The 57,671-nt window shown below is 40.0% G+C and carries 52 protein-coding genes (2 of these 52 only partly in view); 13 read left to right on the top strand and 39 right to left on the bottom strand.

Going from position 1 to position 57,671, the window contains the following annotated elements:
* Together PBAT_RS24460 and PBAT_RS25490 are read left to right on the top strand one after the other, a co-directional pair.
* A protein-coding gene (locus PBAT_RS24460; protein ID WP_068653252.1) for a TetR/AcrR family transcriptional regulator crosses the window boundary here: on the top strand, nt 1-301 show its 3' portion. It extends 245 nt beyond the left edge of the window; only the last 301 of its 546 coding nucleotides appear in the window; the start codon falls outside the window, past its left edge; the stop codon is at nt 299-301.
* Nucleotides 302-335: 34 nt separating this feature from the next.
* Nucleotides 336-488: a hypothetical protein gene (locus tag PBAT_RS25490; RefSeq protein ID WP_169810180.1), complete on the top strand. Its 153-nt coding sequence runs from the start codon at nt 336-338 to the stop codon at nt 486-488.
* A gap of 202 nt (nt 489-690) precedes the next feature.
* On the opposite strand, the gene PBAT_RS24455 is transcribed toward PBAT_RS25490, so the two are convergent.
* Entirely contained in the window at nt 691-1,863 is a 1,173-nt protein-coding gene (locus tag PBAT_RS24455) for an MFS transporter (RefSeq protein ID WP_068653251.1), read from the bottom strand.
* A 138-nt stretch (nt 1,864-2,001) separates the two neighbouring features.
* On the bottom strand, nt 2,002-2,766 hold the full coding sequence (locus PBAT_RS24450) for an MBL fold metallo-hydrolase (protein ID WP_068653250.1): 765 nt from the start codon (nt 2,764-2,766) through the stop codon (nt 2,002-2,004).
* Between the two features lie 140 nt (nt 2,767-2,906).
* Between PBAT_RS24450 and PBAT_RS24445 the strand changes: the two genes are divergently transcribed.
* Both PBAT_RS24445 and PBAT_RS24440 read left to right on the top strand, forming a co-directional pair.
* The gene (locus tag PBAT_RS24445) at nt 2,907-3,320 is read left to right on the top strand and encodes an Lrp/AsnC family transcriptional regulator (RefSeq protein WP_084403351.1); all 414 of its coding nucleotides are present in this window, start codon (nt 2,907-2,909) and stop codon (nt 3,318-3,320) included.
* Nucleotides 3,321-3,998: 678 nt separating this feature from the next.
* A complete protein-coding gene (locus PBAT_RS24440; RefSeq protein WP_211267848.1) occupies nt 3,999-4,910 on the top strand; it encodes a metallophosphoesterase in 912 nt (303 codons plus the stop codon).
* An 87-nt stretch (nt 4,911-4,997) separates the two neighbouring features.
* Here the strand turns inward: PBAT_RS24440 and PBAT_RS24435 are convergent, their stop codons facing one another.
* From PBAT_RS24435 to nhaC, 13 genes are all read right to left on the bottom strand, one after another.
* Nucleotides 4,998-5,468: a DinB family protein gene (locus PBAT_RS24435; protein WP_068653248.1), complete on the bottom strand. Its 471-nt coding sequence runs from the start codon at nt 5,466-5,468 to the stop codon at nt 4,998-5,000.
* A gap of 79 nt (nt 5,469-5,547) precedes the next feature.
* Entirely contained in the window at nt 5,548-6,588 is a 1,041-nt protein-coding gene (locus PBAT_RS24430; RefSeq protein WP_084403348.1) for an NAD(P)H-dependent flavin oxidoreductase, read from the bottom strand.
* The gene (locus tag PBAT_RS25030; RefSeq protein WP_084403347.1) at nt 6,530-6,856 is read right to left on the bottom strand and encodes a CHY zinc finger protein; all 327 of its coding nucleotides are present in this window, start codon (nt 6,854-6,856) and stop codon (nt 6,530-6,532) included. Before PBAT_RS25030 ends, PBAT_RS24430 begins: the two co-directional genes overlap by 59 nt.
* Nucleotides 6,857-7,660 carry an energy-coupling factor transporter transmembrane component T family protein gene (locus tag PBAT_RS24420; protein ID WP_068653246.1) on the bottom strand — a complete coding sequence of 268 codons (804 nt, stop codon included), beginning with the start codon at nt 7,658-7,660 and terminating at the stop codon, nt 6,857-6,859. It lies immediately after the preceding gene.
* Nucleotides 7,661-8,509, bottom strand: coding sequence for an ATP-binding cassette domain-containing protein (locus PBAT_RS24415; RefSeq protein ID WP_068653245.1), 849 nt, complete (start codon nt 8,507-8,509; stop codon nt 7,661-7,663).
* Complete coding sequence (locus PBAT_RS24410; protein ID WP_068653244.1) at nt 8,494-9,297, bottom strand: energy-coupling factor transporter ATPase; 804 nt, start codon at nt 9,295-9,297, stop codon at nt 8,494-8,496. Before PBAT_RS24410 ends, PBAT_RS24415 begins: the two co-directional genes overlap by 16 nt.
* A gap of 1 nt (nt 9,298) precedes the next feature.
* Nucleotides 9,299-10,120: an SDR family NAD(P)-dependent oxidoreductase gene (locus PBAT_RS24405; RefSeq protein WP_068653243.1), complete on the bottom strand. Its 822-nt coding sequence runs from the start codon at nt 10,118-10,120 to the stop codon at nt 9,299-9,301.
* On the bottom strand, nt 10,117-10,461 hold the full coding sequence (locus tag PBAT_RS24400) for a MaoC family dehydratase (protein WP_068653242.1): 345 nt from the start codon (nt 10,459-10,461) through the stop codon (nt 10,117-10,119). The genes PBAT_RS24405 and PBAT_RS24400 overlap by 4 nt, the downstream gene beginning before the upstream one ends.
* Nucleotides 10,458-10,838, bottom strand: a complete 381-nt coding sequence (locus PBAT_RS24395) for a hotdog family protein (protein WP_068653241.1) — start codon at nt 10,836-10,838, stop codon at nt 10,458-10,460. The genes PBAT_RS24400 and PBAT_RS24395 overlap by 4 nt, the downstream gene beginning before the upstream one ends.
* Nucleotides 10,835-11,986, bottom strand: a complete 1,152-nt coding sequence (locus PBAT_RS24390) for a thiolase family protein (protein ID WP_068653240.1) — start codon at nt 11,984-11,986, stop codon at nt 10,835-10,837. Before PBAT_RS24390 ends, PBAT_RS24395 begins: the two co-directional genes overlap by 4 nt.
* Nucleotides 11,983-13,461, bottom strand: a complete 1,479-nt coding sequence (locus tag PBAT_RS24385; RefSeq protein WP_068653239.1) for an AMP-binding protein — start codon at nt 13,459-13,461, stop codon at nt 11,983-11,985. The genes PBAT_RS24390 and PBAT_RS24385 overlap by 4 nt, the downstream gene beginning before the upstream one ends.
* Before the next feature lie 34 nt (nt 13,462-13,495).
* Complete coding sequence (locus tag PBAT_RS24380) at nt 13,496-14,050, bottom strand: biotin transporter BioY (RefSeq protein ID WP_068653238.1); 555 nt, start codon at nt 14,048-14,050, stop codon at nt 13,496-13,498.
* A gap of 494 nt (nt 14,051-14,544) precedes the next feature.
* Nucleotides 14,545-15,933 carry a Na+/H+ antiporter NhaC gene (nhaC, locus tag PBAT_RS24375; protein WP_068653237.1) on the bottom strand — a complete coding sequence of 463 codons (1,389 nt, stop codon included), beginning with the start codon at nt 15,931-15,933 and terminating at the stop codon, nt 14,545-14,547.
* A 352-nt stretch (nt 15,934-16,285) separates the two neighbouring features.
* Between nhaC and PBAT_RS24370 the strand changes: the two genes are divergently transcribed.
* Both PBAT_RS24370 and PBAT_RS24365 read left to right on the top strand, forming a co-directional pair.
* Complete coding sequence (locus tag PBAT_RS24370) at nt 16,286-17,302, top strand: zinc-dependent alcohol dehydrogenase (protein WP_246168244.1); 1,017 nt, start codon at nt 16,286-16,288, stop codon at nt 17,300-17,302.
* A 322-nt stretch (nt 17,303-17,624) separates the two neighbouring features.
* Nucleotides 17,625-18,929 (top strand): MFS transporter, encoded by a 1,305-nt coding sequence (locus PBAT_RS24365; protein ID WP_068653236.1) that lies wholly within the window; start codon nt 17,625-17,627, stop codon nt 18,927-18,929.
* Nucleotides 18,930-19,081: 152 nt separating this feature from the next.
* Here the strand turns inward: PBAT_RS24365 and PBAT_RS24360 are convergent, their stop codons facing one another.
* Together PBAT_RS24360 and PBAT_RS24355 are read right to left on the bottom strand one after the other, a co-directional pair.
* Complete coding sequence (locus PBAT_RS24360) at nt 19,082-19,717, bottom strand: LysE family translocator (protein WP_068653235.1); 636 nt, start codon at nt 19,715-19,717, stop codon at nt 19,082-19,084.
* Nucleotides 19,718-19,762: 45 nt separating this feature from the next.
* Complete coding sequence (locus PBAT_RS24355) at nt 19,763-20,581, bottom strand: AraC family ligand binding domain-containing protein (RefSeq protein WP_068653234.1); 819 nt, start codon at nt 20,579-20,581, stop codon at nt 19,763-19,765.
* 340 nt (nt 20,582-20,921) lie between these two features.
* Between PBAT_RS24355 and PBAT_RS24350 the strand changes: the two genes are divergently transcribed.
* Nucleotides 20,922-21,896, top strand: coding sequence for a DoxX family membrane protein (locus tag PBAT_RS24350; RefSeq protein WP_246168243.1), 975 nt, complete (start codon nt 20,922-20,924; stop codon nt 21,894-21,896).
* 94 nt (nt 21,897-21,990) lie between these two features.
* On the opposite strand, the gene treR is transcribed toward PBAT_RS24350, so the two are convergent.
* From treR to PBAT_RS24325, 5 genes are all read right to left on the bottom strand, one after another.
* Nucleotides 21,991-22,710, bottom strand: a complete 720-nt coding sequence (gene treR, locus PBAT_RS24345; RefSeq protein ID WP_068653233.1) for a trehalose operon repressor — start codon at nt 22,708-22,710, stop codon at nt 21,991-21,993.
* A 32-nt stretch (nt 22,711-22,742) separates the two neighbouring features.
* Nucleotides 22,743-24,776, bottom strand: coding sequence for a PTS system trehalose-specific EIIBC component (treP, locus tag PBAT_RS24340; RefSeq protein ID WP_068653232.1), 2,034 nt, complete (start codon nt 24,774-24,776; stop codon nt 22,743-22,745).
* A gap of 30 nt (nt 24,777-24,806) precedes the next feature.
* A complete protein-coding gene (gene treC, locus PBAT_RS24335; protein ID WP_068653231.1) occupies nt 24,807-26,510 on the bottom strand; it encodes an alpha,alpha-phosphotrehalase in 1,704 nt (567 codons plus the stop codon).
* A 454-nt stretch (nt 26,511-26,964) separates the two neighbouring features.
* Nucleotides 26,965-27,957: an alpha/beta hydrolase gene (locus tag PBAT_RS24330; protein ID WP_068653295.1), complete on the bottom strand. Its 993-nt coding sequence runs from the start codon at nt 27,955-27,957 to the stop codon at nt 26,965-26,967.
* Between the two features lie 35 nt (nt 27,958-27,992).
* A complete protein-coding gene (locus PBAT_RS24325; RefSeq protein WP_246168242.1) occupies nt 27,993-29,006 on the bottom strand; it encodes a peptidoglycan DD-metalloendopeptidase family protein in 1,014 nt (337 codons plus the stop codon).
* A gap of 212 nt (nt 29,007-29,218) precedes the next feature.
* Here PBAT_RS24325 and PBAT_RS24320 point away from each other — a divergent pair, with 212 nt between their 5' ends.
* Nucleotides 29,219-29,959 (top strand): response regulator transcription factor, encoded by a 741-nt coding sequence (locus PBAT_RS24320; protein WP_068653293.1) that lies wholly within the window; start codon nt 29,219-29,221, stop codon nt 29,957-29,959.
* Nucleotides 29,956-31,731, top strand: coding sequence for a sensor histidine kinase (locus tag PBAT_RS24315; RefSeq protein WP_068653230.1), 1,776 nt, complete (start codon nt 29,956-29,958; stop codon nt 31,729-31,731). The genes PBAT_RS24320 and PBAT_RS24315 overlap by 4 nt, the downstream gene beginning before the upstream one ends.
* Before the next feature lie 139 nt (nt 31,732-31,870).
* Here the strand turns inward: PBAT_RS24315 and PBAT_RS24310 are convergent, their stop codons facing one another.
* Nucleotides 31,871-33,943: a serine hydrolase domain-containing protein gene (locus PBAT_RS24310; RefSeq protein WP_068653229.1), complete on the bottom strand. Its 2,073-nt coding sequence runs from the start codon at nt 33,941-33,943 to the stop codon at nt 31,871-31,873.
* A gap of 82 nt (nt 33,944-34,025) precedes the next feature.
* Here PBAT_RS24310 and PBAT_RS24305 point away from each other — a divergent pair, with 82 nt between their 5' ends.
* Entirely contained in the window at nt 34,026-34,667 is a 642-nt protein-coding gene (locus PBAT_RS24305) for a helix-turn-helix transcriptional regulator (protein WP_248912459.1), read from the top strand.
* A gap of 113 nt (nt 34,668-34,780) precedes the next feature.
* On the opposite strand, the gene PBAT_RS24300 is transcribed toward PBAT_RS24305, so the two are convergent.
* The 8 genes from PBAT_RS24300 to PBAT_RS24265 form a co-directional block, all read right to left on the bottom strand.
* On the bottom strand, nt 34,781-37,165 hold the full coding sequence (locus tag PBAT_RS24300) for a polyprenyl synthetase family protein (protein ID WP_068653228.1): 2,385 nt from the start codon (nt 37,163-37,165) through the stop codon (nt 34,781-34,783).
* A 243-nt stretch (nt 37,166-37,408) separates the two neighbouring features.
* Nucleotides 37,409-37,945 carry a CueP family metal-binding protein gene (locus PBAT_RS24295; protein WP_068653227.1) on the bottom strand — a complete coding sequence of 179 codons (537 nt, stop codon included), beginning with the start codon at nt 37,943-37,945 and terminating at the stop codon, nt 37,409-37,411.
* A gap of 259 nt (nt 37,946-38,204) precedes the next feature.
* Nucleotides 38,205-39,692, bottom strand: coding sequence for an N-acetylmuramoyl-L-alanine amidase family protein (locus tag PBAT_RS24290; protein WP_068653226.1), 1,488 nt, complete (start codon nt 39,690-39,692; stop codon nt 38,205-38,207).
* A 395-nt stretch (nt 39,693-40,087) separates the two neighbouring features.
* Nucleotides 40,088-40,798 (bottom strand): DsbA family protein, encoded by a 711-nt coding sequence (locus PBAT_RS24285; RefSeq protein WP_068653225.1) that lies wholly within the window; start codon nt 40,796-40,798, stop codon nt 40,088-40,090.
* 190 nt (nt 40,799-40,988) lie between these two features.
* Nucleotides 40,989-42,128: a toxic anion resistance protein gene (locus PBAT_RS24280; RefSeq protein WP_068653224.1), complete on the bottom strand. Its 1,140-nt coding sequence runs from the start codon at nt 42,126-42,128 to the stop codon at nt 40,989-40,991.
* Nucleotides 42,129-42,150: 22 nt separating this feature from the next.
* On the bottom strand, nt 42,151-43,839 hold the full coding sequence (locus PBAT_RS24275; protein WP_068653223.1) for a vWA domain-containing protein: 1,689 nt from the start codon (nt 43,837-43,839) through the stop codon (nt 42,151-42,153).
* Nucleotides 43,840-43,851: 12 nt separating this feature from the next.
* A complete protein-coding gene (locus PBAT_RS24270) occupies nt 43,852-44,589 on the bottom strand; it encodes a hypothetical protein (RefSeq protein WP_068653222.1) in 738 nt (245 codons plus the stop codon).
* 772 nt (nt 44,590-45,361) lie between these two features.
* Nucleotides 45,362-45,673, bottom strand: a complete 312-nt coding sequence (locus PBAT_RS24265; protein WP_169810179.1) for a hypothetical protein — start codon at nt 45,671-45,673, stop codon at nt 45,362-45,364.
* A gap of 55 nt (nt 45,674-45,728) precedes the next feature.
* Here PBAT_RS24265 and PBAT_RS24260 point away from each other — a divergent pair, with 55 nt between their 5' ends.
* Nucleotides 45,729-45,992, top strand: coding sequence for an Hpt domain-containing protein (locus PBAT_RS24260; protein WP_068653220.1), 264 nt, complete (start codon nt 45,729-45,731; stop codon nt 45,990-45,992).
* 69 nt (nt 45,993-46,061) lie between these two features.
* Here the strand turns inward: PBAT_RS24260 and PBAT_RS24255 are convergent, their stop codons facing one another.
* Complete coding sequence (locus PBAT_RS24255) at nt 46,062-47,618, bottom strand: ABC-F family ATP-binding cassette domain-containing protein (RefSeq protein WP_068653219.1); 1,557 nt, start codon at nt 47,616-47,618, stop codon at nt 46,062-46,064.
* A gap of 335 nt (nt 47,619-47,953) precedes the next feature.
* Between PBAT_RS24255 and PBAT_RS24250 the strand changes: the two genes are divergently transcribed.
* Nucleotides 47,954-48,493 carry an NADPH-dependent FMN reductase gene (locus PBAT_RS24250; RefSeq protein ID WP_068581624.1) on the top strand — a complete coding sequence of 180 codons (540 nt, stop codon included), beginning with the start codon at nt 47,954-47,956 and terminating at the stop codon, nt 48,491-48,493.
* A gap of 91 nt (nt 48,494-48,584) precedes the next feature.
* On the opposite strand, the gene cdaS is transcribed toward PBAT_RS24250, so the two are convergent.
* The 3 genes from cdaS to PBAT_RS24235 form a co-directional block, all read right to left on the bottom strand.
* On the bottom strand, nt 48,585-49,202 hold the full coding sequence (gene cdaS / locus PBAT_RS24245; RefSeq protein WP_068653218.1) for a sporulation-specific diadenylate cyclase CdaS: 618 nt from the start codon (nt 49,200-49,202) through the stop codon (nt 48,585-48,587).
* A gap of 282 nt (nt 49,203-49,484) precedes the next feature.
* Nucleotides 49,485-50,897 carry an MFS transporter gene (locus PBAT_RS24240; protein WP_068653217.1) on the bottom strand — a complete coding sequence of 471 codons (1,413 nt, stop codon included), beginning with the start codon at nt 50,895-50,897 and terminating at the stop codon, nt 49,485-49,487.
* 31 nt (nt 50,898-50,928) lie between these two features.
* Nucleotides 50,929-53,226, bottom strand: a complete 2,298-nt coding sequence (locus tag PBAT_RS24235) for a glycoside hydrolase family 2 protein (protein WP_068653216.1) — start codon at nt 53,224-53,226, stop codon at nt 50,929-50,931.
* 152 nt (nt 53,227-53,378) lie between these two features.
* On the opposite strand from PBAT_RS24235, the gene PBAT_RS24230 reads away from it, so the two are divergent.
* Nucleotides 53,379-54,614 carry a helix-turn-helix transcriptional regulator gene (locus PBAT_RS24230; protein ID WP_246168240.1) on the top strand — a complete coding sequence of 412 codons (1,236 nt, stop codon included), beginning with the start codon at nt 53,379-53,381 and terminating at the stop codon, nt 54,612-54,614.
* A 113-nt stretch (nt 54,615-54,727) separates the two neighbouring features.
* Here the strand turns inward: PBAT_RS24230 and PBAT_RS24225 are convergent, their stop codons facing one another.
* The 4 genes from PBAT_RS24225 to PBAT_RS24210 form a co-directional block, all read right to left on the bottom strand.
* Complete coding sequence (locus tag PBAT_RS24225) at nt 54,728-55,876, bottom strand: mannitol-1-phosphate 5-dehydrogenase (RefSeq protein WP_068653215.1); 1,149 nt, start codon at nt 55,874-55,876, stop codon at nt 54,728-54,730.
* 120 nt (nt 55,877-55,996) lie between these two features.
* Nucleotides 55,997-56,563, bottom strand: coding sequence for an NADPH-dependent FMN reductase (locus PBAT_RS24220; RefSeq protein ID WP_068653214.1), 567 nt, complete (start codon nt 56,561-56,563; stop codon nt 55,997-55,999).
* Nucleotides 56,564-56,575: 12 nt separating this feature from the next.
* The gene (locus tag PBAT_RS24215) at nt 56,576-57,634 is read right to left on the bottom strand and encodes an LLM class flavin-dependent oxidoreductase (protein ID WP_068653213.1); all 1,059 of its coding nucleotides are present in this window, start codon (nt 57,632-57,634) and stop codon (nt 56,576-56,578) included.
* Nucleotides 57,635-57,654: 20 nt separating this feature from the next.
* Nucleotides 57,655-57,671: the end of a ring-cleaving dioxygenase gene (locus PBAT_RS24210; protein ID WP_068653212.1), read on the bottom strand. 925 nt of this gene lie beyond the right edge of the window; the window shows 17 of its 942 coding nt (coding positions 926-942); its start codon lies off the right edge, out of view; its stop codon occupies nt 57,655-57,657.

Here is a 57,671-nt window from a genome sequence, read left to right as displayed (position 1 = left end):
AGGAGCGACGCTGATCTGGACCGAATACTTCGAGCATAATTATTCATTCTTCTCCATGATGCTGGCAAGTAAAGGAGCTCCTTATTTCCGTAATCGGTTCCTTATCTTTCTTCACGAAGAGTTTAGGAATGAAGTGAATGTAACCCAAGGTATCAATCAAGGATTAGATGAAGATGTTATCATTAGATTTGTTGCATCAGCTTATGTAGGGGTAGTGGAATGGTGGTTCACGAATGAGAAGCCTGTACCACATCATGTATTGGCCGAACAATTGGGGACGTTGTTGGAGAGGAATATATAAAAATAAATACCTGACAGGATATGTCGGCTACTTTATGCTTGCTGACACACCAAGTGTCTTTCAAGGACTGGATGCGGAGGCGAATTCGCATGTGTCTATGAAGCAATGGAAGAAACCCAAGACCAAAGTAAAAATGCTCCTATCTTTAGGAGTACCTAAAGATAGGAGCCTACGAATGGAGAAATAGCCGCAAGGGATACAGGCGAATCGCTTGTAGTCCAATTCTTCACAGATCACTAGATAACAAATATTGGATGTCTAAGGGATTGAGGAATTGATCTGACAGATACAACACCTTACGGAATATTTCATGAACCGCCCTATACGAAAACGGTACGTACGGTGGTGTGAGAGGTCGGGGGCTAGTCGATTATTATTAGTTATATCCACTATTTTTGAATTTTACGTTCTTTCTTTCCATACAACAGGTAATATAAAAAAAGTGTTGCTAATACAATTAATCCGAGTATTACATACAAACCATTATATCCTGTAGCTGGAATTATTAAACCGATAATAGATGGGCCAAATCCGTTTCCTAGATCATAAAACATAAAGAAAGTCGCAGTTGCTAATCCAACTCGGTGGGGTTCAGCTGAACTAATTGCTATAGCTTGAGATATAGATGAAATATTACCAAATCCCAGAGCAACTAATGCTCCTGCTAATAACAAAGTAGCACTGCTAGAAACTGAACTTAAAACGAGCATTCCTGCTCCATAGATAATAAGAGCCGGATATATGATAATGTTTGCTCCTTTCTTGTCCATCATTCTTCCTGTAAAAGGTCGTGATATCAATACAAAAACAGTATATACCATAAAGAAGAAACTTGCTGCGTCTATTAATCCTAATTCCAAAGCATAAACATTCAAATATGAAACAATGCCAGAAAAACAAAAGGCCATTATAAACATAATAACTCCTATCGGTATCACTTTAGGCTCAATAAAGTCAGAGATTTTTAATCCCTTTTCTTTTTTTATCTCAGTCTTGTTAGTTGCAGAAAACTTCACAAAAAATGCGATTATTAAATTTATCATTCCAAGAAACAGAGAGAGAGAAAAAATCATATCAAAATTTGCGTTTTGAATCATATTCAAACCAATAAAAGGACCAATACCAGTGGCCAGCGCAGTACTAATTGCAAAGTAACTAATCCCTTCACCTTTACGTGAAGCAGGAATGCTAAGTACTACAACTGTACTTACAACAGTAGTTACTATACCCACTGTGATACCGTTTAAAAACCGACTTAATATGAGAAAACCAACATTAAAATGAACAAAGTAAAGTGAAGTTGTTAAAATAAAGAAAAGTAACCAAATCATTAAGATTTTTTTGGTTTGTACAAGACGTCCTGTAAATAATCGTCCTAATAAAGAACCGATAATAAAAATACCTGCAATGATACCAGCTTGGCCGGTAGATGCGTTAAATTCATTAATTGCATACAGCGTGATCGTCGCGTTTAATAAAAAGAAAATTAATATCATAAAGAAATTGATTAACGAAAGAATAATAAAGTTTTTCGTCCATAGTTTAGTATTCATCTGGTTCATAGTTATTCTCCTGCCTATTTTATTGATTCGAGAAATAAATAGATTTAATCTCATAAATAAATTGAGACCCTTAAAGGGTCTCAATTTACTTGCGAACAATCTTCATATCGACTCATATTTTTTCCATCGTAGTGCATATTAAAAAGTGTACGTTTCTCCGTCTTCGGGAACAAATAAACTGGAGGAAAACCCTTTTTCTTCTCCAAAACGTTTTAGTTCTTTTCTTGATAATGTCCAGTGGTTAACTGCTTCCATATGGACAGAGATAATTTTGGCATTGGGAGCCGCCTTATGCACCTCATAAACATCTTCTTTGCCCATAATAAGTGAGCCCATATCATGCCAACTATTATCTCCAGCGTTCACAACGATAATCTCAGGATTGTAGGAATCGATTTCTTTTTGGACACCGTCATACCACACTGTATCTCCAGTTATATATAATGTCTTCTCATTGGCATGTTTGAAAACAACACCACATACCTGACCCGTAATTTTCAATAAATCTTCCCCTCTACCATGCTCGCCTTGTGTTTTAATTAATTGAATACCCTCAAAAAGCGTATCTTCAGCAAGTATTTCTACTTGCTGAAAACCGTCGTTTTTAACTTGTTTAGCATCCTGTTCGTTTTGTACATAAACTTTAATACCTTTGGGGAGCACTTCTTTTGCTATATCATCGTAGTGATCTAGATGCAAATGAGTCAGTATCACTGCATCGACATCCTTGATGATATCGTGAACGGACATTGGCAAATCAATTATAGGATTTCTCATATCCTCTCTGATCCCTGCCAAGAATGGAGGATACAGACCTTTGTCCGAGAGAAGTGGATCGACTAAGAATTTTTTACCTGCATAATGGACAATGATTGTCGCATTTCGGATTTGTTGAATGTACATATTTAAAAGAATTCTCCTTTTGTTTTTTTATTTTGTTTCTTAACAAGGTTAAGTTTATACTATATGCTACGTTCAATTACACAGATTAAATAAAGTGTATTGACCTTTTCACTTTATTTTTTAAAGGAGATGCGTTGGATTTGGATCATACAGATAAACGAATTATTGAAGAATTGAGTCAAAATAGCCGAATTACAATGAAAGAATTAGGGGAAAGAGTTCACCTAACGGGACCTGCAGCAGCCGCCCGAGTGGAGAAACTAGAGGATACTGGAGTTATAGAGGGATTCAGTATTAAGGTTAATCATACAAAATTAGGTTGTTTTACGTATGCATTTCTTAATATCTATATCCAAAGTACACACCATCAACCATATCTCTCATTTATTCAAGAAAAAAAGGATCACATCCTCAATAATTATAAAATAAGCGGTGATGCTTGCTATCTGGTAGAATGCAGGTTTCCAAGTAATGAAGTGTTAAACCAATTTTTAATAGAGTTAAATAAATACGCTAACTACAAATTATCCATTGTGATTGATAAAACCTTGTGAGCAAGAACCTAAAAAACGATTTAAGAACAAGGTTTATATTATAAAATTTTGCGCAAGAGATATTTTCAAATTATACAAGTCTATGAGCTTCTTTTGTTCGCAGCATATTTACATTCAACGCATCAGGGCCCAACGTTCCAATTTCAGCTTGGCAAAAGGAAACGGATGTCACTACTTGGGTTGGGGCGTGGATGCCTGGAAATTATAATGATGGAAATGATTATTCCATTGAAGACCAAGTTGTATGACAAACCAACTTTCAAAGGTTGGCATCCTATTTGCGGTTAATTCCGACACAAAGTATTACGATAGGCATAACAATACATGGGTTAAAGAACTGCTACCTGTATTTAAGACAATTTTCAACCGCCATCTACTAATTAGCACTATACTTAATGGGATGAATAATAATTTCAGCATAAATTTAATAGGATGGTGAATCATATGATTTTTGTATTTTTGTTAATTTTAGCGTTTTACGGCGTTACGAATTATTATATTGGCAACAAGTTGTTCAAATGGTTTCAACATTTATTTCCTAAGATAAACAGGATCGTATTTGGAATTATTTATAGCTTATTCGCTTTAACAACAATCATAAATTTTGTATTACCCTCTTCGACTATTGTGATAAATTCAAATCTCGTAAATGTCATAGGACAAATAGGGGAATATTGGATGGGAATATATTTCTATATGCTATTATTATTGATTATTATGGATATCATCTTATTCATAGGTAGCATAATAAAACTAATTCCCGCTCCCGTACCGAAATCTATTGTATTCCACACTAGGTCATTAGTTATTATCACAGTCATAGGTTTGGTGTTATATGGCGTTTATAATGCTAACCAGATAAGAGAGGTCTCTTATGAGGTCCAAATTGATAAAGACACCTCATTAGATAATCTAAATGTTGTTCTGATAAGTGACTTACATTTAGGATACATAAATGATGTAGCGTTCATTGCAGATATCGTTGATCGCATTAATGCTCTACAGCCGGATGTTGTGCTGATGTCTGGTGATATATTTAATGGCAACTACTATGCCCTCTCTGATCCTTCCACAGCAATTGAAGAATTGAATAGCATAAAGTCAACATATGGTGTTTATGCTTCCTTAGGTAATCATGATGCAGGACGATCATATGATAAGATAGTTAGTTTTATTGAGAAAAGTAATATTCACCTTCTGAACGATGAACATATCATTATTGATAATAAATTTGTCTTAATTGGAAGGAAGGATTCATCACCCATTGGTGAGCAAGGAACATCAAGAGGAGATGTTAGCGGAATATTTAATAAGATAGATAAAAAATTTCCAGTTATCGTAATGGATCATCAACCAGCAAATATGATTGAATATGGAAATGAAGTCGATTTAATCGTTAGCGGACACACGCATCAAGGTCAAGTCTTCCCGGCCAATCTAATCACAAATGCTATGTTTACTGTGGATTATGGGTACTATCAAAAAGATAAAGATAGTCCTCAAGTGATCGTTACTTCCGGTGTGGGTACTTGGGGTCCCCCATTACGAATCGGCACAAATAGCGAGATTGTGCAAATTACAATCGATTAATGAAATGCTCCCTGTGTGTAGCAACGTCTTAAGTCTAATAAAAAATGGCACAAATCCTATTTTAAGGATTTGTGCCTCTTCTTCATATTAATGCTGTTCTCTTGTTGGACCCATTACGCCAGGAACAGGTAAACCTGCTTGACGTAATAAGACAGTCATTTGACCACGATGATGTGTCTGATGGTCAACAACTTTGCGCAAAATTTGACTGCGTGTTGTCGTAGTACCAAACGCAGCAACTTCTTCTAATAGTGCCTCATCCGACAAATTATTTATAGCATTGGATAAGTCCTTATCCATTGTTTCATAGGCGTCTACGATTATCTTAACAGAAGTTGGTACTTCTGCTGGATTGCCGACAGGGGGTATTTCAAGACCCGCAAATTTAGATAAAAATACAGGGGCATTGGTTAAATGCCATGCTAACCAACCCAGTGTACTATGTCCCTCAACGATGGCTTGGTCTAGCTTGTTATCTGACATTGCATTAAACACACTAACTGTCCCAGCAACTGATTCATTCCAGTCTAGGATGAAATCTTCAACTTTACGATACATATAGGTGTATACCTCCTTATTTTCTACTTATATTTTACTAAATTATGAGAAAGATTCATAAAGGGGAAAAATACCACGATCAGAACGCTCCCCATTTTCTACGAATACACTCTGCGTCATAGACCATTCTACCCATCAACTCTTCTACCGTCGGGATATCATGAATCATGCCAGTCACTTGTCCTGCCCATCCGAAGCCTTCTTCTTTGAAATCATCATGAATCCATCGCTTATTGGCTTCACCACTAATATATTGTTTTAATGCTTCGTAAGTTGGTGTCACTCGTTCAATTTCAAGAATGGTATCGACGTAGTCATTTCGTAATACCCTGGCAGGAGAATGAATTGAACGTTTGATCACAGCCGTATCTGACTCTGAACTGTCAATCAGAGCTTGTTTATAGGAGACAGAGGCATCAATACATTCCTGAGTCGCGATAAAGCGGGTACCCATTTGGATGCCATCTGCTCCAAGTGCATGTGCGGCCATCCATCCGCGGCCATCTCCGATACCACCAGAGGCAATGACAGGAATATTAACAGCATCGACCACCTGTGGTACGAGCACCATGGTTCCAACATCATCACGTCCCAAGTGTCCACCACCCTCTTGCCCAACAACAATCACAGCAGATGCACCAAGTTGTTCTGCTTTTTGTGCTTGTCTACGTGAGGATACGAGCACCAATGATTTAATATCAGTGGACTGCAACATCTCCAAAATCACCGTAGGATTCCCGCCAGTAATGCTCACAACGGATACTTTCTCATCTATTGCGATCTGGACTCGCTTAGTATATTCAACACCGTGCATACCTATGGCAAAGTTAACTCCAATTGGCTTATCCGTTAGGGTACGTGCACGCTGAATTTCTTGGCGAAGGGCATCTGCATGCGGAAGACACATAGCTGTAATCTGACCTAATCCACCTGCATTCGAAACAGCTGTAGCTAGATCTGCATAGGCTAAATATCCAAGTCCTCCTTGAATAATAGGATACTTTATTTGTAACATATTAGTGATTCGTGTATCCCAATTCATCGGCATCATTACCTCCGTTTTATTCTTCAATAGCAGACAGTTCAAAATATATCGGATAATGTGCCGCACATCTATCATTAAAGATTGCCCCGCAGTGAAGGCAGCTAGTAGTATGCATATATTGTAGAATTGTTAACTCCTCGTGACAGCTGCCGCAAAGAATAGCCAATTCGTCAAAATGCTCATGAGGCCAACGCTCGATGCTGTGATCTGCATGCTCCTCATGGCATTTATAGCATGGATAGTAACGATTGCAGCATATAAACTTAATAGCGATAATATCTTTTTCTGTATAATAATGAACACATCGTGTTTCATTGTCCACGACAGCCCCATAAATATTCACCTAAACTCCTCCAATATTTAATAGTAGCAGAGCCACCATGATTATAATCACTAGTCCTCCCATTTGATAATCCATTTGCTTAAATTTCAATTGCTTATAGGAAGTTCTGCCCTTCCCATTACCATAAGCGCGTGCATCAATCGCATATGTTAACTGTTCGGCACGTTGAACGATCGTGAAGAGTAAAGGAATGAGAATAGGAAGATAAGCGAAAATACGTTTTGTTAGCGATAAAGACCTAATATCATACCCTCTAGCCCTTTGTGCTAGGAGAATACGATCCAGCTCTTGTAGGATGGTAGGTATAAATCGTATCGCAATGACAATCATTAATGAGAACTGCTCCACGGGTACATTTAATTTAGATAACGGTGTTAGTAACTTTTCTAGACCATGGGCTAATGTTAACGGTTTGGTGGTTAACGTTAGCATAGAGGCCAGTAAAATAAGTAAAACAATTCGCCAGACGAAACGTATCCCGTTGTAGAGACCCTCCAACGTCACCTCTATAAATGACCATGACCATATGACGGTTCCCTTCGTGAATACGACATGATATACAAAGGTAAACATTAATATAAACAACAGAGGCTTAAGGCCTCTCACAAAAACAGGAATTGGTATTTTAGATAACAACAAAATGCCAAATATGAAGATCGTTAAAATTGCGTAGCTAATGAACGTTTCTAGCATTAGGAAGCTCAACATGATGAAGATTATGCTGATAATCTTAGTTCTCGGGTCCAGCCTGTGAAATATTGAATTCGTCTCAAAGTACTGTCCAATAAGTACGTTTCTAGTCATTTAGCATCCCCTTGCGTGCAAGATCGGCCACACTTTTCCGAATATATCTCGCTCCTTACAACTTACAACCTCAATGTTCTGTCCGGATAATTCCTCTACTAACTTTAAGAGTTGAACGGGTTCTGGCAGAGAGATTCCGAGTCTCGCAAGTAATGGGGTCTGTTCTAGAAATAAAATGCTGGTATCACAATGCGCCATTAAGTGTCCTTCGTGAAATACAATCACTTCATCAGAGTATTCAGCAACATCGTTCATTTGGTGTGATACGTTGAGAATGGTGCGATTGTCTTGTTGTTGCCATTCTTTTAATAACCGCAACAAAAATTTACGACTTACAGGGTCGAGGCCAGCTGTTGGTTCATCCAAAATAAGTAGCTTCGGATTCATCATTAACACGGAGGCGATCGCGACGCGACGTTTCTGCCCCCCACTTAATTGAAATGGAGCCAATGGAAGTATCTCCTTTGACAAACCTACCTTAGGCAAAATCAGATCAATAGCTTGATCGATCTGTTGATGTGAATAACCACTCAGCTTCGGAGTAAAGGCAAGTTCCTTGTACACGCTCGTTTCAAATAATTGATGCTCTGGATATTGAAAAACGTATCCTATATCAGGAACAACCATGAGTTGTCCTTTGTTATCTCTATGGATGGGATGCTGATTTATAAGGTAGTCTCCATCGAAGCTCGGAATCAGCCCTTTTAGCACTTGGACGAAGGTAGACTTACCAGCACCGGTCTGACCAATGACTGAAATCCATTTGCCTTCTTGAATCGTACAACTGACATTGTTCAAAGCCACTTGATTGGCATAGTTCACGCTGACATTGCTTAATTGATAGACCATTGTAAGCGAATCATCTCCTTCCAATCCACCATAAGTAGCGTTGATGGAGGATGGAGCATTGTATTTAATCGTACCGCAAAGGGTTGTTCTAACTGATAGTCCCCAACGTTAACCGTTTCAAAAAAGATCATCGGATTCCCATCAAATTCAAGCCGTCCTTTATGTATGAGTAAAATACGCTCTGCAGATAACACTTCCTCCATATGATGAGTGATATGAATGATGGTCATGCCTTGGTGGTGTAGCTCTTTCATGATGGAAAGAACCTGCTCCCTTCCTTCTGGATCAAGCATGGAAGTAGCCTCGTCAAAAATAATGATTTGGGGGCGCATAGCCACAATTGCCGCAATCGCTACGCGTTGCTTCTGACCACCTGATAGCTGGTGAGGCATCGCATCTAAATAATTCTCCATCTGCACAGCTTGAAGTGCATGATCTAATCGGGATTGTATTTCTTCCCTAGGCACACGAATGTTCTCCAATCCAAATACCACCTCATCCATAACGGTTGTCGTAATGAACTGATCTTCGGGGTTTTGGAATACAAAGCCTATGTGCTCATGGATCTTATCAAGATCTGTAGGCCTTGACGTGTCTAGACTTTCAAATGTCACTCGTCCTTCCTTAGGAAGCAGCAATCCATCTATTAACTTAGCAATCGTAGATTTACCGCAACCATTGGCTCCGACAATCGCCACAAACTCTCCCGATGTAATCGTAAAGCTCATATTCTCTATGATAGGCTGACCCTTTTTATAGTAAAAATGAACGTGATCGAATGTAAGCAATTTAGTTACTTCCCTTCTGTTGCTTCCATGTAGTGAAAAATGTCTCTACGCTGTTCTCGGAAAAGACAGGGACAGGCTTCTCCCACTTCGTCACCTTCGAACCGTTCACACCAAATATTTGACCTGTTAAATCTACATCCGGCTGTGCTAGTAATGCGACCACGAAGCGGGCAATATCATCTGCTTTACCCACCTTCCAAGACTCTGGAAATGGCTCATTCCGCTTGGCTTGCTTTTCCTTGATATGCTCAATTACAGGCCTAGTCATATCTGTTAAGGCAGCAGGTGCAATGGCATTCACCCGGATGCGATTGCGTGTGAGTTCCGCCGCAAGCGTCCACACTATTCCGAGCATGCCAGCTTTGGCCGCACTGTAATTAACCTGCCCAATAGATCCAGATAATCCGGCTGTAGAGGTCATTAGTAGAATGTCACCACCATGTACCTGCATATGTGGCAGCACTCGCTTGATGCAATAGAAAGCACCATTCAAATGCACATCTAGCACAGAATTCCACTCTTCATCCATCATACGCAGACAGCGTTGGTCATGCAAATTACCCGCATTATGGATCAATACATCAACGCGGGCATACATACTTATAACGGCATCCACCATCGCAGTGACTGCGACCGGATCAGCGACATTGGCACAGTATCCGATCGCGTCCCCACCTGTTCGATGAATCTCCTCCACTACTTCGTTGATTAACGAAGGCTTCGTACCATTAACAACCACTTGATAACCGGTCTGTCCTAGAAGTATGGCCATGCTGCGCCCAATACCCCTAGTCGCTCCTGTAATTAAGGCTATTTTTTTCATTTCGCCCTCTCTTCTACTGTAAAGGTACCGGAAGCAATTACTTCACCAGATTCTATTACAACGTTCACGTTTATATTGCCATCACAGACTTCAAAGTTAAACATCGCGACCGTATCTATTAATAGTGGCTTTTGAAATTTCATGCTATATGTCGTGATCCATTGCGATGGATGCTCGATTAAATACAAAGATTGTGCTAACCCCATGATGTACATGCCGTGTGCGACAGGTCTCTTAAATCCAGCCCTTGCTGCGGCTTCTATATTCAGGTGAATAGTAGCCGTATCTTTAGAGATAGCCGCATATTGCTGGATATCGTATGAAGTAATTCTTTTTTTCATATTTGATCTCCCATTGAGATTAATACGGTTTCAGCTGTAAGGATAAGTTCCCCTTCACATGTACAAATGAGGGTATAGGTATACAAAGTCAACTCCCCCTGATGACCTGCTTTTTTCTCAGTATTCGTAAGCGATAATTCACAATCTAAGATCATACCTGCAGTAATCGGTAACTTGTATGAGAAATGCTGCGAACCATGAATCCAGGGTTCATCTATGTTCAACCAAGGAATATCTAATTCTTGCCAGAAAATAATAGGCATCGTAACAGGTGCGATTATTTCGCCTTGTATCATTTGCAATGGTGCTTCGATACTTTGAGCATATTCCGTAATCCATTCCGCGGTAATCTTAAGCCGATGTTGAACTCTGTTCATTCGATAGCCTCCACTAAGGTAGCGATACCTATCCCACCACCAATACCTAGTGTTGCAAGCCCCCGCTTATAAGGTTGATGTAGCATTTCAGCACATAACCGAGTCATCAATATGGCTCCTGAAGCACCGTAAGGATGACCAATAGCTAGTGCTCCACCACATAGATTGACCTTTCCCTCTGGCAATTGAAGCTCCTTCAGCGAAGCCAATACTTGTGAGGCAAACGCTTCATTAAATTCCACAACATCCACATCAGCCACGGTCAACTGTTGACGGTTGAGTACCTTTTGAACAGCTGGAACAGGACCTATGCCTAAATAATGTGGATCAACACCTGCAACTTGAGCATCCACTACGCGCAATATAGGCTTTAGATTAAGCTCGTTACATTTATCAAGAGACATCATTAGAACAAGAGCAGCCCCATCATTGAGAGGACATGCATTACCTGCGGTCACGGTGCCCTGTTCTAGAAAAATTGGTGAAAGTCGTTGTAGCTTGTCCAAGCTCGTATTGTCTCTTGGACATTCATCGACACTAACCCATTCGCCATTCACTTGAAGAGGAACAATCTCTTGATGAAATCTACCCCTTTTCTGAGCATGAACCGCTTTTTGATGGCTCTTTAGAGAATAACGGTCCTGTTCATCTCTCGAAATGGCGTATTGTTTAGCAACATTCTCCGCTGCAATACCCATATCAGGGTCACCATAGGAACTTGGAGTCAAGTGAGCACGTGTGTATAGCTTCGGTACATCCATTAGCGTCTGTGGCTTGGCCATTTTCCAAGGTGCACGGCTTGTGCTCTCGACTCCACCTGCTAAATAAATCTCACCCGCACCGCTCTGAATTAACCGTGCCGCTATATTGATAGCCTCTAGACCAGAACCGCACTGTCGATCAACCGTGACACCTGGGACGGTGACTGGAAGTCCTGCTTCTAGAGCAGCAACCCGTGCTATATTGCCACCGGGACCAACAACATTACCAATGATGACATCATCAATTAGATCCTTTGGTATCTTCGTTTCTGCAACTATATACTGAATTAATGGCGCTAATAACACTTCCGGTTCAAGTATGCTTAATAGGCCACCCATCTTGCCTATTGGTGTACGTTTAGCCATGACAATGACAGCTTCATTCATATCATCACTCTTTTCGTGTAGTCCTTCATGACTTGACGAGCTATTTTCCCACTACTTGTATAGATGAATTGATCTACCGTGATAATCTGCTTCGGGGCTTTATAGCCCGCTAAATGTTTACGACAATAGGTCTTAATATCCTCTGTAGATAAGCGCTGTTGTCCTTTCCATTTCACGATTGCAGTCACTTGTTCACCCCAGTAAATATCTGACACACCAAGCACCATCACTTCTTCAATCTCGGGAATCTGCTGTAACACAGACTCAACTTCCTCAGGAAACACATTAAGTCCACCTGTTACCATCATATTGTTAGATCGACCAGCCATATGTAAGTAGCCATCTTGATCCATATATATAAAGTCTCCAATGATAAGCCATCCATCTCGAAAAGCTGCTTTCGTTTTCTCAGGTAATTGATAATAGCCTTTAAATATCATGTCACTTCGAATATATAGCTGTCCGATACTACCCGTCGCGACCTCCTGAAATTGTTCGTCGCGAATAGAGACCTCTACGCTTTGGAATGGCCTACCAACTGAATTGGGCCTGTTCTCCTCTTTAATATCCAAATAACTAATATAACTCGCTTCAGAAGAGCCGTAAAATTCATATAGCTTCGCACTATCAAATACCTCTTTGCACTTATTCTTTGAAGCCTCAGTCCACTTCCCACCCGAACTAATCAATGCTTGAATTTGCGTCTCGGGAGATATGACTTCCTTCATCAACGATTCAATCATCGTTGGCACGACAAACACAATCATATCTGGGATCTGTTTACACAACTGCAGAACATTTTTGGCATTGAAATCTTTCGATATATGAAAAGTTGCACCACGATATAGACTCTGCATGATGGCGAATAATGATAAGGAATGAACAAATGGACCGGGGGCTAACACATGCTCCATGTTATTCAGTTGGAAAGCTTCACTTGTGGCCTCAAAGCTATTCATCCATGATACATGCGTGCGCAGATACCCCTTAGGCGTACCTGTTGTGCCTGATGTAAAACCGATGAACAGTAGTTCATTGGTTTCCATTTCAGATTCTGGCATTAAGGGAGCTACCCATTTGTCATATGAACCCGCATTTTCAGTAGAAAATGTGATAAACGGGATTTCTCTGTCTTGTAAGAATATATTCTTTGCGAATGCATTCTCTGTAAAAATCATCTTCGGTTGACACTGCTCTACAATAGTGTTGATTTCCTTAGCACTCCATTTGGGATCCATAGGAATAGGCACACAGCCTGCATAGATGGCTCCAAGAAAAACTTCCACAAATTCGATACGATTCGTAGATATAATGGCAATCTTGTCTTGATCGAGACCATTTTGGTGTAAACCCTGTGCAATTTGTTTCATCCTACGTACCAATGCCGAATAAGTACGGCTCTCATGACCATCAGATAAAGCCACCTTGTTTGGTTGCTGCGTTGCATATTGGAGTATTGGTTCCGATAAATTCATTGCTCTCGTCACACCTATTCTAAAATTTCATTACCTATGAGTTATTCACTTTGTCTTCTATCGGACTGAGGGCTTTTAATTGCATCGCAATAATCGCTGCGATAATCGCTTTAATGCAATCTCCTGGTAAAAAAGCAGTAGCTCCCACAAGTCCGGCCCACACTGACGTATCTGTAATGATAGCCATGACTGGCGCACCGATTAAGCTTATAAGTAGAACACCAAATACAATATTAATAACGATAAGTTTCCATGTTCTTAACGTTGGCCACATCTTTTCCGTCATATATCCAATACAAAATACAGCCACTGGCCAGCTTAGAAAGTATCCAACAGTCGGTGATACGAACACGGAAAGACCTCCACGTCCTCCAGACAATAAAGGTAAACCTAATGCAACTAATACGATAAATAAAATCAAGCTAAGTGCGCCTGTTTTCTTTCCTAAAAAGCATCCTACCAGCATAACGCCTAGTGTTTGTGCGGTAATAGGTACTGGGATAAATCCTAGTGGAATCGGTGGAATCATGCCTAATACCCCTATGAATGCAGCGAATAATGCTGCAAATACCATCTCTTTTGTTTTCATTTTACGGACCTCCGTTGTTATGATAAAGAATTAAATTTCTACTAGAGTCGACATCTATGTATTAGGTAAATAATAACGTCATAGTTCACAATTGTAAACCATTAAATATTCATTGGTTAACAATAGATTGGGATTAGGATGAAACCATAACAACAATCTATCAAAAGTTACTATTTAATTGTGACTCTAAGCGGAGAAAAGGCAGCCGATTTTGTCGGTTGTTTTTTGTAACCTGTATTAAAAGTTGAAGTAATCTATTCAATAATCAGTTATTGAGCCCCAATTACTGCTTTATTAACGTAGGGCAAGCTTACATCTTTGACCTTTATTTGACATAAAAATACACCTCTTAGAATTGACATTGAATTTACCCAGGGGGTTTTCCAATATGAATTCTAAGGGGTGCAATTCAGAGGTATTCCTCTACCTTTCTTACTTTAGGAAAATAGATGTTACGTTATTTTATCGAAAACGTTCGATTGATAGCTTAATAGTTATTTTGATGTCACTTTATCTTTACCAAGCGAGTTCCTTTGCAATCTTGGTATCAAGACATAGGCAAACGTGAATATAGGGCTTAACCACAAGAAAGGTGTATAAAGTGCATATTCTATCACCGGAACACCAAGGGTAGATGCGAAGAATGCACCACTAACACCCCATGGAATTAAAGGATTAACGAGTGTTCCACAATCTTCAAGCGTACGAGATAACGTCTTCGCTGGAATATCTCTACGGGTATATTCATCCTTAAACATTTGTCCAGGTAATAGGATAGAGAGATACTGTTCGCCGGTCATGCCATTTACCGCAATAGATGACGCCCCTGTCATGAGAACAATGCTGCTCTTACGTTTCAGCGGTTGAATAAGCTTCTGGAAGAAGGCTTCGATGACCCCGCAATGCTGTAACAATCCTCCTAATGATAGAGCAATTAAGATCAGTGACACTGACCACATCATCGATTGCAATCCACCGCGGTTGACGATCAAAGCAACCGTTTCGTTGGCGATCTTACCTTTGTATCCGCTTTGCATCACACTAAACCAGACATCGATTGCCGTCTGATGCTGAATCAAGGCAGTCACTATTAGGCCACTGACAATGCCTATGACTAACGTTGGAAGTATCGGAATCCGCTTAATAGAGCAAACAATAACTGCTAACGGTGATATCAAGGTTAACCAGTGAATCTGGAAGCTGCTTTGCAATGCAAGCTTGATTTCTTGTAACGATGATAAATCGATTGAATTTGTCGTTGGCACTAACAGGAAAAAGATAGTCGTTACGACTAGTGCCGGCAACGTTGTGTATACCATGTTCCGAATATGTGTAAATATAGTTATGCCAGCCACTGCGGGAGCGAAATTCGTTGTATCGGATAACGGAGACATTTTATCACCAAAACATGCCCCACAAATAATCGCTCCAGCAGCCACGGTTGGAGAAATACCCGTCGACAAGGCAATTCCCATCAATGCGGCTCCGACTGTGCTCACTGTGGTAAATGAACTTCCCGTGAACATCGAGACGACGATTGTGATATATAACGCGCTCACTGCAAAATATTGCGGATTAATATAATCCATTCCATAGTATAAAATCGTCGGTACCGTACCGCTCATCATCCATACGGCGATCAGAATACCTATCAGTGAGAGGATAAGAATTGGCATAATGGCCGTTTGAATCCCTTTAATTATTGCCGATTCGATTCTGCTCCAAGAAAAGCCGAACAATCTCAATAAGGTGGCTGTCCCAACGGTTGTTGCAAGAAGTGGGATTTGTGGTTCTGCTTTTAATAGAAAGATCGATACAAATAGAAGTGCCAGAATAAATACAATGAGAATAATGCTTTTTGAGAAACTAAGTTGTCGGTTCATGATGTAAGAGCTCCTTATACATTGTTATGGAAAATTAGATTCTATATCTCTATTCACTTTTTCACTTTGAAGCTTTTTTGCTTTTTAGCATTGAAGTACTGACGTAATATATACGATAACTATAAGTAGAGTCAATGTTATAAATATACCAATCAGGTTTGGCAGCAAATTTAACTGAATATTTCAATATACATATTTCTAACGTGTTTAAAAAGCACACTACAAATCAACACATCCTCTAATTGTGTTGTTTAGTTTACAAAAGATAATCTATTGTTGTTTGCTCATTTCTTTTTAAACTATTAAAATTATACCCGTTCATATATTGATGTATGAGAAGGAGTGTACTTACATGATGAAGGCAGCAATATATTATGGTAAGAATGATATTCGCTTGGAAGAACGACCAATTCCTTCTGTTGGAACGAAAGATGTCTTAGTACGCAACTTACGTAGTGGTATCTGTGGTACAGATATTAATATCGTGAAGGCTGGAGCAGGTAATATGGGTATCAGTCTAGGTTCCGAGTTCGGACACGAAATGGTAGGCGAAATTGTTGAGGTAGGAACAGATGTATCTTCTGATATTGTAGTTGGGATGCGCGTTGGGATAAATCCGATCACAGCAAAGAAGGTTGGGCGTCGTAAATCGCTAGAATGCTCTGGATTCTCACAATTTGTCCTGATTGAAGATGCAGCACTGAATCATAACTTATATGAAATGAATTCAAATATTCCTGTAGAAGTAGCTGCATTAATGGAACCAATGAGTGTTGGGCGACATGGTGCTTTTAGCTCGAACCCTGGGCCGACAGATAAAGTCGTTGTGTTAGGTGCTGGTCCAATCGGTCTTTCAGCTGCTGCAAGTTTAATTGCGGAAGGAATTACGAATGTATGTGTAGTTGATATTGATGATTGGCGTTTAGGGAAAGCAATTGAACTAGGTGCTGTTACTGTAAATACAACGAAAGAAAGTCTTGAAGAAGGACTTATAAAACAATTTGGTGCAATAAATGTTTACGGACAAAATGTCCCAAATGTCGATGTATTTATTGATGCAGCAGGTGCACCTATTCTATTTGATCAAGTCATGAAGATTATCAAACCTCATGCAAGGATTTCGATTATCGCCGTTTATAAAAATGAAGTACCTATTAGCCTGGCACAAATCATGTCAAAAGAAGTACAAATTAAAGGTGCTAGTGGTTATACTCACGAGGATATTGCGAAGGTTATTGAACACCTTACAAGTATAGCTAATCTATCAACCATCATTACACAAGTCTATAAACTTGATGATATCCAAGAAGCATTCAATAAAGCAATCGATGCTAAAGAAACAATTAAAGTTGTTGTAGATTTAACATAATCATTTAACTAATGTATATTGTGTATTGTATCAGAGCTCATTTTGTTCGATTTCAGTTCAAAATGAGCTCGTTTATTTGTGCCGTATCAATTTATTCGTATTTCACTAACATCGACTAAAGATGTTGATGAATTGGATCGAGGACTTGTGCTGCTTATGCGTCTCTTGTTGAATCTAAAGTAGTTGGACTACTGATTAGGCATGGATAGTAAAATCAAAAGAAACACTGGCTTCATGATAATGAAAATCATAAAAGAGTGTTCAAGATCGGAATGTATTTGTAAAATATAAGAGGAGGTTAATTGGAAAGGAAGTCTTAGTGATGTCGAGTAAATCGGATGATACAAAAGCATTAGACCATCAATCAAATTCGTTACAACGTTACATTGGTTCTTCTATAAAGCAAAGGCAGTTATATCGACGAACACTGCTTATCGTTGTTATTTCACAAATTTTTGGAGGCGCAGGACTTGCTGCAGGGATAACAGTTGGGGCACTACTCGCACAGGATATGTTAGGAACAGATAGTTTTACAGGTGTTCCTGCTGCGCTGTTTACTCTTGGCTCAGCGGGTGCAGCGCTTCTAGTAGGTCAACTCTCTCAACGTTTTGGGCGCTGTATAGGCCTAGCGACAGGATTCTTACTGGGAGGTATCGGTGCGATTGGAGTAGTTATTTCAGCATTATCTCATAATATTCTACTACTTTTAGTATCACTCCTCATCTATGGTGCCGGTACTGCAACCAATTTACAAGCTCGCTATGCGGGAACTGACTTAGCAAATTCTAGGCAACGGGCAACAGCTATTAGTATTGCGATGGTTTCTACCACATTCGGTGCTGTTGCGGGGCCAAATTTGGTTGAAGTAATGGGTAGGTTTGCTACGTCAATCGGTGTCCCTGCTCTAGCTGGTCCCTTTATTCTAGCAGCTGCAGCCTACATCATCGCTGGAATGGTACTTCTAATGTTTCTTAGACCAGACCCTCTTATCGTTGCGAGAGCCATTGCAAAAGATGTACAGAATCAGAATGAGCGAAATCTAATAGATACGAATTCCCAATCACTAGCAATAAATAAACGTGGGATCATGGTTGGAGCAGCTGTAATGGTATTAACCCAAATTGTCATGATTGCAATTATGACAATGACACCTGTACATATGGGGCATCATGGACACAATTTGAAAGCAGTAGGACTCGTAATTGGTTTCCATGTAGGTGCGATGTACTTACCATCTCTCTTAACTGGTATTCTTGTAGATAAGATTGGACGTAAGGCAATGGCAATGGCATCTGGTGCCACCCTTCTTACAGCTGCTATAGTAGCTGCTATTGCTCCAGCTGATTCCATACTCGTACTAATTATTGCTCTTTCTTTACTCGGTCTTGGTTGGAACTTCGGCTTGATTAGTGGTACTGCACTCATGTTGGATTCAACTCATCCATCGACTCGCGCAAAGACGCAAGGATCTGTTGATGTATTGATCGCTTTGGCGGGAGCATCAGGAGGTGCACTTTCTGGCATGGTGTTAGCTTATTCCAGTTACACAACACTCTCACTTGCTGGGGGAATTCTTTCACTACTGCTTATCCCAGTCGTGTTCTGGCCTCGTAGCAAGCATAAATAATAGTAGGAGAATTTTAAAAAAAGGTAGGATTGAGAGATAATACATCCCTTTATCCTGCCTTCTTTATGATGATAAATTTGAGTTTCTTCTCCTGTTTAGCAAAATGGGAAATGCTGAGTTTTTATTATTAATTACATTAATAATTAATGTAGTTAAACAACAGTTTTCACTCCAAATCCAATTAACATTAACCCCGTAGATTTTTGAAAGGCTTTTTGGAATTTAGGTTTTTTTAGCCACTGTTTCACATGATCTAATAGATACACTACAATCAGAAACCAACCCACTGCTATTGCAGTAAGGATTAATCCCAATGTGATCAGCTGTTGATTTGTATTTCCATTCAGATCAATGAATTGAGGCATGAAAGTGATGTAGACCAGTATGGTCTTAGGATTAAGAATATTACTGAATACTCCTTGTAGATATGATTCCTTACTATGATTGTACGATAACTTTTTAATAGAACCCTGACTATCTTCTTCTTGAACATCCTCTAATACAAGTGTGCTTTTAGTAAAAAATGCTCTTATACCTAAGTAGAACAAGTAGGCAGCTCCCAAATACTTGATTGTATTGAATAGAAATACAGACTGCGAGATGACTACTGATAAACCGAGTACGACAACAATAGTCCAAAAAGTTAGTCCGGTCGCCATGCCCAGTATCGTATATCTACCCGCTTTAGCACCGTGCATCAGTGTGTTTTTCATAATAAGTACCGTGTCTGTACCAGGTAACATAGACATCATAAGGGCCATTAGACTAAATGCAATTAAGTTATTCATCGTATTCCTTTATTCCTCCTCATTAAGTCGTTCATCCGCTAGTTATTACGTGTTGAGGTAAATTCTCATATATTGTTTGGGCGTTAACCCAATCTGTCTTTTAAAGAATTTAGTCAAATGACTTTGATCACTAAATCCTACCAAAAAACACACTTCAATGGGCTTCACCCCTTGTTCTAACAGCCTTTTCGCATGATATATTCGAATCGTCTCCAAATAGCTGTAAGGCGATAGTCCCTTTTGTTTCGTGAATGATCTAAGCAAATGATACTTACTCCATCCTGTTAAGGCACTCAAATCGTTTAGTGTAATCGTTCTTGTGTAATTCTCCTCCAAATAGCTACACACCGTTTGAATTTCAATAGAGGGTTCATATGTTGTTGGAATGATTGTCAAGTCAGAATGCGTCTGAATGAGCTCTTCCATGAAGTATAAGAATAACTCTTCCTTCTTAAAATCATGTTCCTCCTGCGAAACCCTTATATGTAGTTCTTTTAAATTAGATACTAGCTCACTTTGGTATACTACACTTGGTTTGAAGAATGGAGCGTTGTCGCTACCATTAATCTCTAGAACAATCTTTTTCATGACTTCCGGTGTCACGTTGATGCATCGATAATCTAAAGTTTTTCCGTCAATCTGCTCGCAACTGTGCGTATCAAAAGGGTTGAATAATAATAAGTCCCCCGGATTAATGATGTATTCTTCGCCCTTGCACACTAAATAACGTTGCCCTTCTTCAATAAAGCCAATGACATAATATTCATGAAAATGAGCAGGGAATTTTTGCATGATTCCTTTGAATCGGTAGGCTTCTATGTTCAAATCAGAATCCAGATATATCGTTCGAATTTCATTTAGCATCCCAACTAACCTCCTTATCATGATGACATTTTTAAAAGTAACATATATTATAAAATTTTTCTTGTATGATATTGCTCATAAACAAGCGCAACGAATCCTAGTTGATTGGTTGCGCTTGTTTATGAGCAATAAGATTTTCGTTATCAAACTGAATAATTGTAATGCTAATTCAAACTATTATTAACATTTAAATACATATAATCCAAAATAGTGTATTATTAATTTCAAATAATTTATCACATTTTCAAAGAGGGGTGAAGTTTATCGTTGTATGACTATTTTTGGGTACTCTTAATTAATACATTGTATTTTTAAAATCAAAAAATTAAAGGAGATTCACATGGCAATGTTACATTATCTAATACCAAGTCATTTGTATTTACATGTTAAATGGTTTATAGCTGATGATGGCTGGATATCCAAGCCTCTAACAAAGATACTCACACCTGATTTTATATTCTGGCTTTGTATAACCTTACTTGTGTTGTTGTTTGCAACGATCATAAATAAAGAGATTGAACGTAATATATTCGTTAGCAAAATATTAGATTTCTTAAATCGCTTTAACCCCTACCAATTGCTGATCTTCCGGGTTGGGGTTGGATTAGGCTTAATGTTGCAGCTTTGCACGGGGTCATATCTAGCACCTACGTTTCTAATAGATTCTTGGTGGGTATACGTATTACTTATCGTTGCCATCATAGGTTTATTTCATAGGCGACTGTTGCCTGTGAGTGGATTTGCAATCGCTTTCTTATATCTGAATTCAGCATTACAATATGGACTATTTCATGCGCTTGATTACTTCTTCTATGTTGGAATTATTTATTACTTATTCGCTGTGAATAACAGATTTAAGGTATCGTCAATACGGGTACTATACACGCTTACCGGTATATCCTTAGCGTGGCTCTCTATGGAAAAAATGACTATGCCAGGTCTCACCCAGACACTTATTTATGAGTATAAGCTTCCAACATTGGGGTTTTCAACAGAAGAATTTGTACTAATAGCTGCTTTTATTGAACTGGCCTTAGGTTGGGTGCTCATTCTGGGAATCATGAACCGATTTACTGCACTGTTACTTACAGGAATATTTTTGACCACTACGACGGTATTCGGGTTCACGGAAGTTGTTGGTCATTGGATCATTCATACCTTACTACTCATGTTTCTAATTGAAGGTAAAGGAGCACCAAGCGCACTCTATCAGTTTCATCAGCCCATGTGGCTTCGCTGTCTGTTTGTGGTGGTAAACTTTTGTATGTTGTTGATTTGTTTGATGGCATTGTTTATTTGGATACAGCAATTTTAAAACAGCGTGTGCCGATTGAGTATCGGCACACGCTGTCTGCATAGAGCTATTCATCTGTATAACCATTGCTACTCTAGGCATTGTCCAATGAGAATTAGTTCTTAACTCGGCGGGCAAAGTCAACGAACTGAAACTTATCCAGTCTATGCCGCGATTCCGTATACTGAAACAGTGTCGTGTCCACCAGATACACATAGTTGCGGACCACAACAATATGCTGATAATCATGTAAGTCAAGCAGTAGCTTGTCTTCAGGGGTTACTTCTTCGACAGAAATTTCTTTTTTTGCGTAGCTAATTGGTAGATTCAACTTCTGCTCCAGATATTCATAGATAGAATTGGTGGCTGCTTCAAGAGATAGGGAAGGCACATATGTGGTCAAAAAATAATCTTTATCCAAGATAATCTTCTCCCCTTCAATCTCGCGTGCACGGACCACCTTCCACACCGGACCAGGTTCCTTCAGTTGTAAACACCTTCTAATCTCTGCAGTGCTAGGTACACAGTCGTTCTCATACACAATTGTACGTACCGAACGGCCCAATCGCTCAGACACTTCTTTGAAAGTGACTAATCCGGAAACGGGAAAGCTCATCCGTTGTGTATCAAGAACAAATGATCCCTTACCTTTGATTTTATGGATATATCCATTCTCAGATAGCATGTGCAGAGCCTTACGTACTGTTTCCCTTGATGTTCTGTACGCTCCGGCGAGCTCATTCTCCGAAGGTAATTTTTGTCCTGTGGAGAGCGAACCGGACTGAACCTGAGCAGAGTAGTCATTATAGATTTGCATATATATATTTTTATTCAATATTAATCACCATGCTCATATTACCATAATTATTAACCTTGAAGATAGATCTTAAGAATAGGAGAGGATTGCCCTTGTTCAGGATTCGAATTCACGATTTCCTCTACCCGTTCTATGACATCTTGCCCATCAGGAACTATAATCGGAGAAATCAATGGGTAACCCGCTGCCAAGATGGCCTCTCGGTCGAATTCAAGCAGTAGTTGACCCGATTTCACCTGATCACCCGTGGCTACATGGGCGGTAAATCCGCTACCCTTAAGTGAGACCGTATTTATTCCGATATGGATAAGAATTTGTACTCCCGAGGCATGCTCCAGAATAATGGCATGTTTGCTCTTGATGACATGTGCTACAGTAGCATCAAATGGTGCAACAACTTTCCCTTCGGACGGATCAATAGCAACGCCTTTCCCCATTTGTCTTTCAGCAAACGCTGGGTCAGGTACTTGCTCTAATGACACAACCTTTCCTTTTACAGGCAACATTACCTCAACCACATTGACAGCTGTAGCAGGAATGGAGACTTTGTCGGAGGCGGACTGTGTGAGAACCGGAGTAACAGTACTTTCAGTATTGTTTACGATATCACTATCCGGCTCTATGGCAATCACGCCATCGTCAGACATATTGTCTTCACTGTTCAAGTCATTAGTTCCACGGTTGCGGAATTTTCCGTATATTACGGTAGCGCTGAACGGAACAACTAGCACAATCACCATGCCGATAAAGAATACGCCCCACTGATTCGGGAAGATGGATAAGAATCCAGGAATCCCACCTACGCCAATGGAAGACGCGAGTACATTATTCAGCGCAAGTAACACACCTGCAATGGCCGATCCGATCATCCCGAAGATAAACGGGTATTTGAAGCGTATGTTAACCCCAAATATAGCGGGTTCAGTAACGCCAAGGAAGGCAGAAATGGATGAAGTGACAGCCAGGCCTTTTGTTTTTTCCTGTTTGGCCACAAACATCATGCCGAGTGCGGCAGCTCCTTGTGCAATGTTGGACAAAGCCAGCATTGGCCATAAGAAGGTTCCGCCTTCTGAACCGATAAGCTGGATATCGACTGCTAGGAAAGTATGGTGCATACCTGTAATAACAAGTAGCGAATATAGTCCCCCATAGATTAATCCACCTATCGCGGGGAAGCTACCAAAGATACTAACTAGTCCCGATGTAATAGCATTAGCAATAATAAAGGTAATAGGACCAATAACCGTAAAGGCTAGAAATCCAGTAATTAGAAGTGCTACTGGAGCGACAATTAGCAACTTAAATGAGTCAGGCACCTTTTTGTTCAGCCAGCGTTCCAGTCTCGCAAGAAAATAGGCAGAGACCAGAACTGGTAGCACCTGCCCCTGATAACCAATCTTGTTGACATGCCAACCGAACAGATCCCACACAGGAACCGTACCTTCTACCTTGGCATTGGCATAACCATAAGCACTGAGCAGATCAGGATGAACGAGAATAAGTCCGAGAACGATACCGAGTAGCGGACTGCCACCGAAGCGTGTTACTGCCGACCAACCGATGAGGGCAGGTAGGAAAGTAAAGGCAGTACTAGCTATCGTATTAATAATAGACGCAACGTCTTTCCATTGCGGATAGACATCGACAAGTGATTTACTATCGAAAAAAATGCCGGGACCCGTTAGAATATTATTAATCCCCAGCAATAGACCAGCCATAACGATAGCAGGAAGAATCGGAATGAAAATATCTGCCAGCATCTTGATTGCTCGCTGCAACGGATTCTGTTTCTTGCTAGCAGCATTCTTCACCTCATCCTTAGTAGCCCGGTTCCCACCGGTGATGGCAATCATTTCTTCATAAACTTTGTCAACCAGGCCTGGACCGATAATAACCTGGAATTGACCCTGTGTAGAGAAATGACCTTTAACTAGAGGATTGTTCTCAAGCGCCTTCGTATCGACTTTACTCTCGTCGTTGAGAGCAAGTCGGAGCCTTGTCACACAGTGTGTTGCGGCTTCAATATTCTCTTTTCCTCCGATAGCCTTCACGATTTGTTCTACATCTTGCCGATTAATAGCCATATTAACGCTCCTTCACTTCATTGTTTAGTTCTATCGGATAATCCACATATAAGACGCATAGGGCATGAGTTCAAGTGTCTTTCCCCATGAAGGAGACTGGTGGGTATTGCCGATTAGTAATTCCGTATCTCTGCCTTCTGCACGGGGGGTCCAGAAATCCTCTGCAAAAGTAAATGATGTCTGCTTGCTACTGAAATTGGAAACGATAATAAGCGTTTCTGAATCCGTCATTCGTGCATAGGCGAAAATTTCAGGGTGCTGATCATCCAGTCTTTTGAAGAAACCTTCAGTTATAACAGACTCCTGCTTCCGTAGTTGAATCAGTTTTTTATAATGTGAAAGAATTGAATCAGCATTCTCCTGTTCTCGTTTAACATTAATTTCCGGATATCTTTCGTCTAATTTGAGCCAAGGTTTACCACTTGTGAATCCAGCATTTTCAGTATCATCCCACTGCATCGGGGTCCGGGAATTGTCGCGTGAGCGTTCCCGTAAGACTGTCATTGCTTCTACACTGGTAAGCCCTCGCTCCTGTAGAATTCGGTACATATTTGTTGATTCAATATCATTGAATTCGCTAATATCGTGCCAGTCGGGATTGGGCATCCCAATCTCTTCACCTTGATATACATAAGGGGTACCCTGTAGTCCGTGCAATGTTATAGCTAGCATCTTAGCGCTTTCTGTGCGGTATTCTCCATCATTAGCGAACCGGGATAACGCACGCGGTTGGTCATGATTATTCCAGAATAGTGCATTCCAGCCACCTGAAGACTGCATTCCGGTCTGCCACTTAGTGAACAATCCTTTCAGTTCTTCAAAATCATATGGCTTCAGTTCCCACTTCTGTCCATTCTTATAATCCACCTTCAGGTGATGGAAATTGAAGGTCATCGAGAACTCTTCTTCCTGTGGGTTGGAATAACGTATGCAATGTTCCAGCGTAGTTGATGACATTTCGCCTACAGTTACAAGGTCGTACGGTCCGAAAACCTTCGCATACAGCTCCTTAATATACTCATGAACCCGTGAACCATCTGTATAGAACTTCCGACCGTCACCGGGAGCAATACTTCCGTCATCATCAGGAAAGTTCTGATCCTTAGAGATCAGGTTGATTACATCCATCCTAAACCCTTTGACACCCTTCTCCACCCAAAAGATCATTAGATCTGCAACTTCCTGTCTAACCTTCTCATATTCCCAGTTCAGATCTGCTTGTGTCTTGTCAAATAGGGTAAGAAAATACTGTCCTGTAGTCTCCTCGAATTGCCATGCTGACCCACCGAACTTCGACTGCCAATTATTAGGTACGCCACCACCCGGAGCAGGATCTCTCCAGATATAATAATTGCGATATGGGTTGTCCTTTGATTTCTTTGCCTCCTGAAACCACTGATGTTCCGTGGAAGAATGGTTGACAACAATATCTGTCATCAGATGCATACCGCGTTTCTTCAATTCTTTCATCAGTTCCTCAAAATCTTCCATCGTCCCGAAATCAGGATCGATCTGACGGTAATCCGCAACATCGTAACCGTTATCATTTTGCGGAGATACATAGATCGGTTGCAACCATACAATATCAATTCCCAGTTCCTGCAGATAATCGAGCTTTCCGATTAGCCCCTTGATATCCCCTGTACCGCTACCAGTAGTATCTTTAAAGCTCTTGGGATATACCTGATATACAGTTGATTTCCGCCACCACTGTTCTTTAGACGCATTTAGCATTTATAGTCCCTCCTAGATGTTATGTAAACGTGTACATGTGAAATAATAAAATTACCAATCTTCAGCAATGAATACATTAGGTTTTGTTTGACAACCTGTATATACAAGATAGAATCTTACACCTGTATATACAGGTTGTCAAACTTAATAGGGTTTTTCATCTCAACCTTGTTCATAACCTATATTTTGTTTGTTACAAAAAAGTACAGCTATACCATTTAATTAAACAATATCAATTGGTTATAAACTTAGCGTGTGTTTGAAGCCCGGCAATTTATCGTATCGTGTCTCTTTACCAGAGCGTATATAATAAGACCTTTTTTTGAGCATATCTTTTGATAAATTGCCGCCTATATAGCTTTGCATATCTCTATTATTCTGTTTCTTGATATAAAAAGAGTCGAACGATTCACAATACGCTGTGAATTGTCCGACTCTTGAATTTTTCAATAATCTACTTGTTAGATTCTACTTCTTCGATAAAGCTCCTAAAGTTTTCAACGATTTCTTTTGATTTAGTATGATGTAAATAATGTCCCCCTTCAAGTTCTATTAATTTTCCGTTCACAGAATTCTTTATCTGTTCTTCATGCAGAGGTATCCATCCTTCAACATCCGTATTATTCTCTTCTAAAAAGAATATAACAGGAAGATTTGACGGGAATTTAAAGGTTTCGGCAGCTTTAAAATTATGTTGGAAATTTTCCCCTTCACTTATGATATTTGGGTTCATTGCGTTCTTAAGAGAAATTATTCTAATTTGTTCTCTCGTTGTATCATCAACTGCTAGTGCAATATGTTGGTCTGGGGCTAGTTTCATTATCAATCTGTAAAAACCTGATTTTTTGAGGAATTTATAAATTCCTGTCGGGTACTCATCATCCGTACCACCTTGCGTTGGAACACTGCTATCAATCCCGACAAATGCACTCACTTCGTATTCATATTTGTTCACATATTCTAATCCGTAAATTCCAGCAATGGAGTGACCCATCAGCGTGTAACGATTAATATTAAGTTTTTGTAAACATTCATGAATTTCAGCTACAATATTTTCAATGGTTCGCTCTTTGTCTGATACATCACTTAATCCATAACCAAAAGGCTCAATCACGACTACTTTGTAAAATGGAGCTAGCTCTTCTACGAGTGGCTTAAAATCAATACCTGGCGCTCCTGTTCCATAACCTGGTATGAGTACAACTGTTTCTTCGCCTTTGCCTTGAATCGTAACATTCATATTTTTTCCATCTACGGATACAAGCTGACCATAAGATTCTATTTTACCGTTCTCCACTTTGTTGCAGACAATATTAACGGTATACACAATGGCTAGAAAAACACCTATTGCTACAAGGATTGCTCCTATTGATATAAGTATAAATTTAAGCATTTTTTTCATAATTGAATTTCCTTCCTGATGTTTGTTTCGTTTGTATTCATCCATTAATAAGATTCGTACCAATAAATTTCTTCATTAAATTATTCGGCCTTTACAATCTCTCCTTGCACAGGGGTGATCCCTTCCTTCCAATTAATATTAATCGAACGAGACTTGAATAGTTCTGCACCGTCTGACACCTGATAATGAAGATGCGCTTCGCTAGAATTGCCTGAATTGCCAAGCAAACCGATTTCCTCACCGCTACTCACCTTATCGCCTACTTTAACTTTAACGGAACCTTTCTTCAGATGAGCCAGTACGCTATATTCTCCGCCATGGTCAATAACAATCTCATTACCAGCAGGTATTTTTTCGTTCATCACGCCAACGGGCTCATTATCCGGAATATCATTTACGATCGAGACCACGGTTCCGTCTGCTGGTGCAAGAACGGGTTGACCGAATGCATAATAACTTTCATTTTTCAATGGATCGCCTTTATAGGAATAGCCGTCCTTACTCTGCACAATGTCATAGGCATATCGCTGACTTTCATGTTCGTAGTGGTAATTAACTAGGACATTCGTTCCACCCCAGACAATATACCACTCCCCGCTCAAGGGCCAATTGTATTTAATATTAGTCAGGCGATTGTCCGTTTCTGGAAAAGAAATCAACTCCTTGACCAGAAGTCCCGATATGGCTCCTTTTTCATCAAAAATACTAGTCAGTCCCATGTTACCTGAATTGCTTATCCATGAACGTTGATCGCCACCATTATGCTGCATGACCGAGGCCTGCTTGAACGAATGAATGCCCTTTAGTAAATCTGGCGCCATACTTACAAAATCAACTTCGCTCAACTGTTGTTTGAACTCATCACTAAAATAGGCATATACTTTCGCATACTTCCCATCAAGGAGTTCCACAGGTACTTCCTCTGGCTTCATTGTTTGCACCTCAACCTTCGTTGTTTCTGTTGGTTTTTCTGTTGTTATTGCCGTATTTTCTCCACCGCATGCCGTTATGATAGCTACTAGCGCACTAACTGCCAGTACTGTTTTGCTATAGTGGATGAGATCCAGCCTGTTCTTTCTAGTCATCTTGTTCATCTCCAGAACCCCCATATTTTTAAATACCATTTTGTCTCCCTAATTCTAACAAACCATTCTTAGGTCCCGTATAACGCAAACTTAACGATGTCTTAACTCTCATCTATGACTTCAGGGGACAATTAAGCTTCCGTTAAGGTAGCGCCTCGTTCGCGTCCAAGAAATCATGATATGATGGAATGAACGACTATGGTGAAGAAAGGAATGAGAACATGAACACTGCGGAAATTCTACTTGTCGATGACGAGCAATCCATTCTTGAACTCATGTTGACTGTCCTTCGTAAGGAAGGATATACGAATATAGATACGGTCATGACTGGTGAAGCAGCAATCGCTGCATGCGAAGCGAAAATCTATGATTTGATCATATTAGATGTCCTCTTACCAGGACGTAGCGGAATCGAAATTTGTCCATTTCTCCGTCAAACGACGGATGCTCCAATCTTATTTCTAACTGCACGAGAATCTGACTTTGATAAGCTGACTGGATTTGCTGTAGGCGGCGATGATTACATTACCAAGCCATTTAATCCGATGGAAGTTATTGCACGGATACGCTCGCATTTAAGGCGTTACCTAGGAGCTAAGCATGTAGCTAAAGTACAGCATTCTAACAAAAGAAACGTGATGTATGACTATGGACATTTCTTGGTTGATGAAACAGCCGGCATGCTTCGCGTTGATCAAACGGTGGTAGCCTGTCCAGCGCTAGTCTTTCAGTTGTTGCTCTTCTTATGCAAGAATCCTAATCGGATTTTCAGTAAAAGCGAGTTATATGAAAGCGTCTGGGGGGAAGAAGCACTACACGATGACAACACGGTCATGGTTCATATTCATCGCATCAGGGAAAGGATTGAGCCTGACCCTGCATACCCGATCTTTATCGTTAACGTTAGAGGACTTGGGTATAAGCTTGTACAAGCAGAAACTTGGAGTTCCCAACAATTATGAACATCAAACGGAAACTAACGATAAGATTCGTGCTTCAGCTAGCTACCGCCGGTGCATTCGCGCTTCTTATTGCTGCAGTTACGCTTTTTTGGATTTTGGGTCGCTTAAACGATACCCTCATCTCCCAAGATTTTGCTTCTGTTGGATTAGCTCAGCTTGTGGAGTCCTCCGAACTAGATAAGGAGGGCATTCGTTTTGACCCTCATTTGCTTGAACAGGTAAAGAAAAACGGCGGATGGCTGCAAAGTCTTGATGAGAACGGTCAAGTTGAGCAATCCTACAATGCACCGAAGGATGTGCCAAAGAAATATGCGCCAGGCGAGTTCCTCTCCTATTGGACAGGCGCCAAGCCTTTCCCCTATCAGATCTATCTATGGATCCAAGAGAAGGACGGTCGAACATTTACATTGTTATATGGCGTGTCTAATGATATGGGCACGTTATTAGAACAAGTAAGTAGTCAAGGGTCATTAACTTCTAATGGAATTCTGATGTTACCTAACGAAGTAACCACACGCCTTAAGCATCTTAACGGTTACGTTCAATTACTAGATGCATATGGCTCCGAACTAGCTGCCTTCAATCGACCTGCATCTGCACCGAACACCTATACACTTCAGGAGCTTGCTCTACGCACAATGTACAACGAAAGATACGGCTTCCATCTATCCTCCGTATATGTTAATGAAAGCGAACTTACCTGGGTCGTCAGTCTTCCAAATGCTTTTGGCAAGCCTATAAGCGATAGTTGGTATTTATCTGCTGAAGCGAGAACGATATTCATCGGTATATTTGTAATGTTCTCAACTATATTATTGTCATTTCTCTTGCTCTCACTATGGCAGGCACATCGGTTTGGCGTCCCGTTGCTTCATATCCTCACATGGCTCGACGATCTCGGTAATGCTGTATACCAAGAGCCAGTAGATCATAGAGGCATTCACCGCAGCCGGATGCGTTCAGGAAAATGGAAGCGTCGTTACCGAATTTTTGCTGACGTTATGTATTCAATAGACAAGCTCTCAGGCACCTTACAAAGAGATCAGGCATTGCGTCAGCAAACGGATAATATGAGGGAAGAATGGATTGCTGGAATAACCCATGATCTGAAAACGCCTCTCGTTTCGATTAAAGGCTATGCGCACTTGCTTGCTGAACCGCAATATGAATGGACGGCAGAAGAGATTCGTAAGTTCTCGGGTACAATGTTGGAGAAGTCTGCACATATGGATATGCTGATTAATGATCTTGCGATGAGTTATCGGTTGAAGAGCGGTGTCCGACCGCCAGAGTCCGAGGAGATCGAGCTCAATAACTGGTTACAGAAAGCGTTAAATCAAGCGGCAACTAACCCTTTTTACAAGAAAGAAGCCATTGTCTACAATCCTTCTCCTATCGACATCACTGTTAATCTGTATACACCTTGGTTGGAGAGGGTCATTAACAATTTAATAGCCAACGCCCTTCTCCATAATCCACCAGATACGATACTTACTGTCTCACTTATGCCAGACAAAGGTGGTATAGGACATACTATCCAATTCGCTGACAACGGTACGGGTATGGATGTAAATACTGCAAATCGATTGTTTGAGCGATACTACCGAGGAACCAATACCTCTTCGACTTCGAACGGTACAGGTCTTGGTATGGCCGTATCCAAAGGGCTAATCGAAGCCATGGGTGGTCAAATTATCGTAGATACGGCTTTGGGAAAAGGCACTGTCATTCGCCTAATTTGGGGTGAAGATGATCTTACCATTAAGAGCTGAATGAAAAGTAATTTACGACTAACGACATTAAAGCTCATACAAATAAAAAAGAACACCGGTATTTTTGAGGTTGCTCAAAGTTACCGGTGTTCTTTATATAAAATAGCCTTTACTACGATTAAACCAACAATTCAATGAACTACTTCTTCAACGAAATGTTAAATGAAGAGCCAGCCTTACCAGCAAATACAACCGTTCCGTTCTCAGGGAGAACAACTTCATTATTTCCGCTGATCAAGGAGTAATTCACGCATGTTCCTTTACCGTCGTATACCGCAAATGCTCCTTGTTCTGGCATCACTACGGTCATCTTCTTACCTTCAACTGCTTTGGATACGCTATACCATCTGGCGTTGCCATCCGTTTGGACAGTTACCTTAGATTGTTTCCCATTATAGAGTGGCAATACTTTATCCTCACTGACATACAAGCTTCCAGCTGCCTCGAGGTACTCTATACCGTCCTTCATGTAAAAACGATATTCAGCCGTATCCCGGCTTCCCATGGCAGGAATTTGATGCTGGCTTTCAGCAGTATCGGGGCCTGTAATTTTTTTGTCTCCTAGATAACCTTTCAAATCTTTGGCACGGGTAATCTGGATTGTTGGGTTAATAATCATGTAAATGAGAGAACTGAACTTCTCACTCACAGGGTAATACGTTTCCCCTTCTCTCATTGCCCATATAGCTTCTGTCTCTTGAGATAGCTTATTGATCTCCAACTTCTCAACTAAATAATGAGATAGAGCCAATTGTCCCAACTCAGGAACGGATGCATATTCTCTATTCCACAGGTAGGTTCGACCATTTTTTTCAGTTACAATACTGATCTTCGAGGATCCTTCTGGGTTAACAAAAGACCCTTCCGAGGTGTACATATATTTTTGTTCAGGATATTCGGGAATACTAGGTACCGATAATGATAGCTCTCCATCCTTTATAGCAACTTTAATTTGTTGATTGGTAGTACCATAATAGCCGGAGTACTTTGTGATGTCGTTAGGCATGTCAGCCTTGACAGGAATGACGAATGATTTCTCCGGTATAATGTCTTTGATTGTGCCCTTCTCTTTCATAGCTTGTAGAAGAAGTTCGTTAGCCAGAAGTCCGTTCGTCGAACTACTACCTCCTGACGATAGAACTGCAGCAGCCATGTTCTGCTCTGGAAGCACTACAAGGGAAGCATGATACAGAATCGTGTCTCCCCCTTTGCTGAGGCCCTTTATTTTATAGTCGTTAAACGGAAACAACCTTACACTATCCCAGCCAAGCCCAAAGTCAATCGAATTATCCGCTTCTTTGGTCCACAACCCCTTTTTGTATTCCTCTTGTTCCATTGTCCGTGCCGCTTTGTCTGAGAGGATACCATTCTCTTCTTTTGTGAAAATTTGCGAGAAACGCACCATATCCTCGGCAGTAGAATAGATTCCACCCGTTCCTATTACATTAATAGTTTCATTCGGAAGCTGCTCAAGAACCCCTGGATAATATAGTCCAGCCAGTTTGCTTGGTTCTAATATGTCTTGTGACGTTTTCGTATGGTTCATTTCTAACGGTTGGGTAAAATTTTGATGAATGAATGCCGTGAATTTCATTCCACTTACTTTTTCTACCAGAATCTCAGCCAGAGTGAATCCATCGTTACAATAAACAGAGAATGCTCCCGGGTCAGCTTTCAAACGCTGTGTAGACAACTGCTCCAGTAGATTATCGTGTGCATACGTGTCATTATCATTGAACAGAAAAGCATTACCCAGAGTCGACCCTTGAAGTCCAGAAGAATGGTTCAGAAGCATTCGGGGCGTAATTTGCTTATAACGATCATCTATCATCTTGAAATCATTTATGTACTCCACTAAGGGGGTATCTAGATTGATTTTGCCCACATCTACCAATTTCATGACGGCAGCTGCCGTAAACATCTTGCTCGTCGATCCGATACCATACATGGTTTCTTTGGTGAGAGGGATATTCCCTTCTATGTCGTTTAAGCCTGTCTGGCCCGACACTGTAATCTTGCCATTGTCGATCAATGCATACTGTACGCTGATCGTACCGTACTTTTCGGTAAGTAGCGCCGCTTTCTCAGAAGCGATCTTCGCCAGTACCTGATTTGTTGTTACAACTTCACTACTAGAAGCTAGCGCAGCTGTTGGGACAATCGGTGTTACCGCAATAGCAACGCTCAGCATCCATATCCATCTTTTTTTCATTAAACAAACCTCCTTAATTATCAAACTATGATATATTACGATATACTTGATAAAATGGTTCATTTTTCCTCTTTACAGAAATGTGGATCAGTCTATATTCTTGCAAGAGGAATGTGAATGGATAGCATCTTTGGTGCCTCTTATTGCAACCAAATTGCGAGCTTTCCATCTTGCGCTACCCATGGGGAATGAGACATTATTGGACGACAGTTCGGGTTCTGGCTTTGCAGTTATTTCTGATGAATTAGAGGTACTCTCTACGAATCCTAAAGCGGACCAATGGATAGAGAAACTAAGGTTATTGGAACATATCGAAAGTAACATATTACCTAGACCAATCCGGGCTGTGAGCATTCGAGCTCTCAACATCACATCCGAGTCTTCGGCTATCGCTAAGGCTTGTATTCGTATGTCCGAGGGACCTTATTTAGTCATTCGTGCTAGTAGGCTTAACTCTTTCGACGGTCATATACAACTTATAATAAGTTTCGAACCCGCTAGTCCCGCTGATATGCTTCCTATTATTGCAGAAGCATACGGACTGACGGATCGGGAGCAGCATATTGTAGACGGGGTGATTCGGGGACTATCCACGAAAGAAGTAGCTACGAATCTACATATTTCAGCCTACACTGTTCAGGATCATTTGAAATCCATTTTCACCAAGTCTGGTGTCAATAGCCGTAGAGAGCTTATCTGGCAGTTCCATTCCCGCTTCAGTTAATACCGCTGCTACTGCTGTGAATATTAGATGCTGTATTAATCAATTCGATGACACTTACAAAATAAAAAAAAGCCTGAAAATTCAGGCTTCTAAATTGCGTTCTATTTCGTATTTTAGTGGTCTCGATTAATCATATAATTCATTAAATGTTTCAGAAAAACGATGTTACGAGGCATCTCTTTCAATGCTTCCATAGCAAGGCAGTAGTGTTCCCACATTTCTTTCCGAGCACCAACAGTTCCAAGGATGGAGACAAAAGTCGAATTGTTGTTTTCAACATCCTTGCCCGTAGGCTTACCCAGTAAGAGTAAATCACCTTCGATATCAAGCAAATCATCTTTAATCTGAAAGGCAATTCCTGCGTGATAGGCGTATTTCTTTAAAGCTACAATTTCCGGCTCTCTAACTTCAGCGAGAATGGCAGGCATGATCAAAGAAGCCTCAAAAGCTATTCCTGTTTTATAAAAGCACATCATATTCAATTGATCTATTGTCAGTTCTTTTCCTTTTGACTGCAAATCCATCGCTTGACCCATACACATCTCTTCTGTCTTTTCGGCAGAATATTGCATCAAAGTGAGCACTGTTTGGGCATTGTAATGCTCAAGAGACGCTTGTTCTTTAATGGCCCTCAGGATTAGAAACAATCCCGTTAGTTCGGCAGTAGCAATATTTTCTACCTGATGCAACGTTGGACGCCCTCTACGAGTAGCAGCATTATCCTGAGATGGGAGATCATCAAAGATCAAGGAAGCGGTATGCATGTATTCTAATGATCTCAGAAGCGGGACGATTTCTGAAGCGTGTAGTCCATATTCGTTCACGCCCATAACCCAAGTCAAAATAGGCCTGATACGTTTCCCATCCCCTTCCAGACTATAATTTGCAGCATCAATCAGAGGTTGCTCCATTTCTGGAATCCCTTTATGTTTGTGAATGGGTAACATGCTGTTGATCTGCAGGCGAACCGTTTGGATCGTATCATAAAAGTCTTCTTTTTCCGTTCGACTGTTTTTAAGATTGATCACCATCTGATCCCGAAGCAGTTTATCAAAGAAATCCACATCATTCGCTTTTCGTACCATTTGTTGCACTAGACGATTAAATTCTGGATTACCCGAGGCGAAAATATCCATAATCTCGTTATATTTTTCATTACCGACGCGCTCTTTACATCGTTTTAGACCATTGATGGCTCGATCCAGTATTACTTCACGAGTCTTGGCATCGGAGTGATACACGTTATGGATCAAATGGGAAATGACCGCCCAGTATAATTCAAAGGGATTGATCAGATCCGTTCGCTGAGTATGATATTTTAAATAGTAAGTATACGGAGTTACAGCCCCGTCTTTCATATCATCAAACATATCCGCAAAATCATCCGCTAGCTGGTTGTAAATACCATAACAAAATGTTCGATGATCAAACCCTTCATCCAAGGGTGCACTAATGACAGTACGGACAATCAACCGGGAAGAAGAGGATTTTAAGATGATCGGTATATACAACTCTTCGTTGGTGTATTTCGCGTTCGATAGATCTTTTACACGGTCCATGTCCTGGGAATGAAAAAACACATAAGACTGCTCGAAAAATGTATTCTGTGTTTCAGCTCGCTGATGTCTCTTAATATATTCAAAGGCTTCACTAAGCTCGGCGTGTACATAATGGATCAAATCCTTATTATTACCCACCCACTCTTCCAATTCTGGTATAGATCCAGTGAGAAGTGCGGTACGTATCATTTGGGAATATTGTTCTTTCTCTTGCTTATTTAAGACCCCTGAATCGAGTAGATCGTCGATAAAAGGATAAGTCAGTCCATAGGAATAACCAAGTCTGATGGCTTCATCCAGTCTCCGGGAACGTTCTTCCTGCGATATTTCTTCGTCCATCTCTTCCATCACGTGTAGAATAACCCCAATAATGATCTTGATCAATTTGCGCTGAGCATGCTCCGCATTCATTTCCTTAGGTATATTAGAGGATACATTCTTAAGTTTACTGATCACCCAGATTACTGCAGTTTCAATGCCTTCCTTCTGTCCCCATCGATACAACCCGTTAAGACTCATGAATTCTGGCTGGTCTCCCCGGTTTGGTGCAGAGGAATGAATTAATTGGTTTTTGATGTCAGCAACTAGACGTTGAATTCTGGACTTCGTATCTGGAGAATTCATGTCTTTACCTAAATCCCTCATATACATATAGGAAACGCTTCGATCCAAGTAATCTTCTAATTTACCCCTATAATTCAGCCATTGAATATACCTATGGTAATCACGCGAATTTGGCTTTCTCTTTCCCCACGAAAAAAAGGACAGCCAAGATTGTTGATGAATATGTTTACTTTTCCACAATCGAAAATCATCTGTAAGTGCAGGGACATAAGTCTTTTCCCTGATTTGTATATCAAGTAATGCAAAATATTGAGTAGCTTTTTGTTCAGCCAGCCGATACCATGTATCAGCTTGTTGTGTAAATTCCTTATTCATACGTGGATTCCCTCAAATTCTATTATTGTTAAACATGTACCCATTCATGTCACATTAAATACGTCGTATCATGTTCATTCCTTTATATACGTGAAAGAATGTATTGGGTTACGAACGGGTGGAATGTTTCGGGTCTGTGAAGTACAAATGCTATTATGTGGACTAGTATATGGAAAAAGACAAAATAAAAAACAACTCGAACTTTTTAGTTCGAGTTGTTCATATCACAAAGAAAATGCTATTTCAAATTAATTGCATCGTGGTCAGGCATGTGTCATCGCTTTCGAACGTAGAAACCTTGGATTCTGCCTGTTTCCCGCCTTGCTCGATCTTAATGTTATATGTGGTGTCTCGAGGAAGCCAAAGATCGATAAATCCATTAGATTGGGATTTCAATGTATCTTCCAAGATCACATTTCCTTCCATATCGTTGATGGATACACTAAATTCTTGTTCGACCATTTCACCTTGGCAGCCTGTCAAGCTATGCGTTGCGCAAGGATGCGTTTGATCGACGAATGGCGCAATGGAAAGGAAAAACTCGTTATCTGGTAAGTCGTAGGTTAACTTTTTTTCATCAATATCGGTTACGATGAGTTGCTTCGATGTGATTGAAGCGGATTGAGCTTCTAAAATGTCAGTACTATAATCATGCACCATTTGCTTAATACTTTGCGCATCAATTTCTTTAGGGGCATTTCTATCAAAGTTTCCTATCACCATATACATACCAAAAACAATGACAACCAATCCAGTTACCACTAATATTTTATTTCTCAACTTGTAATCATCCCCTTATCGCTATTGAATTGTTCATTTCTAGCCCTATGTATCTTCTATAGTATAACTATTATTACCATGCTAGTATTCATGAGGAAAGGGCGATATAGTGAAGAATGTAAAGCGAAAGAATGAAATTTAACATTGTAGAATCTAATGATTAACTACACCGTTATCAGATGTTGAACGATCATTCATTACGGTTTCTTTAGTGTCATCTGCGTACACTAAAAAAACCGTATCAATGAATGAATCCTCTTTACTTAACACCCATATATTCTTTAATGCCATCTACAATAGCTTGGGCTGCTTTATACTGAACAGTATCTGAGGACATAATTTGTTCATCTGAGCGATTACTTAGGAATCCAACTTCCAATAATACAGCAGGCATAGTAGTCTCTCTGATCACTTGTAGACTACCATTTTTAACCCCTCGATCAGTTAAACCTATCGCTTTAATTAAATACTTATGAATGATATTGGCAAGATCTTTACTACTACTTCTTTGATAATAATAAGTTTCCGTTCCATTCACTTGAGGTGCTGCGAGTACACTGTTCCCATGAATAGATACAAACACATCCGCATTTAATTGATTTGCTAGTTGCACCCGTTCAGTACGGGTCGGGTAGATGTCACTATCACGCGTCATTACTACTTCTATATTGGGCTCCTTTAGAAGAAGTTCTTGGACTTTCAGAGCTAACGACAAGTTAAAGTTCTTCTCATACTTATTCGTGATACTAGTTGTACCTGGATCACTTCCGCCATGTCCTGGATCGATAACTACAACCTTACGACCTGACTCGATGATCGGAGGAACCGTTGCTGTACTGTCTTCTGTCACATTCAAATCGATTACGAGCATATTTGAATCCACACCAGTAATTAATTGAAATGCATTTGCTTGTGTCAGAGCAATGACCACTCGAACCTGGTAGGGATCACGAGTAAACAACGAATACCTTACTTCCGATATATTCGGATATCCACTAATATCTAATATCCCTTTCAATCCAGCATCCAAAGGTTGCAATGATCCAAAGGAATCAGCGAAAGTTGTATTGGGTAGATCTACTACGATTCGATCGGGATTAGTTAATCTGGAAATTTTAGGAATTACAGCTCCATCTGAAGATATAATGAGTTGGTTGTTTACAAAGCTCAATCTATTAATATGATTTACTGCATTCGTTGTCTGACCACTTCCATTTGTACCCATAGGTTCAGTATCAACTTCTGGAACTTCCGTTATAGGTAGTAGCGTTTCTACTACTGTGTCTGCTTGTCCAACATCTATAGAATCCTTGGTACTACTTGTCAGATAAACTGTTTTATCAAGATTATCCCAGCTTACTGAAATCCCCATTTGTTCACTCACGAAACGAATAGGAACTAGCACGGTTTCGTTCTTTACTTGTGGTGCAGCAGTTAATACAACTTGTTTGCCATCCACCGTCGCTTCTTGTTGATTGACCTTTAAGGATATGATCTTGGCATCTTGTTGGATCTTGACGCCTTGTGACTTTTGATCCCAATCTACCTTAAATTTCAGATTCTCAACAACGATACGAATCGGGATCATTACATTCTCATTTACGACATGAACCTTGACGTTAGCAGGCATACTTATTTCCTTGCTATCAAGAATGATCTTTGACTGAACCGCTGCAGCCTCCCCTTTAGTCGGATAACTGATAATAAAGAATACACACAACAGGATTAAAAAGCTAAATTTCTTCATGATTCACCTCGGTTTGTCATTTTCTTCATAAGATCTTTTTCACCAACCCGCTTCACTCGATCATAACAATATTCTACATATAGGTACCAATATCCTGTTTTATTTACATTTTTAGCAATACATTCTGTAGATGGTGCTTTCAATCTAACTTCTTTTAAAATGACCTTACATTCATTATCTATTAGAGCTCTTAATATATCTGGTGAGGGAGATTGTAATGTTAACTTACAATTCATATACTGCTTGAATATAAAAACGGTTGATCATAAATACATCATGATCAACCGTTTTTACTCATTTACTAGTATTTTCTTTAAACATCCATGACTCACTAATTCTCCCCTATGTTGCATTTAACTCGTCAACATGTGGCTGACAGAGACCAGGTTAAACCATTATTTATTGTCTTCTAATTCTTGATCAATCAATTCCTTAATCTTGTTATAGTCAAAAGGATCATCCAATACGATTCCGTTGATCATAATTGTTGGTGTAAGTTGAACATTATATTGTTCAACTAATGCAGAGTCGATATTAATTTCAGGTAAGGCTTTACTAGCTTTAATATCTTCCTCTAGCTTGATTAGATCAATTTGTGGAATATTTGTTTTGGCCATATCCAACACGGATTCCTGAGTTATCCATGATTCATCATGGTTTGCCTGAGCTGGTTGTGCAGCGTAGAGAGCCTTATGATAGGTCCAAAATGCTTGGGGATCTTGTGCAAACACAGATTCGGCAGCAAGAGACGCTAATTGGGATTCCTCCCCATGAAATAAAACATTAATGTAAGCAAATTTGATCTTACCCGTATCTATATAGTCCTTCATCAATTGAGGGTAAATGCGTTCACTCCAAGATTTACAAGAAGGACATTTATAATCACCGAATTCAATCACGCTCACCGATGCATCGTCATTCCCTAATGTGGGTTGATTGAGAAGCGAGGGTTGCTTACTGAACTGAGCAGGTTCTTTTGCTTTCTCCTCTTGTTTTGTTGTGATAATAAACAATGCAACGATTAAAGTTATAACAACAAGTGTAATTAGAACAAGTGGTTTAGCTTTATTACTACTATGTACAGGTTTTTTATTATGTTTGACCATTTGCCTTAACCCCTTTACAATGCTATCGATCCTTCTAAAATTTAACGTCACCTTTCATTTTAATAGTTATAATAAATTAAAAATAACATATACTCCGATTACATTCAAACGCTCATTATAATATTGGTATGGATCTAATGTTAAAAAACGGTCAATCATAAGATATGATCAACCGTTCTATGAAATAATCTTATAGGCCTAACTTATGACCCTTTTCCAACCGCAGAATTTGCTTCTCTCCACCATCAGCCAATTCCCTGAACTGATTGATCGTTTCACGCATTCTAGGCAGAGCTTCTTGCTTGTAAGTACTAATAGAATCCAGAGCGGACAATACATCTGTAAATGCTTCTTTCATGGTGTCTACTGAAATACTAGCTTCAAGCGATTGCTTTTGGATTTCGACGCCTTGATTCTTCAACATTCTGGACGTACTGGAGATCAGATCGTTCGTCGTTTGGTTCAATAGCTCTATCTTTTTTAGGACAATCTTCTGATTATATAGAGCACTAGCAACGGTAACGGAAATCTTCAACGCCGAAATCGTAACATTCTTAGCCCGATCTACGCCACGAATCAATTCTTTGTTATTCCTAATGACGACTTCGATTGCCATAATCCCCTGTTGGTTGACTACCAACATCTGTTGCAGGTCCATCACTCTCTGTCGTAGAGGGAACAGTACTTCTTCGGTGATAAAACGGATTTTGTCAGGATCTTCATTACGAAGCTTGGCAGCTTCAATCTGTGACTCAATAGATTCGTCCATTAACATCCCCAGTTGAATTTCTTTCTGAAGCTTTTTAGTCAGATCTCGCAGCATCTGTTGTTCGATCTCTAGTGTGGTGTTGTCATTCTTGAGGGTGGACTTACCCTTATCTAATGAGACAACAATATCTGCAATCACAACATCGGCTTTTTGATATTTGAGAAAGTATGCCCGTAGCGGATTAAACAGCTTGCCGAGGAATCCTCTTTTAGCAAAGTCGATTGCGCTTGGGTCTAAATCTTTCAGTTGTGTATGCAGTTCAGACAGACCTTTGGCAACCTGACCTCCCTCGTCTCCCGTTTTCGAGAGATTTCCTACTGAAACCTGAAGCAACGTATTTTTATCTGAAGATGATTTCATTGTATTCATACCGAAACTGTCAATGGATTGAAGTATTTCTTTACGTTTCTCAAGCGATTCGAAATCCAGTGCCATGATTGTCGCGACATTATTGTCTGCTACCTCTTTAAGCTGTGCCACTTCAGCCGGAACGGGCTTAACCTGCTCTTCGATCGCAACTTTGATCTCTTCTTGACTGGGTAATTCCATCGTGAATGACATGTGAACCCTCCCCTAATTTAAGTTACATTTGAACGTTAAACAAGTTTCCGATCTTGTAGACAACATCATCTGTATCTGCATTAATGCTAGCCGCTTCATTAATACTTGAGATACGTTGAAGTGCCTTAATATTGGCATTATATCCGATTGTGTAAATTGGAACTTTGTAGGTCTCAATTAATCCTTTAATATCATCAAGTGAGTTACCCTCATTCGTCTCGCCATCACTTAAGACAAAGATAATAGGCTTCATATTAGGGTTAAGTGCTATCTGATCTTGAAGCATTTTCAAAGCGACGACGATTCCATCAAAAGTAGCTGTACCTCCACTGGCTTGAAGGTTGTTAACTGTACCAACAAACATGGACTGTTGGTTCGTGTCGTATTTGGCAATAGGGAGATTAATGGTTACATCACTTGAATAGGAGACAAGACCGATGCTATTATCTTTCCCTAGATATTTCTGACCTTTCAATAGGGACTCTTTCAAGCGATTAAGAGGTTCACCAGCCATACTTCCGGAGACATCGGTTACGAATACGGCAGAAATTGGTTTACTTCCATTCTTCTTTTCTTTCCATAACTTCTGTGCAGAAGATAGAAGACTACCATCGACGACTGCAACTTCTGACTTATATGAATCGAGATTATTGAAGCCTTTGTCCTTCGCCAAGTTCTGATATTCTGCTTGTTCAACGAACTCAGCAAATTTCTTAATAATGTCTAACTTATCTTGAGGAACATCACCTAATGCATATAACGGACTGTCATGTCTAACACCAAAAGGAGTGAACACATAACTGTCCTTCAAATCTGCAGCATTAATATAGGTCTGGTATTCCAAAACAAATCCATCAAGCATTCCAGACTTCGCTGCATCACGCATTTGTATCGTTGTAGATGCAATGAACGGCACATTGGCCTGAAACTTCTCAAATCCTTGAACAGCTTTATCTCCTAAAATATTAGTGCTATCGAACGTATTAAGCGCTGTTACAAGAAAATTCAACCCTGTAGAACTAGCGAACGGGTCAGTATAACCCATAGAGAACTCATTATTTGCAATCGCTTCAGTTACTGTTTTGACATTCACTGAACCGTATTTATCTACTAGTGCATCGTGTTTAGCCTTTGCTATGACAATACCAGGAACATTCCCCACGATTCTCTTCGTTATAAGTTCAGTCTTAACACCATTTGCCTTGACCATTTCACCCCATAGCTCATTAGAGGGTGTGTATGCATCTGGTATATATTTGCCGGATTTAATATAATCTACAGCTGTACCGGAAGCAATATTTCGAATCTTAACTGAAGCAGGTTTGCCATTTACGGAGATATTTGCTTTATTGAACTCGGTCGCTACCTCAGTCAACCAACCATCGATTCCCGTACCCCCTTTTTCAGGAGAAGAGAAGATTTCCACAAAATGATCGTTCGTGTTCTCTACGGTTATAGGGAACTTAGAGATATCTGGCAAAGACTCAGCAACATCAGCAGGGTTAAGATCGATCTGACCTTTAACCGGCGTCTCCGTCTTAACCGAAATATTAGAGTACAATTTGCTTAATTGTTTCGCTGCATCTTCTGATGATACTTGTGTTTTTGTTTTACCTAAATCTGAAGTCAGGTTTATCCCAAAATATACAAGTGCAAATACTAACACCACAAGAAAACCTGAAATTAGGAAAAATTTACTCTTCTTTGTCATGCTTTCCACCCCTTACTGTTTATAATATTTGGTCTGTTTGATCAAGGAATCAATTTCCTGCATACAAGGCATATTCTCAATATCTCCGGGCTCAAAACTATCTAAGCGAGATATTTCTAACAGCAATTTATCTAGCTTCAACAAGATTTCCTCATTACTAGCTATTGAACTTTTCATGAATGACAAATACTCTTTGTACACGTTTGTCTTTTCTTGAAGAAGTTCCTGAGAGAAAGATGTTGATTTATTATTCATGACACTTTCGAACTCCGACTCATCAAATACATTGAGCCTATTCAGGATACTTCTAACATTAAGGTAGAACAGCTTCTCTACCTCTTGCACGACAGAGGCAAATTTTTTGTAACTTAACTCCGTTGCTTCAAACCTCTGATTAAGAACATTGAATAAGGTGTCTTTCTTCTTAACTATTCGGTCCAACTGCCCCAAGGCGAGCGTAATATCATTTCCTAGTGCTTTAACCCGTCGGTACTGATTCAAAGCCTCCACATAGTCCTCATGCGTTCTGATATGTTTGACAGGAATAACAACAGGCTGCTTAAACAATATGACATAACTCCCATAAATCAACACCAGTGCACTTGCGAACAATAGAGTTACTCCAAATGCTGTAGTGAGAGCAGATCCGCCTATCTCTATCCCTAACAATCCGGGTGAAAGCACTATGATATTCACTGCCACCACACCAACAATCATTCCTAGTAGCTTTATGTATTTTGTGACCGTCATACGTGTACCTCCTCTAGCTCCTTTAGGAATACGTTGATTGTAAATAAGTGAAGACAATATAAATCAGTTCATTCGAGACCAATAATCAACTCCTTTAAGATCAGATAAATGACATGTTGATAAAGGTATAATAAATAGCGTGTGTTCCTTGTTATCAGTGATATATACCCAGTGTCTTTCTATTTACGTTATTTAGCTTAAAAGGTGACAACGCTGAAGATTTCATTTCTAGTCTGATGGGTATTCGTTCTTAATTGTTCCGCTATTCCCTTAAATCACATAATGACACTATATCATGAAAATTTTACCACATGTCATAATTTCGCTACAATAATGGATTAATGAAATAAAAGTTGGATTCAAGTAGGCATTAATATCTCCGTATTAAATTTCCATATTTAAAATTGAATATAACAATATATGCAACTTTTATAAATAAATGGTGTTTTATATGCTGAAGGGAAGTGCGTATTGTGATTAGACTACAACAAAGTAGAAAGTACGAAGACGTCAAACAAAAACAAACCGATTTGTGGAATGAATTAACGTCACTAGTAAGATCACCTTGGCTTTATGTAGCTCTTATAATCGGTATTTCAATTCCTATTGTGATGTATATGTTATTTATTTGGATTTCCCTCCGTGTAGAGTAACTGATTAGTCATTTTATTTAGGTGCGCAGAGAAAAAGCCCCTACGCTTAACTGTTCAAGGGCTGCTAGTTCTTAAGTCGTATTACTGAATGGAGTGAATTCTTGAGGTAGTATTAAATTCTATTTCGTTGTATCCTCGACTTCTATAATGATCGTACCTTCATCAATAGCTTCTAAATCATAGTCTTGTATTACCCACTTATGAACTTCAAATTGATAGGTTGTTACTAATACCGCAAGAGAGTTGAGATGTACATTTCCGAACCACATCAATCTTTTCGTAGTCAGCATATTATCATGTACATCAACGGATGAAATCGGGTCGATATTCACAAGATTCGTCTTATTTAATAAGTTCGAATTTAATTCTTTTAATGTATCAGTAGCTAATTCTATTTTCCATCGTCGGCTATCCTTATTAGAGACCATCATAAAATCATTGCTTGCTGAATGGAATGTCACGGAGTAATTATCATTCACTTACCAGATGTTTGATACGGAAGCTACGGCATCTATCAAGCAAATCATTCAATTATGGAAGGACAAGGATATAACTACACTTTCTGAGACCATTCACATGTTAAAAGGATTCAGCCTGAATGTCGGGGCAACGCAACTTGCCCATCTATGCAGTCGACTGGAACTAGAAATGACACATGCACAAGAAATAGAAACCGTGATTACAACCCTTCATGATGTTTTCGAAAAGACCAAATATTATTTAAAACAACAGTTAGGTGAAGAAGTCTAACTTAGAAAATTAAAATAAGCCAATGGGTGCTAACATGATTGTTAGCTTCCATCGGCTTATTTATATTAATTAAAACACTTTCGTTGTCCAAGACTCACAATTCCAGATATCTGTTGCAATATCCTGATAGAATTCAGGTTCGTGAGATATCATCAGGATCGTTCCCTTGTATGCTTTAAGAGCACGCTTAAGTTCTTCCTTCGCATCAATATCCAAATGGTTCGTAGGCTCATCTAATACAAGTATATTCGTCTCCGTATTAATGAGTTTACATAGACGTACTTTAGCTTTTTCTCCACCACTCAGAACAGCAATCTTACTCTCAATATGCTTCGTGGTTAACCCACATTTCGCAAGGGCAGCACGTACTTCATATTGTGAAAGAGACGGGAACGTCTCCCATATTTCCTCGATACAGGTATTATAATTGCCTTCTTTCATCTCTTGCTCAAAATAACCAATCTCCTGGTTATAACCAAGTTCTATTGAACCAGATAATGCAGGAATCTCGCCGAGAATACTGCGTAACAAGGTCGTTTTCCCGATCCCATTCGCACCGACAAGTGCAATCTTTTGTCCACGTTCCATCAGTAGATCCAATGGACGAGATAAAGGTTCCTCGTAACCGATAACAAGACCTTTAGCTTCAAAGATAACTTTCCCGGCTGTTTTGCCATCCTTGAAATTAAATTGCGGCTTCGGTTTGTCCTTTGAAAGCTCGATGACATCCATCTTGTCGAGTTTCTTTTGTCTGGACATCGCCATATTACGGGTAGCCACACTCGCTTTGTTACGAGCAACGAAGTCTTTCAGTTCTGAAATTTCTTGTTGTTGACGGTTAAAAGCAGATTCAAGCTGCGTTTTTCTCATTTCATAAACCTGCTGGAATTGTTCATAATCACCAACATAACGAGTCAGCTTTTGATTTTCCATATGATAAATCAAGTTGATGACACTATTTAGGAATGGCATATCATGTGAGATCAGAATAAAAGCATTCTCATACTCTTGCAGATAACGTCTTAACCACTCAATATGTTGTTCATCCAAATAGTTCGTCGGCTCATCCAGGAGCAAAATATCTGGTTTCTCTAGTAGCAACTTCGCAAGTAAAATTTTGGTGCGTTGTCCTCCACTAAGGTCGTTCACGTCACGATCTAATCCAATGTCAGTGATCCCAAGTCCACGTGCTGTCTCTTGTACTTTCGCATCGATCAGATAGAAATCTTGACTCGTTAGCGTATCTTGGATTGTACCGACTTCTTCAAGTAACTTCTCTAGTTCTTCAGGTGTTACATCACCCATCTTGCCATACATATCATTCATTTCTTGCTCAAGGTCGAACAAGTATTGGAATGCACTACGTAGTACATCTTGAATCGTTAGCCCTTTCGTTAGAACAGCATGCTGATCAAGATAACCGACACGCACCCGCTTGGACCATTCAACCTTACCCTCATCGGGCTGTAACTTACCTGTGACAATATTCATAAAAGTGGATTTACCTTCGCCGTTTGCGCCGAATAAACCGATGTGCTCGCCTTTGAGAAGACGGAATGCAACGTCCTTGAAGATGGCACGATCTCCAAAGCCATGACTTAATCCTTCAACATTTAATATGCTCATGTATAGACACCTTTTTCATATATTTTTCTCGTATTATTATAAGCATGATTAAGCAAAAACTCAATGGAGAAACTTTTTTTGTTCATATTGGTTTTGGGTGCATCAGTGTATATAATCTATAATCTACACAATTCGACATTTACTAACTATAATAAAGTTACTTGACAATATACATTGAATTCGGTATTATTGTCTTAAATACAAGATACTATAAATAAGGACATCCTAGAGTATCCTTTTTATGAATATTTTTATTACTTATTTTATAGGTGGTGTGTTTCATGGGTTTTTGGGGAAATATATTTGGTAAAACAACTACTGAGGAGGAAATAACAATGTCAAAATTAAATATCGGAATTATTCTGGGAAGTACTCGTCAAGGTCGTGTAAGTCCACAAGTCGGAGAATGGGTAAAACGTGTCGCTGATCAACGTGGTGATGCGAACTATGAAATCGTAGATATCGCGGACTTCAAGCTTCCACTATTGGGGGAAGCGGATGCTACAGAACAAGCAACAGCATGGAATACAAAGCTTGCTAGCTTAGATGGTTTCGTATTTATCGTTTCAGAATACAACCACAGCATAACAGCATCATTGAAGAATGCACTTGATTATGCACGTGATGCTTGGAACAATAAAGCAGCTGGTATCGTAAGTTATGGTTCTGTAGGTGGCGCTCGTGCAGCTGAGCATCTTCGTGGAATCTTGGGTGAATTGTCCGTAGCGGATGTTCGTGTACACCCAGCATTGTCCCTATTCACTGATTTTGAGAACGGAACTGTGTTCAAACCAGCGGATATGCATCTTACAAATGTGAACGGTATGCTTGACCAAGTGCTTGCATGGAGCGGTGCATTGAAAACATTACGCTAATATCAACTTCCAACACCTCTTTATTTAAGAGGTGTTTTTTCATTTCAAAAAATACTTCTATCCTCTACATAACTTGAAAATTATATGTACATCACCAGATGGGAGAAAACGGGTATAGATTCCCTTTCAAACTAAACGATGCTTGTCCTGTTTCTTCCGATACTATAATGACAAGCGCATCGCATATTTCAGATAATCCAAGTCCTGCTCGATGTCTAGTTCCTAGCTTCTTCTGTTCAGTCTTCCTCTGAGTCAAAGGCAATACGTTTGCTGCAGAAATAATTTTGTCGCCTTGTATTAAGACTGCACCATCATGTAGCGGACCACCAGGTGTGAATATGGATTCTAGCAACGAATGCGTCAACCTCGCGGAGATCATTACACCTGGAGTAATAAACTTATCGATGGGTTCTGATCTTTCTACTACAATAAGAGCTCCATGACGCCGTTGTGATAAGTGAGTAATCGCTTGAGATAACTCATCATATCTATCTGTATACGGGGCTAGATAACATTTCAAATAAAAGGTTGAGGCAAGGGATTCCGTATCTACAAATTGTTCCTTCATATTATGAAACTCGTTCAACAAACAATTACCAGCTTCGTGTTCTAATCCCAGTATTAATGCATCGATGGATAAGCTTAATTGTAGGAGTCTATTCTTTACTTCAACTTGCATTGGAGAGAAGTCACATTGTATATCATCCATTCCTTCACCTCCCTTAAATGTTTATATCTTGTTTAAAAAGAATACTACTTCTATTTTGCTTACCACCCTTTTGTTCTATACATCAAATGTAATAAGTTATCGATTCCGAAGACAGTGAACACGTTTGTGGAAGCGAGTGAGAAACGCACTATGTCCCCGGATTCCGTGACGGATTTGTCCATTGGCCTACTCACCGAATAGATGCACTAAAACGGAGGAACACAAATACCCTGCAAGTTGCACTTCATCAGAAGTGCAACTTGCAGGGCAATCTGTTCATGCTTAGTTTCTTTCGTTACGCTTAGCTGCCAAGTCCGCGGAGAGCTGTAATGTACGTTGTTTATTCAACGGATAGACAAAGACCAAGAGTGAAAAAATGATAAGATACACGAGGCCTGGCACTAATGTGCTTAAACGATATAGGCCATTCAATGTTTCTTCGTTTTGAACGATATTCACCGAGTTGTAGCCAATGGCTGCAATCGCAAATCCCCCAATACCACCCGCAATCGCTTGTCCCAACTTTCGTGCAAAGGAATACACGGAGTAGACTGTCCCGTCTTCTCGAAGACCCGTTATAAATTCATGGTAATCGATGACATCGGTAACAAAAGCCCACACCACGAGATTGAAGAAGCCGACTCCAAAGGTACCAATCGTGGAGATAGTAATGAATTGAATCGCTGTTAAATCTGGAATGAAGGCTAAGCTCAAATGTACAACCGCAGCTAGAAGCATGCCCACAGCAGCAACTTCCTTCTTACCGAATCTAGCTACCAAAGGCTTAGCTATCGAAATTGCAATAATCATTGCAGAAATGTGAATAAGTCCGACGATACTTAGTAATGAAGCGTTCCCAAAATAGTCTTTGTACAAATACACGTTAACCGCACCTGAAAGCAATGTTAGCATCATGAAACTGAGTGAAATGATTAGGATGGAGATCAGCGGTTTATTTCTTATCAAACCTTTCAAGGTCAGCTTAAAGATTGTTTGGTTTGCTTGCGTATCAGGGGCGATAATACGCTCTGTTGACATTTTGTAACAGGCTATATAACTAGAGAGAGATAGGATTCCGAACAGAATACCTCCCATCATAAAGTGATTGGCATCTGCTTTGTTGTCAACGAACAGAATCAATGGTCCCAAGACGTTAACAAGTAACCCCGCAATCACCCCACCCATCGTTCTAAAAGTAGATAACGACGTACGCTCAACTGGATCACTCGTGATAGAAGAAGCCATGGAGCCGTAAGGTATATTGACCGTGCTGTACAAGGTTCCCCAGAGAATATAGGTGATGAAGGCATAGACCAGATAGAAGCCGTTGGACATCCCGGGAATTTGCACGAACATTAAGATACCAGAAAATACGAGCGGGAAGGACATTCTGAGAATCCATGGCTTGAACTTCCCGTGCGCACTTGCCTTCCTCGTATCAATGAATCTGCCCCAGGTCACATCTGCGACCGCATCCCAAATTCGCGCAACTAAGAAGAGAATTCCTACAGAAGCAGCACTGATATGAAAAACATCTGTGTAATAAACCATTAAGAATGAGCTAACGAGAAGAAAAAAGAAGTCGTTTCCTAAATCCCCGAACAAATAACCTATTTTATCTTTCATCCCAAATTTTCTTAATTCCTTAGATCTAGCTTCTGGTTGCGCAGACTGAAAATTGGTCACAGGCTTCATATACTAACCTCCTACTCCTACTTCTACTTCATCATTTTTCAATCTGTGTAAGTTCTTTATTTAAGATATAAATGAGCTTTTCATTGAAAATATCAGGTGCGATGGATGCGAGCGTATCCACTTTCATCCCACTGGCCATTCCAAACATTGGATTCTCGGAAAGGTTCCCTAAATACTTCTCAAGTACAGTTCGTGCTGTGTCATTCTCCATAATTGAACCCAACGTACAACGAGTGGAATACACATCGTCTGTAATGATAAGGGATTCAATCTTGACATCTTCTAGAACAGGAACTTGGAACCAGTTCTTGACGACACCGCCTTCGTCTGCCGGGGCAATATAGCTTAGATTGGCTTCTGCTACTTTATTGAAGTGAGCCGTATCCTCGTAAGTGTGCCCATCTTGGTGAGAGACAGCTGTGATAGCATTGAAGCCTTTTAGTAAAGCTACATTCTCAAAAGTGAAGATATGATTTTCACTACTAGAAGTCGCTAATTCTACACCATTCGCATAGAGGGTAACGTTATCGCAATTTGCGTAAACTTTCACCTGAATAGCCTCATCCACTCGGTCGATGTAACGTTTGCTAGTAATATGTACGAACTTCTCATCGGACCAATTCGCTTTATACAAATAGAAGGCATCCTTCTTAATCTTGCGGTCATAAGTGACTAAACCTTTGTTGTTTCTGCCCAGCACTCCGCCCTCATCACGAATATTGGCACCGAAATCAAACATATTCCATACATAGGTTGCCCATAGGAAAGGTCGCTTCGCAAAGATATTCCACACGATTTCATGGTAAAGTGCATGATACTCTTCTGTGTAATCTTTAACCGCAGGCTGATTGTTGTGATATTGTAAAATGCCCTCTGCACCGTATTCGGAGATGCATAATTTCGCCGTTGGGTTCGTTTGGTGGAAACCATCAATCCAATCTGCGAAATCTTCGGCTTTACCATTGTACCAACCATAATATTTGTTATAGCCAATAACATCCGTCACCTTGTTATAGTCGTCATCATCTTCAACGAACATGACGTTTGCCATGGTTGTTAATCGTGTAGGGTCTTCCTGCTTTGTTAACGTATTCAATTCGCTAACAAGCTTTCGAAGTGCTGGCGTCTCTCCACCGATTTGAATTTCATTTTGTATGCCCCAGAAGATAATGGAGGGATGGTTGAAATTTTGTCTGATCAATTCAATCATTTGCTGCTTGGCATTGATGCCTTCCAATTCGGTCTTGGACATCACAGAAATAAACGGAATTTCAGCCCATATCACCATACCTTCTTGATCACATAGATCGTAGAAGTACTGGTCATGCTGATAATGTGCCAGACGAATCGATGTGGCGCCAACCTCTTTAATTAAGGCCATATCTTCTTCATGTTCTTTGGTCGTAATCGCCCATCCCATATCTTTGCGATCTTGATGTCGGGACACACCATGGAGATCAAGATGCTCACCGTTTAAGAAGAAACCTTTATCCGCATCCACTTCAAAAAAGCGGATACCAAATGGAATGGAGAGTTGGTCGATGGTATCATTAAAGCTAATTAAAGATATATTCACCTTATACATATAGGCATTTTGCATCCCATTCCATAGCGTTGGATTTTGAATAATAACGGGTAGATTAACTTCTTGCGTCTCCCCTGCTGGTAGCACCACTTCTTGCGCTGCATAAGCAACAGTTCGACCATCTCCATCAAGAATATCTGCCCACAGTCTAACCTTTTTATCCGCTTCATCATCATTCGTTACCTTCGATTTAATTGTAAGCGTAGCCTTCTCATGACTCACATCGTCTTGAATGACATATACACCTGAGGAGCCATAATCCATCAAGTCAAAATGAAGAGGATTCGCAATAATAAGGTTAACATTCCGGTAGATTCCGCCAAAGAACGTGAAATCGGCCATCTGAGGATATACATCATCGACCACCGTGTTATCGACCTGAACACTCAACGTATTCGCTGTGCCGAATTTGATGGCATCGGTCATATCAAATCGGAATGTAGAATATCCACCGCGATGTTGTCCCAAATGCTGACCATTGACATACACATCCGTAATACTGTTCGATCCCTCAAATTCTATAAATACGCGATTTCCTTGCACAATAGGATCGAGTACGAATGATTTGCGATACCAGCAAGCACCTTTATAGAAATCAAATCCATTGGCACCATCGATGGCGTTCCAAGTGTGTGGAAGAGTTATTGCTTCCCAACTGCTATCATTATGTGTTTCTTCTATAGCGCTAATATCTGCTTGCTTGCTAAACTTCCATAAATGATTCATCTGGATTTTCTTTCTCATGAGTAGTGTCCTTCTTTCTTAATTGTTATTTTTTATATTTGTAAGCGATTACAAAATAATCATACTTGATATTTTAGTTGCAAGATCGCATTATATTGATTAAACTAGCACAAATATTGCTTTTTTATTGAAAGTATTGGAAAGGATGATCCGTGCTGAATGAGCTAGAATTTAATTGGAGTCACTTCAACAAAACGGTGCAATTGCTACATACGTATACGAGAATGGATACACGATTTGTGGATCATCATGATCGCCTCATGTTGCAATTAGTGGACCATTTCATGCCTGCCGCCCTGCAACAATCAGACTATGTATACCCATCGATCAAAGATGACCTACAGACAGCGGAGCCGAACAAATTCTTTTACTATATAAACACGTTTGGACTAGAATATATCGCAGTTGGTGTAAGGAGAAATCAGGCGTATTGTGGGTTTGTCCTCACCGGTCCCTTTCTTTCGAGTATCCCGGATACAGATTTCATTAGTGATATTATTGTGAGAAATAACCTGCCGGTCAGTGAACGTAAGCAGCTTCAAGAGTTTTATCGCTCTTTATCTGTCATTAGCAGTAATGATTCGAATAGTCTGGGAGACTTGATCGTTAATTTATGTCTACATCCGCATACTGATTCTCAGCTCGTAACGCCTGAAATTGTTCAACCCATTTTGGATAAGGTACAACAGGAAACAAAGATCGCGGAAAGTAAAACAACAATCGAGTTCAGATATGAAATTGAAAAGGAATTGATGAGCGCCATTGCGAAGGGGGATAAGGTTAAGCTTGCTAAAATATTCAGAGAAGGGAACAGCTTTTCTAATATTTCTGATCGAATTCCGGAAAGCCCTCTTCGTTCGGCCAAAAACTTGCTTATTACGCTAAATACATTGTGTAGAGTTGCTGCAGAAAGAGGCGGTTTACATCCTGTTTACCTAGATACGATTTCTGAGAGATTCTCAATAACGATCGAAAGAGCTACCAATTTGCCGAACGTCAAAAAGTTAAACAGTGTAATTATGCAAGAGTATTGTAATGCCGTACATGAATTCTCTACCCGAAAGTATAGCGTTATTGTCAAAAATGCAGTGAATTATATTGATATGAACTTGGAAAAGCCTTTGACGCTACAACATATTGCGACAAATATCCATGTGAACCCCTCTCATCTGTCACGCAAATTCAAACAAGAGGTTCGGATGACGATGATGGATTATATCAATCAGAAGCGGATCGAAGAATCCAAGCTTTATTTGCAAAGAGGGATGATTTCCATTACCGAAGTTGCGTTTATGGTCGGTTTCAACGATCTTAATTACTTCACCCGCGTGTTTAAAAAGTATACGTCGATCACACCAACTCAGTATGTGAAAACCGCAAAAACCTGAGGAGCAATGACGCGATCATAAAGATAAAGAGCCGAGCTTCTAATCGAAGTGCGGCTCTTTAAGCAGAAGCATATATTAAGGTGTATCTTTAAAATAAGTTTGGAGTACCAAATTTACGCTTTGGAAGTCTTCGCATATTGCTCACAGATGATGCGATGATCTTCGCTACCTTCAGTAAATCCGGTAACGGAGGATATCACTGCTTCAATGCCTTTTTCTGCAATTTGCCCTTGTAATTCTTTGGATTGTGGGTCTTGTGAGTTATCATAATGGAATGCATCTGCAATACCTTTTAGAAGCGCTTCATGTGGTAATCCATAGTCAATGGCCATATTGGCTGGACCCACAAGGCGGTCTGCTGGACCCAACTTTCGCAGAGGCTCCCGACCTACACGAATTACTTCATCGCGAATATAGGGATTCTTAAAACGGTTTTCAATTTTATCAATGTACTTGTAATGTTCTTCTTTGTCAAAACCATGCTTCTTGATGAGCGCATCGCCGCTTTCTTCCATAGCTTGTCGAACCACTTTTCGGATGGAATCATTATTAATAGCTTCTTCAATCGTTTCAATTCCATCTAGATAACCAAGGTAAGCAGTAATTGCATGACCGGTATTCAAAGTGAACAGTTTACGCTGTACATAAGCAAGCAGATTATCCGTTAGCTTCATTCCTGAAATCTGAGGCGCTTCACCTTTAAGGGAAGGTTCTTCAACAATCCACTCATAAAAGGACTCAACGCCAACATCAAGGATGTTATCACCTTGATAAGGAGGTACAATTCGGTCCACTGAACAGTTAGCAAAACCAACATTGTCCTTAGCATACAATTTACCTTCTTCAGATAGATGAGTGTATACCTGTTCTTCCAAGTGCTTGCTTCCACCAACCATATTCTCACAAGCGACGATGTTAAGAATCCCTCTACCCGCTTCTCTTCGCGCTTCGATACCTTTAGCGATCGTAGAAGCGATGATCTTAAGAACATTTGGACCTACGGCGGTAGTCACGAAGTCTGCTTCAGCCAATTCATTTATGATATCTTGACCATTCGAGAGTACACCAGAGACGTTAGTGATTGTTTCTTGTCTTTGCTCCAGATCAAGAATATGGATCTGGTAGCTTTTTTTCTCATTCAGCTCATTAATCATGTGCTCATTAATATCTGCAAATACGACATGGTAAGATGCTTGGGAGAGAAGGGCGCCGATAAAACCACGCCCGATGTTCCCTGCCCCGAATTGAATTGCTTTTTTCATAATTACGGGGAAAAAGTTAATACGTAGATTTGCAAAAAAACAAACGGCTAATAGAACCTACTATGTAGATTCAACTCGCCGTTTGTTAATTTTTTTTAATTCAGTATTGAGGATCGTTAGTTAAAAGTCATATTCCATATCTTTCGCTTTACGAATATCTGCATAGGCTTCTACTAATAATACGGTATCTTCCACTAACCGCTCCATACGAAACAGTACGTCATCGTTGATGATCTCTTTTCGATGGAAATCTTTCTCCTCAATAAATACATAGGTTGGCACAATATGTGCCTTCATATAGGCTAAGATGGGTTTCAGATGCTGTTCCACCATCATATAATGCTTCGCTGTGCCTGCCGTAACGATCATACTCACTACTTTATCTCGGAAAGCATTAACCGGTAAGAGATCAAAGATATTTTTCAATGTTGCTGGAATCGAAGCTTGAAATGTAGGCGTACCGATGATAATAGCATCTGCTGCCATGATCGTTTCGGTTACAACCTTTGTATCACCTTCATAATCCGTAAAGTTACGTCCATCACTAAACTCCACTTTATATTCGGCAAGATCTAGTAATGTAATCTCAGCATCTGGGTATTTTTCACGAGCTATTCTCAAAGTATAATCAATCGCTGTTCTGGTTTTCGACCCTACGATAGAACCTGCAATCGCAACAATCTTCATCCTACTCACTCCTTATTTCTTGGCTGTATGTTTCTTAATCGCAGGCATAATTTCTGTTGCAATCAACTCAATATTCTTCGCAATCTTGTCGAACGGTACGCCACCAAAGTCAATTTGTGCCATAAAGCGCTGTTGACCATATAATTCATATTGATAGAGCATTTTTTCGATCATTTGTTGAGGACTACCAATCATTAATGCATCACGGTAATCTGTAGACTGCGCAAATTGTTGTTTGGGATAACCGCCGCCACGTAATGCCTGCATCCCTGTATTAATATGTGGATAGTACTCACGAAGAGCATCTTGTGAATTTGCTGCTGTGTAAAATAAGCTCGTAGTTGCAATTGGAAGCATTGCTGGATCAAAACCACGCTGTGCCGCAGTCTCACGATACGCATCAACAGATCCCTTGAAATTGATAGCAGGACCACCAAGCGTTGTCAGCATCATAGGTACACCTACATATCCAGCCTTGATCGCACTAGAAGGTGGGCCACCGACTGCACGCCAAATGGGCATATGTCCATTGAGTGGTTGCGGTAAGATAGTAGCATTGTTCAACGGTGCACGAAATTGACCTTCCCATGTTACCTTTTTCTCGTTATTCAACTTCATTAGAAGCTCTATCTTTTCTTCAAATAATTCTTCATAATCATGCACATCATACCCTAGAAGACTATATGCTCCTACACGTGAACCTCGCCCAGCGACAATCTCAGCACGTCCATTGGAGATTAAATCGATTGTGGCGAAATCTTCATACACACGAACAGGATCAGATGTACTTAACACCGTTGCAGAACTAGCAATTTTAATGTTATTGGTGGCTTGTGCAATGGCACCTAGAATGACCGTATGTGCTTGTGTTGTGAAATGTGCTTGATGACTCTCACCTACAGCAAACACATCAAGTCCAGCCTCATCCGCTAGCTTGCTTGCCTCTATTAATTCCCGAATACGTTGTTCAGGACTAATGATTGTACCTGTATGTGGATTAGCTAAATAATCTCCAATGGAATATAAGCCGAATTCTAGCCCTTTATTTGTATCAATACGATATTTCTCCATGTGTACTCGCTCCTTTTGTCTTAATCTAATGGGATTA

The organism is Paenibacillus antarcticus (genome assembly GCF_001637225.1).
Lineage (GTDB): Bacteria > Bacillota > Bacilli > Paenibacillales > Paenibacillaceae > Paenibacillus_AQ > Paenibacillus_AQ antarcticus.
This window is presented reverse-complemented; position numbering and strand designations above follow the sequence as displayed.

Excerpts from the sequence above, each read along its gene's own strand:
- PBAT_RS24360 (WP_068653235.1), bottom strand. The coding sequence starts at position 19,717 with ATGAATAACTTAATTGCATTTAGTCTAATGGCCCTTATGATGTCTATG.
- PBAT_RS24330 (WP_068653295.1), bottom strand. The coding sequence starts at position 27,957 with ATGGATGAATACAAACGAAACAAACATCAGGAAGGAAATTCAATTATG.
- treP (WP_068653232.1), bottom strand. The coding sequence starts at position 24,776 with ATGGCTATTAATCGGCAAGATGTAGAACAAATCGTGAAGGCTATCGGA.
- PBAT_RS24275 (WP_068653223.1), bottom strand. The coding sequence starts at position 43,839 with ATGACAAAGAAGAGTAAATTTTTCCTAATTTCAGGTTTTCTTGTGGTG.
- PBAT_RS24250 (WP_068581624.1), top strand. The coding sequence starts at position 47,954 with ATGTCAAAATTAAATATCGGAATTATTCTGGGAAGTACTCGTCAAGGT.
- PBAT_RS24435 (WP_068653248.1), bottom strand. The coding sequence starts at position 5,468 with ATGTATCGTAAAGTTGAAGATTTCATCCTAGACTGGAATGAATCAGTT.
- PBAT_RS24370 (WP_246168244.1), top strand. The coding sequence starts at position 16,286 with ATGATGAAGGCAGCAATATATTATGGTAAGAATGATATTCGCTTGGAA.
- PBAT_RS24260 (WP_068653220.1), top strand. The coding sequence starts at position 45,729 with ATGTTTGATACGGAAGCTACGGCATCTATCAAGCAAATCATTCAATTA.
- PBAT_RS24440 (WP_211267848.1), top strand. The coding sequence starts at position 3,999 with ATGGGAATATATTTCTATATGCTATTATTATTGATTATTATGGATATC.
- PBAT_RS24225 (WP_068653215.1), bottom strand. The coding sequence starts at position 55,876 with ATGAAAAAAGCAATTCAATTCGGGGCAGGGAACATCGGGCGTGGTTTT.
- PBAT_RS24450 (WP_068653250.1), bottom strand. The coding sequence starts at position 2,766 with ATGTACATTCAACAAATCCGAAATGCGACAATCATTGTCCATTATGCA.
- PBAT_RS25490 (WP_169810180.1), top strand. The coding sequence starts at position 336 with ATGCTTGCTGACACACCAAGTGTCTTTCAAGGACTGGATGCGGAGGCG.
- PBAT_RS24240 (WP_068653217.1), bottom strand. The coding sequence starts at position 50,897 with ATGAAGCCTGTGACCAATTTTCAGTCTGCGCAACCAGAAGCTAGATCT.
- PBAT_RS24420 (WP_068653246.1), bottom strand. The coding sequence starts at position 7,660 with ATGACTAGAAACGTACTTATTGGACAGTACTTTGAGACGAATTCAATA.
- PBAT_RS24220 (WP_068653214.1), bottom strand. The coding sequence starts at position 56,563 with ATGAAGATTGTTGCGATTGCAGGTTCTATCGTAGGGTCGAAAACCAGA.
- PBAT_RS24415 (WP_068653245.1), bottom strand. The coding sequence starts at position 8,509 with ATGGTCTATCAATTAAGCAATGTCAGCGTGAACTATGCCAATCAAGTG.
- PBAT_RS24280 (WP_068653224.1), bottom strand. The coding sequence starts at position 42,128 with ATGTCATTCACGATGGAATTACCCAGTCAAGAAGAGATCAAAGTTGCG.
- nhaC (WP_068653237.1), bottom strand. The coding sequence starts at position 15,933 with ATGAACCGACAACTTAGTTTCTCAAAAAGCATTATTCTCATTGTATTT.
- PBAT_RS24325 (WP_246168242.1), bottom strand. The coding sequence starts at position 29,006 with ATGAACAAGATGACTAGAAAGAACAGGCTGGATCTCATCCACTATAGC.
- cdaS (WP_068653218.1), bottom strand. The coding sequence starts at position 49,202 with ATGGATGATATACAATGTGACTTCTCTCCAATGCAAGTTGAAGTAAAG.
- PBAT_RS24285 (WP_068653225.1), bottom strand. The coding sequence starts at position 40,798 with ATGGTCAAACATAATAAAAAACCTGTACATAGTAGTAATAAAGCTAAA.
- PBAT_RS24390 (WP_068653240.1), bottom strand. The coding sequence starts at position 11,986 with ATGAATGAAGCTGTCATTGTCATGGCTAAACGTACACCAATAGGCAAG.
- PBAT_RS24405 (WP_068653243.1), bottom strand. The coding sequence starts at position 10,120 with ATGAAAAAAATAGCCTTAATTACAGGAGCGACTAGGGGTATTGGGCGC.
- PBAT_RS24355 (WP_068653234.1), bottom strand. The coding sequence starts at position 20,581 with ATGCTAAATGAAATTCGAACGATATATCTGGATTCTGATTTGAACATA.
- PBAT_RS24320 (WP_068653293.1), top strand. The coding sequence starts at position 29,219 with ATGAACACTGCGGAAATTCTACTTGTCGATGACGAGCAATCCATTCTT.
- PBAT_RS24310 (WP_068653229.1), bottom strand. The coding sequence starts at position 33,943 with ATGAAAAAAAGATGGATATGGATGCTGAGCGTTGCTATTGCGGTAACA.
- PBAT_RS24215 (WP_068653213.1), bottom strand. The coding sequence starts at position 57,634 with ATGGAGAAATATCGTATTGATACAAATAAAGGGCTAGAATTCGGCTTA.
- PBAT_RS24365 (WP_068653236.1), top strand. The coding sequence starts at position 17,625 with ATGTCGAGTAAATCGGATGATACAAAAGCATTAGACCATCAATCAAAT.
- PBAT_RS24430 (WP_084403348.1), bottom strand. The coding sequence starts at position 6,588 with ATGATAGATGTGCGGCACATTATCCGATATATTTTGAACTGTCTGCTA.
- PBAT_RS24255 (WP_068653219.1), bottom strand. The coding sequence starts at position 47,618 with ATGAGCATATTAAATGTTGAAGGATTAAGTCATGGCTTTGGAGATCGT.
- PBAT_RS24315 (WP_068653230.1), top strand. The coding sequence starts at position 29,956 with ATGAACATCAAACGGAAACTAACGATAAGATTCGTGCTTCAGCTAGCT.
- PBAT_RS24395 (WP_068653241.1), bottom strand. The coding sequence starts at position 10,838 with ATGAACAGAGTTCAACATCGGCTTAAGATTACCGCGGAATGGATTACG.
- treC (WP_068653231.1), bottom strand. The coding sequence starts at position 26,510 with ATGCTAAATGCGTCTAAAGAACAGTGGTGGCGGAAATCAACTGTATAT.
- PBAT_RS24300 (WP_068653228.1), bottom strand. The coding sequence starts at position 37,165 with ATGAATAAGGAATTTACACAACAAGCTGATACATGGTATCGGCTGGCT.
- PBAT_RS24235 (WP_068653216.1), bottom strand. The coding sequence starts at position 53,226 with ATGAGAAAGAAAATCCAGATGAATCATTTATGGAAGTTTAGCAAGCAA.
- PBAT_RS24270 (WP_068653222.1), bottom strand. The coding sequence starts at position 44,589 with ATGACGGTCACAAAATACATAAAGCTACTAGGAATGATTGTTGGTGTG.
- PBAT_RS24265 (WP_169810179.1), bottom strand. The coding sequence starts at position 45,673 with ATGATGGTCTCTAATAAGGATAGCCGACGATGGAAAATAGAATTAGCT.
- PBAT_RS24290 (WP_068653226.1), bottom strand. The coding sequence starts at position 39,692 with ATGAAGAAATTTAGCTTTTTAATCCTGTTGTGTGTATTCTTTATTATC.
- PBAT_RS24385 (WP_068653239.1), bottom strand. The coding sequence starts at position 13,461 with ATGAATTTATCGGAACCAATACTCCAATATGCAACGCAGCAACCAAAC.
- PBAT_RS24350 (WP_246168243.1), top strand. The coding sequence starts at position 20,922 with ATGGCAATGTTACATTATCTAATACCAAGTCATTTGTATTTACATGTT.
- PBAT_RS24380 (WP_068653238.1), bottom strand. The coding sequence starts at position 14,050 with ATGAAAACAAAAGAGATGGTATTTGCAGCATTATTCGCTGCATTCATA.
- PBAT_RS24455 (WP_068653251.1), bottom strand. The coding sequence starts at position 1,863 with ATGAACCAGATGAATACTAAACTATGGACGAAAAACTTTATTATTCTT.
- PBAT_RS24400 (WP_068653242.1), bottom strand. The coding sequence starts at position 10,461 with ATGAAAAAAAGAATTACTTCATACGATATCCAGCAATATGCGGCTATC.